Genomic DNA, 57,263 nt, shown 5'->3' on the forward strand with positions numbered 1-57,263 from the left:
AACACACCTATCAACATGCTACGCGTCCACTGTGCGGTTCCCGAGAAACGGGCAACCACCCCCACCCCGCCCTGACCAGGCGGGAACCCGGGGGATAACCCTGACAACTCGATAACGTTACGGCGGTCATGGCGTAGGGGAAACGCCCGGTCCCATTCCGAACCCGGAAGCTCAGCCCTACAGCGCCGATGGTACTGCCCTGGAGACGGGGTGGGAGAGTAGGACGCCGCCGGACACCCTTCACATCAAGACCCGCACCCTGGTGGTGCGGGTCTTGATGCATTTCCGGGCCAGGTCGCGTCACCGGATCGTCGTCGTCACACCACCGGATCGCCGTTGTCCCGGGATTCCGGGCGGTCCCGGGCCCTGCGCTGACTAGACTGGGCGCATGTCCACCATCTCCCGTGACGAGGTCGCGCGCGTGGCCGCTCTGGCACGGATCGACCTGCGCTCCGACGAGGTCGACCGCCTCGCCGGCGAGCTCGACGTGATCGTCGAGTCCATCGCCCGAGTGAGCCAGGTCGCCACTGCCGACGTGCCCGCGACGAGCCATCCCCTGCCGTTGACGAACGTGTTCCGCGCGGACGTCCCCCAGCCGGCCCTGCCGGTCGAGGACGTGCTCGCCGGTGCGCCCCAGCAGGAGGACGGCCGTTTCCTCGTACCGCAGATCCTCGGGGAGGAGTGACATGAGCACCGACATCACCCGCCTGTCCGCAGCGGAGCTCGCCGGGGCCCTCTCCCGGGGCGACGTGTCGAGCACGGAGGCCACCCAGGCCCACCTCGACCGCATCGCCGCCGTCGACGGGGAGCTCAACGCGTTCCTCCACGTCTCGTCCGACGACGCGCTGGCGACCGCGCGGGACGTCGACGCCCGGCGTGCCGCCGGCGAGGAGCTGCACCCGCTGGCGGGCGTGCCGATCGCCGTCAAGGACGTCGTCGTCACGCAGGGCATGCCGACCACCGCCGGGTCCAAGATCCTCGAGGGCTGGATCCCGCCGTACGACGCCACGCTCGTCGAGCGGCTGCGGGCCGCTCGCCTGCCGATCCTCGGCAAGACCAACATGGACGAGTTCGCGATGGGGTCGTCCACGGAGCACTCCGCCTACGGCAACACCCGCAACCCGTGGGACCTGGACCGCATCCCGGGCGGGTCCGGTGGCGGCTCGGCCGCGGCCGTGGCCGCCTTCGAGGCGCCCCTGGCGATCGGCACCGACACGGGCGGTTCCATCCGGCAGCCGGGTGCCGTGACCGGCACGGTGGGCGTGAAGCCCACCTACGGCGGCGTCTCCCGGTACGGGCTCATCGCGATGGCGTCCTCGCTCGACCAGGCGGGTCCCGTCACGCGGACCGTCCTCGACGCGGCCCTGCTGCACGAGCTGATCGGCGGGCACGACCCGCGCGACTCCACGTCGATCCCCGAGCCCCTCCCGGCGCTCGTCCAGGCGGCTCGGGAGGGCGCCACGGGTGACTTGTCGGGGCTGCGCGTCGGCGTCGTCACGGAGCTGTCGGGCGAGGGTTACCAGGAGGGCGTCTCGGCGCGCTTCGCCGAGTCGCTCGACGTGCTGCGCGGCCTCGGCGCGGAGATCGTCGAGGTCTCGTGCCCCAGCTTCACCTACGCGCTCGACGCCTACTACCTCATCATGCCGAGCGAGGCCTCCAGCAACCTGGCCAAGTTCGACGGCATGCGGTTCGGCCTCCGGGTGGAGCCGTCGGAGGGCCCGGTCACCGCCGAGCGCGTGATGGCCGCGACCCGTGGCGCCGGCTTCGGCGACGAGGTCAAGCGCCGTATCATCCTCGGCACGTACGCCCTGAGCGCCGGCTACTACGACGCCTACTACGGCAGCGCCCAGAAGGTCCGCACGCTGATCCAGCGCGACTTCGCCGCGGCGTTCGAGAAGGCCGACGTGCTCGTCTCGCCCACGGCGCCCACCACGGCGTTCCGGTTCGGCGAGAAGCTCGACGACCCGCTGGCGATGTACCTGAACGACGTGGCGACCATCCCCGCGAACCTCGCGGGCGTGCCGGGCATGTCCGTCCCGAACGGCCTGTCCGACGACGGCCTGCCGGTGGGCTTCCAGATCCTGGCGCCCGCCAAGGCCGACGACCGCCTGTACCGCGTGGGCGCCGCGCTCGAGACCGCCCTGGAGAAGACGTGGGGCGGGTCGCTGCTGGCCCAGGCCCCCGAGCTGAAGACGACGGAGCTGACCCGATGACCGCACCCACGCTCGACCTGGTCGCCTACGAGGACGCCGTCCGCCGCTACGACCCGGTGATCGGCATCGAGGTCCACGTGGAGCTCGGCACCAGGACCAAGATGTTCTGCGCGGCCGAGGTCGAGTACGGCGGCGAGCCCAACACGCAGGTGACGCCCGTGTCGCTGGGGCTGCCCGGCGCGCTGCCCGTGCTCAACGGCACCGCCGTGGAGCACGCCATCAAGATCGGCCTGGCGCTCAACTGCACCATCGCCGAGTCGTGCCGCTTCGCCCGGAAGAACTACTTCTACCCGGACGTGCCCAAGAACTTCCAGACCTCGCAGTACGACGAGCCCATCGCGTACGACGGCTGGCTGGACGTCGAGCTCGAGGACGGCACCGTCGTGCGCGTCGAGATCGAGCGCGCGCACATGGAGGAGGACGCGGGCAAGAACACCCACGTGGGCGGCTCGACGGGCCGCATCCACGGGGCGGAGTACTCGCTCGTGGACTACAACCGTGCGGGCATCCCGCTGGTGGAGATCGTCACCCGGCCCATCACGGGCGTGGGCGACCGCGCCCCCGAGGTGGCGCGGGCCTACGTGCAGACGCTCCGCGACATCTTCCGCGCCCTGGACGTGTCCGAGGCGCGCATGGAGCGTGGCAACGTCCGGGCCGACGTGAACCTCTCGCTGCGCCCCACGCCCGAGTCGCCGCTCGGCACGCGGACCGAGACCAAGAACGTGAACTCGTTCCGGTCGGTCGAGCGTGCGGTGCGCTTCGAGATCTCGCGTCAGGCGGGCGTCCTGGACGCCGGCCAGAAGGTGGTGCAGGAGACGCGCCACTGGCACGAGGACACGGGCGTGACGACGTCGGGCCGCGTGAAGTCGGACGCCGAGGACTACCGCTACTTCCCGGAGCCCGACCTCGTCCCCGTGGCGCCGAGCCGCGAGTGGGTCGAGGAGATCCGGGCCACCCTGCCCGAGATGCCGGTCGCACGCCGCAACCGCCTCCAGGCCGAGTGGGGCTACGCCGACGCCGAGATGCGCGACGTGGTGAACGCGGGTGCGCTCGACCTGATCGAGGCCACGGTCGCTGCGGGCACCAGCGCCGCCGGTGCCCGGAAGTGGTGGATGGGCGAGCTGGCGCGCCGCGCCAAGCAGGACGACCTGACCCTGGAGGACCTCGCGGTCACCCCGGCGCAGATCTCCGCGCTGCAGGCGCTCGTCGACTCCGGCCGCATCAACGACAAGCTCGCCCGCCAGGTGCTGGAGGGGGTGCTTGCCGGCGAGGGTGACCCCGAGGACATCGTGGTGGCGCGCGGGCTCGAGGTGGTGTCCGACGACGGCGCACTGCTCGCGGCGATCGACGACGCGCTGGCGGCGCAGCCCGACATCGCGGCGAAGGTGCGGGGCGGGAACCTCGGCCCGGTCGGCGCCATCATCGGTGCGGTCATGAAGGCGACGCGCGGTCAGGCTGATGCCGGCCGGGTGCGTGAGCTCGTGCTGGAGAGGATCGGCCAGTGACTCGCGGCCCGGAGCTCCGGGGCGAGATGGTACGGCTGCGCCCCATCGAGGCGCGCGACGCCGACCGGCTGTGGGAGTCGCTGCACGACCCGGAGGGCATGCGCCTGACGGGCACGACGGCGACGTTCACGCGCGAGCAGATCGACGAGTGGGCACGGACGGTCAGCGACCGTCCGGGCCGCTACGACTGGGCGGTCACGTCCGGCGCGGTGCGGGAGGGCAGGTTCGTCAGCGACGAGCTGCTCGGCGAGATCGTCCTCAACCAGATCGACGAGGACGCGCGCTCCGCGAACCTGCGCCTGCAGATGCTGCCCGACTACCGGGGGCGCGGGTACGGCCGTGAGGCCATCGAGCACGTGCTCCGCTTCGCGTTCGAGGGTACGGAGGAAGACCCGGGGCCCCGGCTGCACCGGGTCAGCCTCGACGTGCTGAGCATCAACCCGCGGGCCCGCGCGCTGTACGCGTCGCTGGGCTTCCGGGAGGAGGGCCGCCTGCGGGAGGTCTACCGCGACGGCAGCAGCTGGGCGGACGCCATCGTCATGAGCGTCCTCGAGGACGAGTACCGCTCGGCCTGACGGCTGCGCGGCCAGGGCTGCGGCGGCAAGCGGCGGGACGGAGGTCCCCGGCGACTACGCGCCGGGGACCTCCGGCATGAGCACGCCCACCAGGCCGGGCGCCCACAGGAGCACCGCGGCGGTGACTGCCCAGGCGGCGGCCACGAACCCGGCGTCGGACGGGCGCAGCGGTACCGTGTGGCGCTCCGTGCGCGTGGGGTGGGCCCCGAAGGCGCGGGCCTCCATGGCCAGCGCCACCCGTTCCGCGTGGCGCAGCGCGCCCGCGAGGAGCGGCACCACGTACCCGGCCCAGCGGCGCACGCCGGCGAGCGGTCCGCGCCCGCCCGCCATGCCGCGCACGCGGTGGGCGGCACGGATCGTCGCGAGCTCGTGCCCGAACCGGGGCACGAAGCGGAACGCGGCGAACGCCGTGTAGCCCACGCGGTACGGGACACGGAGGTGCTGGACGGCAGCCCGGACGACGTCGGGCCCGGTGGCGCTCACGCCCGGGACCAGGGCGACGGCGAAGAGCGCCCCGAGGCGCAGCGACGTCGCCAGGCCGACGAGCCACGTGCCGAGGTGGTACTCCCACGGCCCCGCCCGCACCAGGACCGGTGTGGCCGCGGCCTCGGCGGGAACCGACCACAGGCCGAGCGTCAGCGACGCCAGCAGGACGAACGCGGTCGGCAGCACGAACACGAGGACGCGGTGCGCTGGCGCCACGCGTGCCCCGGCTGCCACGAGGCCGGTCGCCAGGAGCAGGAAGACCAGCGGGGTGGCGAGGTCGCGCACGAGGACGAGCGCGACGAGCGCCGGCAGCACCGCCGCGAACACCGCGAGGGGGTTGACCCGGTGCAGGGGCCGGGTGCGGTCGTGCTGGGCCCACGGGTCGAGGAGCAGGCTCACGCGGCACCCCCTGCCCGGCCGCCGACGGCGGCGCCTCCGACGGCGGCGCCTGCGCTCCCGGCCGCGGCGTCTCTGCTCTCGGCCGCGGCGCTCAGCTCCTGGCGGGTTGCCCGGCGTGCCGGCAGGCTGCCAGGCAGGTCCTGCAGGCGGGCGACGGACCGCCACGCGGCGTGCCGCTCGAGCCCGCCCAGGGCGGCCGCCAGCGGGGGACGCCGGAGCCCGGCGTCGAGGAGCACGTCGTCGGCGAGGATGCGGGCCGCGGGGCCGTGGGCGACGAGCCGCCCGTCGGCGAGGACGGCGGCGTGCGACGCGTGGTCGGCGACGAGCTGGAGGTCGTGCGTGACGACCAGCACCGTGGTCCCGCCCGCGACGAGCTGGTCGAGGAGGTCCAGCAGCTCGGCGGCGCGCTCACGGTCCTGGCCGAAGGTGGGCTCGTCGAGGGCGAGCACCGCGGCGCCGGCGACGAGCGCCGTCCCTACGGACAGGCGGCGCTTCTGCCCGCCCGACAGCAGGAACGGGTGCACGTGCCGGTGGGCGGCCAGGCCGAAGCGGGCCAGGACGTCGTCGACCCGGTCGGCGACCTCGTCGTGCGGCACGCGCTGCACCTCGAGCGCGTGCGCCAGCTCCTCGGCGACCGTGTGCCGCACGAACTGGTGCTCCGGGTTCTGGAAGACGAAGCCCACGTGGCGGGCGAGGCGCCGCACGTCCGCCCGGGCGGGGTCCAGCCCGGCGACCTCGACGGTTCCCCGCGGTGGTGCGACGACGCCCGCCACGGCCTGCAGCAGCGTCGTCTTGCCCGCGCCGTTGACGCCCACGAGGGCGCAGAGCTCGCCCCGGCGCACGTCGAGCGAGACGTCGTGCAGCACGGTACGACGCCCCCGGCGCACGGACAGCCCGCGCACGCGCACCACCAGCTCTTCGGCAGCGGCGGGCTTGGCGGGGGTGGGGAGAGAGGGCAGGGTCTCCGCGGCGTCCAGCGCCTGCCGCAGCTCCGTCCCGGTCAGCGGCAGCGCGGGGAACGGGACTCCTGCGGTGCGCAGGCGCAGCGCCGCGAGCGTCGCGACGGGCAGCCACACGCCGAGCGCGAGCAGGTCCTCGGCATGGTCGGCGAGGACCTCCCGCACGGTGCCCTCCAGCACGAGCCGGCCTCGCCGGTCCAGGACGAGGACCCGGTCCACGAGGTCGACGCACGCGTCGAGGTTGTGCTCCACCAGCACCACCGAGCGGTCGCCCGCGGCCACCACGTCCCGCAGGGTCGCGTAGACCTCCTCGATGCCGGCGGGGTCCAGGTTCGCCGTCGGCTCGTCGAGGACGAGCACGGGGGCGCCCAGCGCCAGCGCGCAGGCGATCGCGAGGCGCTGCCGGCCGCCGCCGGAGAGGACCGCCGGGTCGTCGGCGCGGCGCTCCCACAGCCCTACGCGCCGCAGCGCGTCCTCGGCGCGGGCCAGCACCTCGTCCGCGGGGACCAGCAGGTTCTCGGGCCCGAAGCACACCTCGTCCAGGACCGTCCCGGTGACGACGGAGGCGTCGGGGTCCTGGAAGACCAGGGCGACGTGCTCGCTGAGGCGAGCGACCGGCGTCGTGCCGGCGTCCAGGCCGGCGACCGTGACGGTGCCGCGGACCTCCGCCGAGACCGCGTGGGGGACCAGCCCGTCCAGGGTGAGGGCGAAGGTGGACTTGCCCGACCCGCTGGGGCCGAGCAGGAGCACGACCTCGCCCGGGGCGAGGTCGAGACTGACGTCGGCGGGGGTGAAGGCCTCGTGGCCGTGGTGCCGCACGCCGACGTGGTCGGCGTGCAGCAGGTGCGGGGCGGTCACTCGTCCGCGGCCACGACCACGGTGGCGGCCCGCCGCCGTCCGAGGCCCTGGCGGGCCAGCTGGGCGGCCACGCGCTCCGCGAGCAGCGTGAGGGCGAACGCGAGGGCGACCGTCGCGACCAGCGTGGCGAGCGCGCCCCACGGGTAGAACGACGCGGGGAACAGACCGCTCAGGGCGCACACCACGTAGTACCCGGCACTCGCGAGCACCAGGGCGACCACCGACGCGTTGCGCACGTAGCGGTCGGACCAGCGGCGGTAGAGCACCACGAGGAACGGCAGCTCGAGCACCAGTCCCGCGACGACGAAGTTCACCGCCTGGGCAAAGCCGGTCGGCGCGACCAGGTTCACCACGCCCGCGAACACCGCGGTGAGGAGCCCCACGGCCGGGGCGCGGAACAGTGACACGGCCACCAGGGGGCCGAGCAGCCACACGCCCAGCGTGGCCGTGTACACGGCATACGCGAGCGGGCTCGGCGGGACGAGTGCCAGCAGGTAGTTGATCACCGCTGTGAGGAGGCCGCCGGCGGCGCCGATGGCGGCGCAGGAGAGCAGGAGGCGGGTGGAGAAGCGGGTGGGGCCGGCGGTCGGCGTCGTCATGGTGGTGCTCCGGTTCACTGGTGAGGGCAGGCTTACCTTAGGCGGTCTTCGGCCCTGGGGGGAGCCCCGTCCGGCGAGAGCGCGCGCTCTCCGGCCGCCGGTGCGACGATCGAGGGCATGACCCTTGCCGACCAGCCGGCCGCTGCGACCGACCGGCGCTTCTTCGGTCACCCCCTCGGGCTGATGACGCTGTTCACCACCGAGCTGTGGGAGCGGTTCAGCTACTACGGGATGCGCGCCATCCTGCTCTTCTACCTGACCGACACCGTCCAGGACGGCGGGCTCGGGCTCGACCAGACCACCGGGCTGGCCCTCGTGTCGATCTACGGCACCGCCGTGTACCTGCTGTCGGTGCTCGGCGGCTGGGCGGCCGACCGGCTGGTCGGCGCACGCCGCTCCACCCTCTACGGCGGCGTGATCATCGCGGCAGGGCACGTGTGCCTCTCGATCCCCGGCGCGGCCTTCTCGTACGTGGGCATCGTGCTCGTCGCCCTCGGTACCGGCCTGCTCAAGCCCAACGTGTCCGCGATCGTCGGCGAGCTCTACACGCGGGAGGACCCGCGCCGGCAGTCGGCCTTCTCGATCTTCTACATGGGCATCAACCTCGGCTCGCTCTTCGCGCCGCTCCTCGTGGGGCTCGCGCGCACCTGGGGCGGATACCACGCCGGGTTCGCCGTCGCGGCCGTCGGCATGGCGTTCGCGCTCGTGTTCTTCGTGGCCGGACGGCGCATGCTCGGCGGGGCGGGCGACGCCGTGCCCAACCCCATCGAACCCGGCGAACGGCCCGCCGTGCTGCGGATGCTCGCCGTCATCGCCGGCGGCATCGCCGTGGTCTACGGCATCGCGTGGCTCGTCAGCGGCGGGGGCATCACGTCCGTCATCGACACGCTCAGCTACCTCGCGTTCCTCGCGCCCATCATCTACTTCGTCGTCATGTACCGGTCGCCCAAGGTGACCGACGCCGAACGGCCGCGCGTCGTCGCCTACATCCCCCTGTTCGTGGCGGCGATGCTCTTCTTCATGATCTTCGAGCAGGCGGCCACCACCCTCGCCGCCTATGCCCGCGACCGCACCGACCTGTCGGTGCTGGGTATCACCGTGAACCCCGAATTCTTCCAGTCGGTCAACCCGGCGGCGATCATCCTGCTCACGCCCGTCTTCGCCTGGCTCTGGCTGCGCACCGGCAACCGCCCGCCCACCGCGTACAAGTTCGCGATCGGCCTGGCGCTCGCCGCCGCCTCGTTCCTCTTCCTCGCGGGAGCGGCGTCCCTCGCGGGCGACGCCAAGACCCCCGGCTGGGTGCTGGTCACCGTCTACCTGGTCCAGACTCTTGGCGAGCTGTGCCTGTCGCCCGTGGGCCTCGCCGCCACTACCCTGCTCGCGCCCCGCGCGTTCCGCAGCCAGGCCATGGCCCTCTGGTTCCTCGCGCCCGCGGCCGGGCAGGCCATCACGGCCCAGCTCGTCCAGGCCACCGAGGGCGCGTCGCCGACGGGCTACTTCGGCGTCATCGGGCTCGTCACGCTCGGCTTCGCGGTGGCGCTCGCGGCGCTCGGGCCGTGGGTCACCCGGCACGTGCGGCACGCCGACGAGCTGGAGGGCGTGCACACCGCGGGGGAGTGACGCCCCGCTGCCCGACGGCGGAGCTCACCTTCCGTACTGGAGGTGCGCTCCGCCGTCGGGCGCCGTCCGGAGTGTGACCCTCTGCGGTGGCTGCGGCCTGCGCGGACTACCCTCGGGGCAGCCTTTCGTGAAGGAGCTGAATCATGAGCCGTCCCCTGCGGTCCCGGACATCCACCCACGGCCGGAACATGGCCGGAGCCCGCGCGCTCTGGCGCGCCACCGGGATGGGGGCGGACGACTTCGGCAAGCCGATCATCGCCATCGCCAACTCCTACACGCAGTTCGTCCCGGGCCATGTGCACCTCAAGGACATGGGTGACCTCGTGGCGTCGGCGATCCGCGAGGCGGGCGGCGTGGCCAAGGAGTTCAACACCATCGCGGTGGACGACGGCATCGCGATGGGCCACGCGGGCATGCTCTACTCCCTGCCGAGCCGCGACCTGATCGCCGACTCGGTCGAGTACATGGTCAACGCCCACACGGCCGACGCGCTGGTGTGCATCTCCAACTGCGACAAGATCACGCCCGGCATGCTGAATGCCGCGCTGCGGCTCAACATCCCGGTGATCTTCGTGTCGGGCGGGCCGATGGAGGCGGGCAAGGCGGTGGTCGCGAACGGCGTGGCCTCCACCCCCCTGAACCTCATCAACGCGATCAACTACTCGGCGGACGAGGGGGTGGACGACGCGGCCCTCGCGCAGGTGGAGGAGAACGCGTGCCCCACGTGCGGCTCGTGCTCCGGCATGTTCACCGCCAACTCGATGAACTGCCTCACGGAGGCGCTCGGCCTGTCGCTGCCCGGCAACGGCTCCACGCTGGCCACGCACACCGCCCGCAGGGAGCTGTTCCTCGAGGCCGGCCGCACCATCGTGGACCTGGCGCGCCGGTACTACGAGGACGAGGACGACACGGCGGCTCCCCGGGGCATCGCCACGAAGGCGGCGTTCACCAACGCGATGACGCTCGACGTCGCGATGGGCGGCTCCACCAACACGGTGCTGCACATCCTCGCCGCCGCGCAGGAGGCGGAGGTGGACTTCGACCTCGCGGAGATCGACGCGATCAGCCGCCGCGTGCCGTGCCTGTCCAAGGTGGCCCCGAACCACCCGCGCTTCCACATGGAGGACGTGCACCGGGCGGGCGGCATCCCCGCGCTGCTCGGCGAGCTCGACCGCGGCGGCCTGCTCGACCACGACGTCACGTCGGTGCACACGCCCACGCTGCGCGCGTGGCTCGACGACTGGGACATCCGCGGCGGCAAGGCCACGGAGCGCGCGGTGGAGCTGTTCCACGCCGCACCCGGCGGCGTGCGCACCACGCAGGCGTTCTCCACCTCGAACCGCTGGGACTCGCTCGACACGGACGCGGCCGACGGCTGCATCCGCGATATCGAGCACGCCTACACGGTGGAGGGCGGCCTCGCCGTGCTGCGCGGCAACCTCGCGGAGGACGGCGCCATCATCAAGACGGCGGGCATCGACCCCGACGTGTTCCACTTCGTGGGCCGCGCGCTCGTGTGCGAGTCGCAGGACGAGGCGGTCGAGAAGATCCTCACCAAGCAGGTGGAGCCGGGCCACGTGGTGGTCGTGCGGTACGAGGGACCCGCGGGCGGCCCGGGCATGCAGGAGATGCTCTACCCCACGTCGTTCATCAAGGGTCGCGGCCTCGGCAAGGTGGTCGCGCTCATCACCGACGGCCGGTTCTCCGGCGGCTCGAGCGGCATCTCGGTGGGGCACGTGTCGCCGGAGGCGGCGGCGGGCGGCACCATCGGCCTCATCGAGGACGGCGACGAGATCGAGATCGACGTCGAGACGCGGCTGATCCGCGTCAACGTGCCGGACGCGGTGCTCGCCGAGCGCCGGGCCAAGATGGAGGCGTCCGAGCAGCCGTGGCAGCCCGTGGGCCGGGACCGGTACGTCTCGCCCGCGCTGCAGGCCTACGCGGCCCTGGCGACGTCGGCCGACAAGGGCGCCGTGCGTGACGTGGCGCGCCTGCGTCGCGGCTGAGCACGGGCGTTCCTACACTCGGGCCATGACGGAGCCCGACATCAAGCCACGGTCCAGGCAGGTCACCGACGGCATCGAGGCCACGGCCGCGCGCGGCATGCTGCGCGCGGTCGGCCTCGGGGACGCGGACTTCGCGAAACCGCAGGTCGGCGTAGCAAGCTCGTGGAACGAGATCACCCCCTGCAACCTCTCGTTGGACCGCCTCGCCACGGCCGTGAAGAACGGGGTCCACGCCGGCGGGGGGTACCCGCTCGAGTTCGGCACGATCTCCGTGTCCGACGGCATCTCCATGGGGCACGAGGGGATGCACTTCTCGCTGGTCTCGCGCGACATCATCGCGGACTCCGTCGAGACGGTGGTGCAGGCCGAGCGCCTCGACGGGACGGTGCTGCTGGCCGGCTGCGACAAGTCCCTGCCGGGCATGCTCATGGCCGCCGCGCGCCTCGACCTGGCGAGCGTGTTCCTCTACGCGGGGTCGATCATGCCGGGCTGGGTCCGGCTCGAGGACGGCACGGAGAAGGACGTCACGATCATCGACGCGTTCGAGGCCGTGGGGGCGTGCGCCCGCGGGCTCATGAGCGTCGAGGACGTGGGGCGCATCGAGCGGGCCATCTGCCCGGGCGAGGGCGCCTGCGGCGGCATGTACACGGCGAACACCATGGCGTCGGCCGCGGAGGCGCTGGGGATGTCGCTGCCCGGGTCGGCCGCGCCGCCGTCGGCCGACCGCCGCCGGGACGCCTTCGCGATGGCCTCCGGCGAGGCCGTGGTGAACCTGCTGCGGCTGGGGATCACGGCGCGCGACATCCTCACCAAGGAGGCGTTCGAGAACGCGATCGCCGTGGTGATGGCGTTCGGCGGGTCCACCAACGCCGTGCTGCACCTGCTGGCGATCGCGTACGAGGCCGAGGTGGACCTCACCCTCGACGACTTCGACCGGGTGGCGAGCCGCGTGCCGCACCTGGGCGACCTCAAGCCGTTCGGCCGGTACGTGATGAACGACGTCGACCGGATCGGCGGCGTGCCCGTGGTCATGAAGGCGCTGCTCGACGCCGGCCTGCTGCACGGCGACTGCCTCACCGTCACGGGCCGGACGGTCGCGGAGAACCTCGCGCTGATCGACCCGCCCGACCCGGACGGCAAGATCCTGCGCGCCCTCGACGACCCGATCCACCGGACGGGCGGCATCACGATCCTGCACGGGTCGCTGGCGCCCGACGGCGCCGTCGTGAAGTCCGCCGGCTTCGACTCCGACGTGTTCGAGGGCACCGCCAGGGTGTTCGAGCGCGAGCGTGCCGCCCTGGACGCGCTGGAGGACGGCACCATCCAGGCGGGCGACGTGGTGGTCATCCGGTACGAGGGTCCCAAGGGCGGGCCGGGCATGCGGGAGATGCTCGCCATCACCGGTGCGATCAAGGGCGCGGGGCTCGGCAAGGACGTGCTGCTCGTGACGGACGGCCGGTTCTCCGGCGGCACGACCGGGCTGTGCGTGGGCCACATCGCGCCCGAGGCCGTCGACGCCGGGCCCATCGCGTTCGTGCGCGACGGCGACCGCATCCGCCTCGACGTGGCCGCCAAGACGCTGGAGCTGCTCGTGCCGGGCGAGGAGCTCGCCGCCCGGGCCGACGGCTGGGTGCCGCTGCCGCACGCGTACACGCGCGGGGTGCTGGCGAAGTACACCAAGCTGGTGCAGTCGGCCTCGCGGGGCGCGATCCTCCAGTAGGCGGAGGGCCGGCGGCTCGCAGGCCGCCCGAGTGTCGGTGGCTCGTGGCAGGGTGGGGTGTGATCTGAAGCACGCACCGCCGGGAGGGCTCATGACGGAACCGAAGCAGGGACGGATCACGCCCGGGCAGTTCCACGCCGAGCGGGGCGTCGGCGACTGGCGCGTGCTGCTGCAGGTGGCCTGCGCCCGGTTCGCGACGGGGTCGTTCGTGACGGGGGTGCGGCTCGTCGACGCGATCGCCGAGCTCGCCGAGGCGGCCAACCACCACCCGGACATCGACCTGCGCTACCCGCACGTCACGGTGCGGCTGACGACGCATGACGTCGGAGGGCTGTCCCAGCGCGACGTCGAGCTCGCGCGCGACATCTCCGCCGCGGCTCGGGAGCTGGAGATCCCGGCCGACCCGACGGGCCTCCAGGAGCTCGAGATCGCGATCGACGCGCTGGACCGGCCCGCGGTGCAGCCGTTCTGGGAGGCCGTGCTCGGCTATAGGCCCGGCGACGGCGACGTCGCCGACCCCGCCGGCCGGGCCCCCGCGTTCTGGTTCCAGCAGATGGACGAACCCCGTCCGCAGCGCAACCGCATCCACGTGGACGTGACCGTCGCGCACGACGTCGCGGAGCAGCGGGTGGCGGCCGCGCTCGCCGCGGGCGGCACGCTCGTGTCCGACGCGGCGGCGCCGTCGTTCTGGGTGCTCGCCGACGCGGAGGGCAACGAGGCCTGCGTCTGCACGTGGCTCGGGCGGGAGTGAGGGCGGGCCGGTAATCCGGGCGACGGCGGGCCCGCCCGCCGGTAGGGTCTTGTGCTCGTGCGCGCGCCCCGGGACCTCAGGCTTGGCGGCATCCCGAGGCCGGACGGCGGCCTCCGGCCCCGCGCCTACTGGCTGCTCCTCGTCGCGGGGATGCGCACCCAGTCCGCGTACCCGCTCGCCACGTTCGCGGGCCTGGTCGCCAACGCGACGTTCGGTCTCCTGAAGACGGCCATCCTCTTCGCTGTCGTCGAGGCCGCGGGCGGCGGGATCGCCGGGTACACCGCCGGGACCATGAGCGCCTATGTCTGGCTGTCGCAGGGCCTGCTCGGGTCGGTGAACCTCTACGGCCGCAGCGACCTGACCGAGCGGGTGCGCACCGGGGACGTCGCCGTCGACTTCCTCCGGCCGGTGAACGTGCAGGCGGCCAACATCCTGCCCGCGATCGGCAAGGGGCTCTTCGCCTTCCTGCCGCGCGGGCTGCCGGCGATCGTCATCGGCATGCTCGTGGTGGGGATGACCATGCCCGCCACCCTCGGACCGTACGTGCTCGGAGTCCTCAGCGTGCTGCTCGGGATCGTGCTGTCCCACGCGGTGGTGTACCTCATCGCCGTGAGCGGGTTCTGGCTGGTGGAGACGCGCGGCTTCGTGGGCCTCTACATGTCGGTGGCCGGTCTGTTCGCCGGCCTCTTCACCCCCTTCCACCTGTTCCCCGACTGGCTGCAGGCGGTGGGCCGGGCCACCCCGTTCCCCTCCATGATGATGTTCCCGATCGACGTGATCACCGCGCGCGTCACCGGGTTCGCCGCGCTGCAGGTGATCGGCGTGCAGCTCGTGTGGCTGGCGGCGGTGCTCGCCGTCGGGCACCTGATGACCCGAGCCGGGCAGCGGAAGCTGGAGGTGCAGGGTGGTTAGCGCCTACCGAGCCGTCCTGGCCTCGCGGGTGCGCGCGCAGCGCAGCTACCGCACGAGCTTCGGGCTCGACCTGCTGGGGGCCTTCCTCGTGGGCCTGACCGAGCTGGCCGAGGTCTACGTCCTGTACATGGCGGTGGAGGGGATCGGCGGGTTCACGTTCGCCCAGATCCTGCTCGTCTTCGGCCTGGCGGACCTCTCGTTCTCGCTCGCTGACCTGGTGTTCGGCCACGTAGACGACCTGCCCTCGTACGTCCGCTCGGGGATGCTCGACGTGTTCTTCCTGCGCCCCCAGCCCGTCCTGCTCCAGCTCGTGACCAGCGACATCAGCGTCCGCAGGCTCGCCCGGGCCACCGTGGGGGCAGGGGCCCTCACCGTGGGCCTGGTCCTCAACGACATCGACTGGGGCCCGGCCGCGGTCGGGCTCCTGGTGCTGGCGCTCGTCAGCGGGATCGCGACCTTCGCGGCGCTGTTCGTGACCGCCGGCGGCCTCCAGTTCTTCCTGGTCAACGGCGCGGAGATGACCAACGCGTTCGTCTACGGCGGCCGGTACGCCGCCACGCAGCCGGCGTCGGTGTGGCCGCGGGTCGTCACCGTGGTGTTCGGGTTCGTCTTCCCCATGGCCTTCACGGCGTACCTGCCGGTCACCGCGCTGCTCGGGCTGCCGGGCGCGTCGTGGCTCCCGTCGTGGCTCGGCTGGTGCGCGCCGCTGGCCGCGCTGTGGTCGTGGGTGCTGGCGCTCGCGTGCTGGCGGTGGGGGATCCGGCACTATCGAGGAGCAGGTGGATGAGCATCATCGAGACGCAGGACCTGACGCGGGAGTTCACGGTGCGGGACGGGCTGCGTCGTCGGACCGTGACCGCGGTGGACGGGCTGAGCCTGCGGGTGGAGGCGGGGGAGTCCGTGGGCTACATCGGCGCCAACGGTGCCGGGAAGTCCACCACGATCAAGATGCTCGTGGGGATCCTCGTGCCGACCCGTGGGGAGGCGACCACCTGCGGCCTGCGGCCAGTGCGCGACCGGCGGATGCTGGCGCGGCGGGTGGGGGTGGTCTTCGGGCAGCGGTCGCAGCTGTGGTGGGACCTGCCGGTGCGGGAGTCGTTCGAGATCCTGGCCGCGATCCACGGGCTGCCTCGGGCCGAGGCCCGCGCCCGGGCCGCCGAGCTCGCCGAGACGCTCGAGCTCGGCGAGTTCCTCGCCATGCCGGTGCGCCAGCTCTCCCTCGGCCAGCGTATGCGCGCGGAGATCGCCGCCGCGCTGCTGCACCGGCCCGAGCTGCTGATCCTCGACGAGCCGACGATCGGGCTCGACGTGCTGTCCAAGCAGCGCCTGCGCGAGTTCCTGATCGCCGAGCGCCGCGAGCACGGCACCACCCTGCTCCTGACCACCCACGACATGGGCGACATCGAGCGGCTCTGCGACCGCGTCCTCGTCGTGGACCACGGGCGGCTCGCCTACGACGGTTCTCTCGACGGGCTGGCGGCGACGGTGGGCGCCCGGCGCGTTCTCGTGGTGGACCTCGTGGAGCCCGCCGCCGACCTCGTGGGCCTGCCCGGCACCGAGCACCTGCGCAGCGAGGGCGGCGGCCTGCGGCAGCACCTCGTCCTCGACGGTTCCGTGACGCTCGCGCGCGTGCTCGCCGCCGTCGCCGAGCACGCCGAGCTGCGCGACCTGTCCATCGAGGAGCCCGACATCGAGGACGTGGTGCGGAGGATCTACGCGGCGTCGCGGTGAGCTGAGGGGCGGCTCGTCAGGAGTAGAGCGAGCGCACGTCCAGGGTGATCGGGAACGGCCTGTCCACGGCGAGCTTGTCCCGGACGATCCCGGCCGGAGCGTAGGCCCGGGTGGCGTCGTCGAGCTCGTAGACGTGGATCGCCGTCGCGCCCTCGCCGTCCTCGTCCTCCACCCGCCAGAAGTGGGGGATGCCGGCCCCGGCGTACTTCTGGAGCTTGACCGTCCGGTCCCGGTGCGCCGACTCCGGCGAGACCACCTCGACGACGAGGAGTATCGCCGCCACGTCGTACCAGGTGTCGGCGGGACCGAGGGCCGTCGTCGCCGCGACCACGTCGGGTTCCGGGCGGTTTCGTTCGTCGAGGCGGACGGTCATCTCGCTGTTGACCTCGATACCCGCCGGTGCCTGGTCGGCGAGCTCGTTGTGCAGCGCCAGGACCACGCGGCGGTGCCAGTTTCTCTGCGGGGACATCATGAAGACGAGGGCTCCGTCGATCAGCTCGGTGTGGCGTGGCGCGTCCGGCAGATCGTCCAGGTCCTCGGCGAACCAGCCCTCGGGGCGCGGAGGGCGCATCCAGTCGGGAAGGTCGGTCATGGGATCACCGTAACAACGCGGGCTACCGCCGTCACCGGCCAGCTTCCGCAGTGCAGGGCGCATGCCTAGAGCCTAGAGGACTATGTGCGAGCGCGCGCGACCAGCAGCTCCCGGTACGACGGGATCAGCACCCGCCGCTGCGCGCGGCGGCGCACGACCCGCAGCGGCTCGCCGTCCGACCACAGGGTCCGCAGCAGCGCGGCGATCTCCGCCCGCGCGAGCGCGGCCCCGAGGCACAGGTGCCGGCCCGCCCCGAACCAGAGCTGGCGCGTCTCGCGCACGTACGGCCGGTCGGCCCGGAACGGGCCCACGGCCGCGTTCGCCGACCACACCAGCAGCATGATCCGCTCGCCCGCTCGCAGGCGGGCGCCCCCGAGCTCCACGTCCGCGGCAACACCTCGCCCGATCACCGACGCCGGGCTCGTCACGCGCAGCCCCTCGCGCACCACGTTCTCGATCGGGTCGGCCTCGCCGGGAAGCAGGCTCGCCAGCGGCGGGCTCCCGGGCGCCACGCTGCCCGACGACGCCGCGGGCGCACCCAGGCGCACCGCGTCGCGGTCCGGCGCGTGCTGCCGGAGCCGCGCGAGCAGCCGGTGCTGCTCGCCCGTGTCGACGAGGAGAGCGGTGGTGCGCATCATGGCGCTCGCGGACGTCTCGGTGCCGGCCACCATGAGGAGGCTCGCGAGGCCGGTCGTCTCCTGGAGCCCCAGGCCGAGCTCGCGGCAGCGGCCCAGCAGGCGGTCCGGCGGCGCGGACTTCCAGCCCTCGGGGACGCCCGCCGTGAGCTCCTCGACGATCGAGCGGGCGGTCGCGACCTGGGCGGGGGACAGCCGGGTTGACCCGGCGGTGCCGAGCGCGACGGTCGCGAGGCGCTCGCCGGTGGCGAAGGCGTGGAGGGCGCTGTCGTCGTCGGGCCAGGTGTCGCCCGCGCCCTCGGGCGCCGGCAGGCCGAGCAGGGAGACCATCATGCGGCCGACGAGCACGCGCGCCAGGCGGGCGACGTCGACGGCCTCCCCGGCGCGGAGCGCGTCCCCGGCGTCGGCGAGGGTGGGGCCCCACGCGTCGGCGACGAGGGCCGCGGAGCTCGCCTCGGTGAAGAGCTCGCGCGAGCGGGAGCGGAGGTCGTGGTGGCCGGGGCCGTCGAAGAGGTCGGGCACCCAGTCTCCGAGGATCTGTGTCCAAAGATCACCCACGCCGCCCTCGCCGAGGATCGTGAAGGAGCGGTGGTCCTGGAGGACGGCGCGCGCGACCACCGGGTCGGCGGTCACCCAGCCGATCCCCGGCACGCGGCGGACGGCAGGCCCGGCGACGGCGTGACCAGCGAGAAGGAGGCCCGCCATGGCGGGGCGGGCGCTCCACAGGAGGCCGAGCTCGTGGCGGGTGGTGGGCAGGATGGTCGGCACGGGCAGAGTGTGGCAGGGATAGGGCTGACGTGCTTGAAAGGCCGTACAGTCGCCACCGACTCAGGCGATCACACGTCCCAGCACCGAAGGGTGGTCCCCCGGATGTCACTCGGTCTCTCCCGTGAGGATCCCGAGCGTGCCTGCGGGCCGATGGACGATCACGTCCGGGAGTACTTGGAGGACGTGTCGTCGACAGACCCCGAGATTGCTGACGACGCGGTCGGCGGCCTGGTCGAGGTGCTGATTGGCGGGGGTGTGGTCCGTCCGCTCACATTGCCGGCGATCCCGTACCTGGTCGATCTGGTCGCGGACGGAGGCGTGCGTGTGGCCAGACTTCTGACACTTCTCGGGTGGATCGCCGAGAGTGAGGACGAGGCAGACATCCCTGAGGGGGCCGCGCGCGCCGTGGTCGCTGACGGGCTGCCACGCCTGCTTCCGATGCTGGACCATCCCGAGCTGGAGATCCGGCGGCAGGCGGTGTTCGCTGTCGCGCAATGTCGTCGGCCCGGGACGACGTTCGCCCGGCTGCTTGCCCGATGGGATGTCGAGCGTGAGGCGGTTGTACGGGCCGACCTGTTGTTCGCGTTCGCGTTGCTGGATCCCCAAGGTGCGACGCCCCTGGTCGTCGCCGGTCAGGACGCTGAGGCCGAGGAGGCGGTGCGGATGGCGGCGCTCTTCACGGGGATCGACGTGGGTCTGCCCTGGACGGCCGAGTCGAGCGAGGAGATGATCTCCCTGCTCAAGACGGGCGATCGGCTCCAGGACAGCAGCTGGATCGACAGGTGGGAGGGCTCGCTGGAAGCACTTGTCGAGCGTCTGTGGATGCGCGGTCACGCAGAACGGGCGGTCGAGCTCCTGACCAGAGCGGTGGACACCGACTTCGGCTCGTACGACGTCGCACTGCCCGATGCCCTCGGAACCGCGATGTTGCTCGATGAGTACGACCGTGACTCCGGTGGGTCCACAGCGTTCACGGCGGTCCTCAAGACTCTCCATGAGTCAACCGGATCGTAGGGTCGAACTCGCGCTGTCGAAATGCCTTGGATTGACTGGATCTAGCTCGACATTCGTCACGGTCGAATCCAGACCGCTTTTCCGATCGAGATCCCGGAGCCCCAGCCCCATGAGTTCTCACCTGTTCCAACAGCTTCTGCGCGACATGACGTCGTACGAGCACTCGGTCATTGTGGACGTGCTTCACAGCCGCGATGTGAGACGCGAGTACCTCACCTTCAACGTGTTCAACGTGCTCATCGATTTCGACCAGGCCATCGTCACGGTGGAGGACGAACTCGATGCCGACGCCAGCCTAACTGTGCCATTGCAAGAGGTTATCGGCGCGATCGATCGATGGGCCGCGACGGAGTGAGAACGCTGCCTGAACGCGGCGGTCGAAGTCCTGGAGCGGTGGTTCCTACCTGGGCTGATGCCTCGGTAGCGGTCCTCGTGCGCGTTCCGCTCGTTTTCCGAGTGTGAGCGTGGCCGGCAGGAACACGTGAGAATCGGCTCGGCCGGACCAGCGCACCCGCGCTCTGGTTGGCGTGTTTGTTGCGCCCACGGCGGCTTGGTCGCACTGCTTGCTCTGTGCCAGGCGCCAGGGCGGGACAGTTTCGCAGATCAACCAGAATGATTCGAATGAGAGGGATAAGTCGTTCTGATGTCAAAGATTCAAGCAGCATTTGAACTCGAGTCGCAGTATGGCTGCATTGTTGTTCGGGACACTGAGTCCGACGGTGACGTATCGGGGTGGGATCCCGCGGTTCAACAATGGCTTTTTGACCGCGGATCAGCGATCTTCTCTGTCCGTCCTGGCGTTGAAGGGCCCGTGCGATGCGAAATCTGGCGCGGAATGCCGCCAGAACCCCTGGGTGATGTCCTCCTTGCGGAGGTGTTTTGGATTCATGGGGCGCTTCAGATCGAAGATCCTGCGGGGGTTGTGGATATTCGACTCGCCTGGATTCGCGGTGAGCACCAAGTGCAAGTACTCGTCGATGACTCCGCGTGGCCCTCGCGGGCACAGATAGTGATCGACCCGGAGGTCGCGTGAATAACGCTCATACCCTCTTGGTCATAATGTGACGTCTCAGGGCCGTTGCAAAGTTGATCACCCGGTCGGCGGATGGTTGATCGGCTGACGAAGATCAAGTCCGCCTGTGACGCCGCTCGACCCGGCGGAGTCAGCACCGTGCCAGGCGTGTTCCGCTTCCAGCACCCGGAGGTGCTGAACGCGGCGGTGGAAGTCCTGGAGTGGTGCTACGCGTGCGAACATCGCGAATAGTTGCTCCGTCTGCGGAGCAGACCCTTCAGCTGACCCGCTCGCCGCCCCGCCCACCCCACTACGCTGTGCCGAGTGCTCCCCGATCCGGCCGCCGCGCCGCTCGCCCCGCCCGCTCCGGCCGCCCAGCAGGCCGGCGCGCCCAGCCCCGTAGCCCGCCTCGCGGCCGTCGCCGTGCACCTCCCGGACCGGACGGTCGACGTGCGCGACGCCGAGCGCGAGCTCCACGCCCGCAACCCCGGTGTCGCGCCCCGGGTGCCGATGGTGTCCCGGCTGACCGGCGTCCGCACAGTCCACGTCCTGGCGGACGACGAGCAGGCCTCCGACCTCGCCGTCGGCGCAGCCCGCCGCCTCCTCGCCGCGGAGGGCCTGACCGTCGACGACCTGGACCTCCTGATCTTCGCCTCCGCGAGCCAGGACATGGTCGAGCCCGCCACGAGCCACATCGTGGCCGCCAAGCTCGGCGTTCGCGCGCCCGTCATGGACGTCAAGAACGCGTGCAACTCCGTGCTCAACGGCATCGAGGTGGCCGAGGCCCTCATCGGCACGGGCCGCTACGCCCGCGTCCTCGTCGTGAGCGGCGAGGCGCCGTCGCGCGCCGTCCGCTGGGACGTCCCCGACCGGGCCACGTATGCGCTCTCCGCGCCCGGCTACACCATGTCCGACGCCGGCGCGGCCGTCCTCGTGGAGGCGGTCGGGCAGGCGGCCGGCGGTCCCGCCGTGGCGGGCCTGGCGGCGGCTGGCGCGACGGACCTCGACGCCGAGCTCGCGGCTCTGGTGGGCGACGCCCGGGCGGGGGACCGGGCCGACGACGGGGTCGGCGCCGCCCCGGGAGAGGCGGCACCCGCGCCGTCGGGCATCCTGGCCTCCGCCTTCGCGGCCGAGTCGCAGCACTGGGACGTGGGCATGCTGCCCGGGGGCGGCACCGCGCACCCGCGGGACCTGGAGCGCACGTACTTCGAGATCGACGGGTCGCGCCTGCGTGACGCGTTCCTCGCGCTCGGGCCGGGCACGGTGCACGAGGCGCTGGACCGCGCCGGGCTGACGTGGGACGACGTCGCGCTCGTCGCGGTGCACCAGGTCGCCGTCGCCTACCTGGCGGACGTGCACCGCGCCCTGGGCGTCCCGGACGACCGCACCGTCCTCACGGTCGCGGACCACGGCAACGTCGCGTCGGCGACCCTGCCCCTGCAGCTCGTCACGGCGCTCGAGACGGGCCGCCTCCGGCGCGGGGACGTGGTGATGCTCGTGGGGCTCGCCGGGGGTATCAGCATCGGCGCGATGGTGGTGCGCTGGTGAGGCTCGCCGTCGTCGTGCCTGCCCGGGACGAGGCGCACGGGATCCGCGCCACCCTGGAGGCGCTGCACGCGCAGGAGGACGACGACTTCGACCTGGTCGTGGTGGACAACGGGTCGTCGGACGGCACGGGCGACGTGGTCCGGGCGGCGATCGCGGAGTGGGGGCGCGCCCGCTGGCGCGTGATCGCTGAGCCGGAGAAGGGCACGGGCGCCGCTGCCGACACCGGCATGCGGGCGGCGATCGCGGGCGGTGCCGAGCTCCTCGCGCGCACCGACGCCGACTGCCTGCCCCCGCCGGAGTGGACGCGGCGTATGCGCGAGGCGCTGGCGTCGGGCGACGAGCTGGTCGCCGGACGTCTCGTGCCGCGCACCGACGACCGGTCGGTGTCGCGGTTCCAGCAGGGTGTGCTGTCGGCGGCGCTCGCGGTGGCGAGCGCGTTCGGCAAGATCCGGCCGGGCAACCGTGACGACGGGTACCTCGGCCCGTACGTGATGGCCCCTGGTTGCAACCTCGGCATCACGGCCGCGCTGTACGAGGCCGCGGGCGGTTTCCCGCGCACCCGCATCGAGGACGTGCACGAGGACCGCGCACTGGTCAACGCCGTACGCCGCCTCACCACGCGGTATGCGGAGCACCCCGAGGTCTGGGTGCGCGCGTCGACGCGGCGGGTGCACGCGTGGGGACTCGTACGGACGCTCGGCTGGTACGCCGACCACCGGTACCGGCCCGAGGTGGTCGACATCCGGTGAGCTCCGCCGTCGCAGAGAATAGTGTGCCAAGCGGGGCGCGCCGCCATTGGGCCGGCGGGCAGGGCCCGGAGGCCGCCTGGGAGGAGCGGGTCCAGCGTGCCGCGCACCCGCTCGCATACCCGGCGCTGCGGGCGCTCCGGCGTCGGCCCGTGGTGCGGCTGCCGCGGATCGGCGTGGTGGTGAACGACGCCGCGATCGCGCGCCAGGTGCTGCTCGACACGGCGCGGTTCTCGAAGGTGGGGCCCGGGGCGCCGTCGGACCTCTGGACGCCGGCGCTGGGGCCGTCCGTGCTGCTCAACATGGAGGGCGCGGAGCACGCCGCGCTGCGGCGCACCCTCGGGCCGCTGTTCTCGCCGCGCGCCGTGCGTGAGCTGGTCGGGGCGGGCGGCGGCCCGGCCGAGTCGGCGGGTCCCGCCGCGCAGCCGGGGCCACTGGCCGACGCCGTCTCCCGGCTCGGCGAGGGCCGCACCGTCGACCTGGCGCAGACGGTGAGCGCCCTCGCCGGGACGGTGATCTGCGGGATGGTGGGCCTGCCGCCGACCGACGCCGCGGTGCGCGAGTCGATGGCGCGCGCGCAGGCGGTGACGGGGATGGTCCGCCTGCACCGGCGGGGTCTGACGCGCGCGCAGGTGGCGTCGGCCCGCCGGGTGCTCGGTGAGCTGACCGAGCCGGCGCGCGCGGCCTGGCGCGACGGCGACCCGGCGACGGTGCCCGGCCGCATGCGGGCCCTCGGGCTCGGCGAGCGGGAGGCGATGGGGGCCGTCGGCGCGTTCGTACTGACCGGGACGGAGACGGTCCAGTCGCTCGTGCCGCGCCTCCTGGCCATCGCGCACGACACCGGCTGGACCGCACGGCTCCTGGCCGCCGGACCCGACGAGCGTCGGCACGTGGTCGAGGAGGCGCTGCGCGTCACCGTGCCGACCCCGGCGATGCTGCGGGCGGTGCGCGAGCCGGCGGCCGTGGGCGGCGTCGACGTGCGGCCAGGAGACCGGGTGGTCATCGCGACGGTGAACTGCTGCCGGGCCGCCGGCGGGTTCGACCCCGACCGTCCCGCGGACCCCGCCGTGCGGCACCTGTGGTTCGGCGCCGGGCCGCACTTCTGCCTCGGCATGCCCCTCGCGATGGCGCAGGTGGACGCGGTGCTCGACGCGCTCGCACCCCTCGCTGCGGACGGCCTCCTGCCGCGGGTGGTGGGCCGCCGGGCCGCTCGGGGAGTGCTCGTCCCCGCCTACGACCGGCTCGACGTGAGCTGCGACCCTGATGTCCGAGCGCCCGCCCTGGAGGACGCGTGACCACGACCGACCACTTCGTCGACACCCTGCTGGGGGCGGTCGGCGACCGGATCGCGCCGTCCACGGTGGCGCTGCGCCGGCTCGGGAGGCCGGGCCCGCTCGGCGGGCCTGGCTGGCTCGGACGGTTTGGTCGGCGCGGCTCGGGCGGTGCGCACGGCGACCGCGGCCGGCGTGCCGAGGAGGTCACGTACGGCGCCCTGGCCGCCGCGGTCGAGGCGACGGCCGACGCGTTGCGCGCTGACGGGATGGTGCCCGGCGATCGGGTGCTGTTCAGCATCCGGCCGCGGCCCGAGGGCGTGGTGCTCTGCCTCGCGGTGCTGCGTGCCGGCGGTTCGATCGTGTTCGTCGACCCGGGATCCACGCCCGAGCTGTTCGCCGCGCGGATCGCCGCGGCCCGGCCGCGCTGGGCGGCCACGGAGGCGCTGCTGTACGCGGCGTCGTCGGGTCCGCTGCGGGGCGTGGCGCGCTCGCGCGGGCTGCTGCTGCCCGACTACGGCCGCCTGCCCGTTCGGCACCTGTACTCCGGCGCCTGGCTGCCGGGCGTCCCGCGCGGCGCCCAGCGGGTGGCGAGCCTGGCGGTGCGGCCCTCGTCGCGGACATGGCCCTCGTTGCGGGTATGGCCGTGGCGTGAATCCGGGCAAAAATTCACGCCACGGCCATACCCGCAACGGGACGGACGGGGGGAGGGGCGGGGGGACGGGGACGCGGAGGCGCTGGTCGTGTTCACGTCGGGCACGACGTCGGACCCGCGGGCCGTGGTGCACACCGCCCGCACGCTCGGCGGGGCGCTCGACCTGTTCCGGCAGGTGGTGGACCTGCGCGCGGGGCAGGTGGTCCACACCGACCAGATGTTCCTCGGCCTGCCCGCGCTCCTGGCGGGCGGCACGTGGGAGATCCCGGCCCGCACGCCCGCGCAGGACCCGGCCGCCTTCGCGCGCGGGGTGGCGGGGGCGGACGCGTCGTTCCTGGTCCCGGCGGACGCGACGGCGTACCTCGACGCGATCGAGGCGGGCGCGCTGGGAGCGGATGACGGTGACGGCGACGGCGTGAGCGGCGGCGTGAGTGCGGGCAGCGCCTCGCCCGCGAGCGCCGGTCCCCGGACGCTGCTCCTGGGTGCGGCGCCGGTGCGCCGGGCGTTGCTGGAGCGGGCGCAGCGGGTGCTGCCGGGCACGCGGTGGCTCGCCGTGTACGGGGCCACGGAGATCCTGCCCGCGGCGGTGGTGGAGGCGTCCGCGAAGGTGGCGGCGGACGTGGACGGCGACCTGGTGGGCGGGCCCCTCGCGGGCGTCTCCGCGACGCTCGACCTCTCGGCCGGCGAGCCCGAGGAGTTGTCAGAAGCTCCCCGGCATATAGACCGGAGAGCTTCTGACAACTCGGGTGGTAGCTCGGGCGGCGACCACCCCGTGGGCGAGCTGGTGCTGTCGGGCCCGTCGCTCATGGCCGGTTATCTGGCTGACCTGGACGCGGGCGCGCCGCCGGTCACGGAGCATCGCACGGGCGACCTGGCCTGGCTCGACGACGAGGGTCGCATCGTCCTGGTGGGTCGCACCCGCGACATGATCATCCGCGGCACGCTCAACATCTACCCGGGTCTGTTCGAGCCGCGGGTGCGCGAGCTGCCCGGCGTCGGTGAGGCGTTGCTCGTGGGCGTGCCGGTTCCGGATGGTGACGAGCGGGTGGTGCTGGTGGTCACGTCCGGAGAGGCGGGGCGGGCGGACGGCCCGCCGACGCTCACCGTGGGGACGAGCCTCGCCCGCTCGGTGGCTGCCGCGCTGCCTGGTGTCCTGGACCACGGTGCCCTGCCCGACGTGGTGGTCGAGGCGTCGCACGTGCCGCTCCACGGCCGGTCCCGGAAGCCGGACCGGCGGACCCTGTCGGCGCTGGCGGCGCCCCTTCTCGAGGGGGCCCGGTCGTGAGGGTCGCGGTGACCGGTGCGTCGGGGTTCGTCGGCGGTGCGGTGGCGCGCGGCCTCGCCGCGCACGGCCACGAGGTGGTCACGTCCTCGCGCAGCGTCCCCTGGTGGTTGCCCGACGGCGTCCCGGTCGCCCGGGCGGGTACCTCGCCGGGGTGGGCGGACGGGAGTGGTGAGGGCGGCGCCGTCGTCGGGCACCTGGTGTGGGACCTGCGGGACGGGCCGCTGATCAAGGAGGCGCACCCGGGCGACGTCGACGCTGTGGTGCACTGCGGCGCGGCGGTGGGCGACGGCGGGTCGGAGGCCCGCTCGTGGCTCGTCAACGTCGAGGGCACGCGGGCGGTGCGGGAGACGTTCCCGGAGGCGCGGTTCGTGCACGTGTCGTCGGGGAGCGTGTACGACCCGGCGCGGCCGAGCGTCCGGGCGCGCGAGGACGAGGCGCCGGTCGCGGCCTACCTGAACGCGTACGCGCGGACCAAGGCGGAGGCGGAGCGGTACCTGGCGGCGGATGCGGCGCGCGGGGACCGCGGGCCGGTGGTGGTGCTGCGTCCGCACGCCGTCTACGGGCCGGGGGACACCACGCTCCTGCCGCGGCTGGAGCGGGCGGTGGTGGGCCGGTGGCTGCCGCTGCCCGGCGGTGGCGGCGTGCTGCAGCACCTCACCCACGTGGACACGCTGGTCGCGGCGGTGCGGGCGGCGCTCGACGCGGACGTGGAGCCCGAGCGGGCAGCGGGGCGGCCGCTGGTCGCGAACGTGGCCGACGCGGATCCCGTGGTGCTGCGCGACGCGGTGGAGCTGCTGCTGTTCGCCCGCCTGCGCCGGGTGCGGGTCGTGGCGGTGCCCTTGGACGTGGCCCGGCGCGCGGCGACCGTGAGCGAGCACGTCGCGCGGTGGCTGCGCCGGGAGCCCCGCCTGTCGCGGTACGCGATCAGCCACCTGGCCCTGGAGCGCACGTACGACCTGACGGTCCTGCGCGAGCGCCTGGGCGTGGACCCGCCGCCGACGTCGGTCCGGGGTGCGCTGGGCTGGTGACCGGCGGTGCAGCCCGTGAGAGCTGACCTGACCTCGGGCGATGCGTCCGCTCGGTCGTAAGTGCCCGTGTTTGACAGGAATGCCCTACCCTGTGGCGGGTGAATCCCGGCTTGGCGATCGAGACCCTCGGCCTGCGCAAGACCTTCCGCACCGCGCGCGGGCGGCTCGTCGCCGTCGAGGGCCTCGACCTGCGCGTCCCGGCCGGCGGGGTGCACTGCCTCCTGGGCCCGGTCGGCGCGGGCCGGACCACCACCGTGCGGATGCTCCTGGGGCTGGCGCGGCCCGATGCCGGTGCGATCCGGATCTTCGGCGCCCCGGTCCCTGACCGGCTCGCCGAGGTGGCGGGCCGGACCGGTGCGGTGCTGGAGGGCCGACGGTTCTTCCCGGGCTTCTCGGGGCGCCGCAGCCTCGCACTCCTCGCGGCAGCGGCCGGGGTGCGGCGCGAGCGGGTGGACGAGGTGCTCGAGCTCGTCGGGTTGGCGGACCGCGGCGCAGACCCGTTCCGTACGTACTCCGCCGAGGCCGCGCAGCGCCTGGCCATGGCGGCGGCGCTCCTGCGGGACCCGGAGCTCCTGGTGCTCGACGAGCCGACGTCGGCTCTCGACCCCGCCGGCGTGCGCGACGTGCGGAGCCTGGTGCGGACCTTGGCGGACCAGGGCCGCACCGTGCTGCTGACCAGCGGCGTCCTGGCGGAGGTGCAGCAGCTCGGGGACACGGTGTCCGTCCTCTCCGCGGGCCGGCTCGTAGCGCAGGGCGCCGTCGCCGACCTGCTCGGCGACGGCCGGGTCACCGTGCGCGTCCGGGTGGCTGAGCCCGCGCTCGCCGGGCGCGCCGCGGAGGTGCTGCGCGGTGCGGGCCTGGAGCGCGTCCGGACAGAGGCGGAGGTGGTCGTCGTCGACGGCATCGCCGATCCCGCCGAGGTCACCCGAGCGCTCGCGCGGCAGAAGCTGTGGGTCAGCGAGCTCGTGCCCCAGCGGGAGGACCTCGAGGCGGTCGTCCTGCGCCTCGCGGAGGCGGGGACGTCGTCGGGCGGCGCGGGTACGGCTGTCGCGACGAAGGCCGCCGCGGTGCCGGCGGCTGCGCCGGGCGAGCCCGTCGCAGAGCCCGTCAAGCCGACGACGTCGGCCGAGCCCACGACGCCGGCCGAGCCGGCCGGGCCCGCTCAGAAGCCTGCCCGGAAGCCCGTGGCCAAGCCTGCTGCCGCCGACAAGCCCTCCCCGGGTGACACGCCCGCAGACCCGCCGGGGCGGGTGAGGCCGGGCGGCACGCTGCCGCCCGGGGTCAAGCCCACCCCCTCGCAGAACGGCCAGAGCAAGCACAAGCCGGCCGGCGGACCCGAGAAGAAGGGCGGTGCGGCGTGATGCGGCTGCTGAAGGTGGAGCTGCTCCGGTTCGCCGCACGGCGGGCGGTGCGCTGGGGTGCGCTCGCGACGGTGGTGTACGCGGCGGTCGTGGGGCTGGTGCTCGCGAGCCGCCCCGAGACGTTCTCCGAGGCGGCGGAGGTCGTCCGCGCGCAGATGCCGGTGCTGCTCGTCCTCGCGTTCGTGGCGGGCGTGACCCTCGTGACCGCCGAGACCGGGACGGGCGCCCTGGGGCTGTTGCTCACGGTCGAGCCGCGGCGGGGCCGGGTGCTGGCAAGCAGGCTCGCCGCCGCGGCCCTCGGCGTCGTGCCTGTGCTCGCGGTCGCCTACGCGGTGCCGGCCGCGGGCGCGTACCTGCTGCGCAGGTTCGGCGGCGGACTCGGGGTCGTCGGGCTCGAGGTGTGGGCCGGGCTCGCCCAGACCGGCGTGGCGCTGCTGGTCGGCGGGATCCTGGCCGCCCTCGCGGGCGTGGCGCTCGGGGTGCTCCTGGGGCGCGCGACGGCGGTGGCGGGGGCGGTCGCCGCCTGGTTCGTCGTGGTGGAGATCGGCATGGTCGAGCTCGTCTCGCCGGACCTGTGGATCTGGTCCCTCTCGGTGAACGTCCCGGCCCTGGTCGTGGACGCGGACGTGAACGCCGCGGCGTACCTCCTCGCCCTCACGGTGGCCCTCGTGGCGGGCGCCGGGCTGGCGCTCCGCCGGCGGGACGTCGCGTAGCGAGTCTCGGATGCTGGGACGCTCGGCCCGGCACGTGACACGCTCGGCACATCGGCGTAGTGTGCGGGGCGTGCAGACGATCATTCTCGTAGTACTTCCTGGGCGCGCCGGCTGAGGCCACCGCACAGGCTTCGTCAGCGCGCTCACCCCTCGACCGTCCTCGCTCCCCGAGGACCGAGGGGCTTTTTGTTGTCACGATGGTTCGCAGAGCCCCTGTCCGCAGGGGTGCGACGGCAGGAGACACCGATGGCAGGCACACCGACACCCTCGCAGGTCGCCGCACGTGCGGAGGCCCGCGCCGAGGTCCGCGCGGAGCTGCGCTCCCGCAACGTCGGGCGGCCGACTGGGGCGCTCGCCCCCGTGGCCGACGGCGACCGCGTCACCGAGGAGGTGACCGGCGCGCAGTCGATCGTCCGCTCCCTCGAGGAGGTCGGGGCGGAGATCGTCTTCGGCATCCCGGGTGGCGCCATCCTGCCCACCTACGACCCGCTGATGGACTCCACGCGACTTCGCCACATCCTCGTGCGGCACGAGCAGGGCGGCGGCCACGCCGCGTCCGGCTACGCGCACGCGACCGGCAAGGTCGGCGTGACCATGGCGACGTCGGGCCCGGGCGCCACCAACCTCGTCACGCCCATCGCGGACGCGCACATGGACTCGATCCCGATGGTCGCCATCACGGGGCAGGTGGCAGCGGCGGCGATCGGCACCGACGCCTTCCAGGAGGCGGACATCGTCGGCATCACCATGCCGATCACCAAGCACTCCTACCTGGTCACCGACCCGGCCGAGATCCCGCGCACCATCGCCGAGGCGTTCCACATCGCGTCGACCGGCCGGCCGGGCCCGGTGCTCGTGGACATCGCCAAGTCGGCGATGCAGTCCATGACCACGTTCTCCTGGCCGCAGGACCTGCAGCTGCCCGGTTACCACCCGGTGACCAAGCCGCACGCCAAGCAGATCAAGGAGGCGGCACGACTGCTCGCCACCTCGCGGCGGCCCGTGCTGTACGTGGGCGGCGGCGTGGTCCGCGCCGACGCGGCGGACCTGCTGCGCCGGCTCGTGGACCTCTCGGGCGCGCCCGTGATCACCACCCTCATGGCCCGCGGCGCGGTGCCCGACAGCCACCCGCAGCACCTGGGCATGCCCGGCATGCACGGCACCGTCCCCGCCGTCGCGGCACTGCAGAAGGCCGACCTGATCTTCGCCCTCGGCGCCCGCTTCGACGACCGCGTGACCGGCAAGCTGTCGAGCTTCGCCCCCCACGCCACCATCGTGCACGCCGACATCGACCCGGCCGAGATCGGCAAGAACCGTGCCGTCGACGTGCCGATCGTGGGCGACCTGCGCGAGGTCATCGCCGAGCTGCTGCCCGAGCTCGAGCGCGAGCACACCGCCCACGGCAAGCCCGACCTCGAGGGGTGGTGGCGCCAGTGCGACGAGTGGCGCAGCACCTACCCGCTCGGCTTCACCGAGCCCGAGGACGGCCTCCTGTCGCCGCAGCACGTGATCTCGCGGATCGGCGCGATCTCCGGCCCCGAGGCCATCTACGTGGCCGGCGTGGGCCAGCACCAGATGTGGGCCTCGCAGTTCATCCGGTACGAGCACCCCCGCACGTGGATCAACTCGGGCGGTCTCGGCACCATGGGCTACTCGGTCCCCGCGGCCATGGGCGCCAAGGTGGGCCGGCCGGATGCCACCGTGTGGGCGATCGACGGCGACGGCTGCTTCCAGATGACCAACCAGGAGCTCGCCACCTGCACCATCAACGACATCCCCATCAAGGTGGCGGTGATCAACAACTCGTCGCTCGGCATGGTGCGCCAGTGGCAGACCCTGTTCTACAACGAGCGCTACTCCAACACGGACCTCCACACGGGTCACGGCACCGCCCGCGTGCCCGACTTCGTGAAGCTCGCCGACGCCTACGGGTGCGAGGGCATCCGCGTGGAGAGCCTCGCCGACGTGGACGCCGCGATCAAGCGCGCCAACGAGATCGACGACCGCCCCGTGGTGGTCGACTTCACCGTCTCCCGCAACGCCATGGTCTGGCCCATGGTCGCCGCGGGCGTGAGCAACGACGACATCCAGTACGCCCGCGGGATCTCCCCGGCGTGGGACCGCGAGGACTGAGGACCGAACCGATGAGCCGTCACACCCTGTCCGTGCTGGTGGAGAACAAGCCGGGCGTCCTCACGCGGGTCGCCGGGCTGTTCGCCCGTCGCGCGTTCAACATCCACTCCCTGGCCGTCGGCCCCACGGAGCACGAGGAGATCTCGCGCATCACCGTGGTCGTCGACGTGGACGAGCACCCCCTCGAGCAGGTCACCAAGCAGCTCAACAAGCTGATCCACGTGATCAAGATCGTCGAGCTGGACGCCGAGTCCTCGGTCCAGCGCGAGCTGCTGCTCGTCAAGGTCCGGGCCGACGGCGCCTCGCGCGCCGGGGTCCTCGAGGTCGTCGAGCTGTTCCGGGCCCGCGTCGTCGACGTGGTGCCCGACTCCGTGGTCGTCGAGGCCACGGGCACCGGCGCCAAGCTCGACGCCCTGCTGGCGGCCCTCGAGCCCTACGGCGTCCGCGAGATCGTCAAGTCCGGGACGCTGGCCATCGGCCGCGGCTCCCGGTCCATCACCGACCGGGCGCTCGAACGCGTCGCCCGGACGGCGTAGCACCCCATCCATCACCACCGACCCACACCGGTCCGCCGGACCACCGAACCAAGGAGCACCCACCGTGGCTGAGCTGTTCTACGACGACGACGCCGACCTGTCGATCATCCAGCAGAAGAAGGTGGCGGTGATCGGCTACGGCAGCCAGGGTCACGCGCACTCCCTCAACCTGCGCGACTCGGGCGTCGACGTCACCGTCGGCCTCCGCGAGGGCTCCCCGTCCCGCGAGAAGGCCGAGAACCAGGGCCTCAAGACGGCCGGCGTGGCAGAGGCCGTCGCCGGTGCCGACGTGGTCGTCATCCTCGCGCCCGACCAGGTCCAGCGTCACGTGTACGCCGAGGACATCGCGCCGAACCTGAAGGACGGCGCCACGCTCGTCTTCGGGCACGGCTTCAACATCCGCTTCGGCTACATCAAGCCCGAGGCCGGCCACGACGTCGTCATGGTCGCCCCCAAGGGCCCGGGTCACCTCGTGCGCCGCGAGTACGCGGACGGCCGCGGCGTGCCCGTGATCGTCGCCGTCGAGCAGGACGCGTCGGGCTCCGCCTGGGACGTCGCCCTGTCGTACGCCAAGGCGATCGGTGGCCTGCGTGCCGCCGGCATCAAGACCACATTCACCGAGGAGACCGAGACCGACCTGTTCGGTGAGCAGGCCGTCCTCTGCGGTGGCGCGTCGCAGCTGGTGCAGTACGGCTTCGAGGTCCTCACCGAGGCCGGCTACCAGCCCGAGGTCGCGTACTTCGAGGTGCTGCACGAGCTGAAGCTGATCGTCGACCTCATGGTCGAGGGCGGCATCGCCAAGCAGCGCTGGTCCGTGTCCGACACGGCCGAGTACGGCGACTACGTCTCCGGCCCGCGCGTGATCTCGCCCGTGGTGAAGGAGAACATGAAGGAGGTCCTCGCGGACATCCAGTCGGGCGCCTTCGCCGCCCGCTTCATCGGGGACCAGGACGCCGGCGCGCCGGAGTTCAAGGAGCTCCGCGCCAAGGGCGAGGCGCACCCGATCGAGGCCACGGGGCGCGAGCTGCGCAAGATGTTCGCGTGGATCAAGCCGAACGACTCGGACTACGTGGAGGGCTCGGCCGCGCGCTGACCCTCCCCTGTACGACGACGCCGGTGGCCGCCTTGCTGGAGGCGGCCACCGGCGTCGTCGTGCTCCGGGCCGGCGTCGTTGTGCTCCGGGCCGGCGGGGTTCCGGGCCGGTCCCGGCCCGGGCCGGTTCGGGACCGGTTCGGGACCGGTTCGGGACCGGTTCGGGACCGGTTCGGGCGCCGCTCAGCGTCGGCGCGGAGACCGGAAGCCGAACGGGATCGGGATGGGCCCGCAGCAGCAGACGCCGCGCACGTCCGTCGTCGCCAGCAGGCGGGCCGCCTGATAGCAGGCCAGGAACTGGAGCACGGTCGGCACCGCACCCCGCGCCAGGCCTCTCCGCGCGAGGATCTCGCGTACGGCACCCGAGCACGACGCGCCGTCGGTCAGCGCCGCGTGGGCGCAGCGCCATCCCTTGCGGGGCGAGATGCGGCGCTGATAGACGCCGATCGCTCGGTCGACAGCTTTGCCGGCGGGTGTCATCCAGTCACGTTATGAGTGCCTGAAGCCGCTCGCAGCGGCGACCAGCAGGCAAGGCATGGGGTTTCCGGCGTCAGAACGGCGGAGGTGCGGGGGCGCCGGGCTCGTCCGCGCAGGGCGCCTGGTGCTCACCGACGAGCTGATGCCGGGAGTCGACGTCGTACCCAGGATCGACGACCGCCGGAGCGCGGCAGACCGAGCGCCCGGCCGGGGTGTGCCAGGTGGTGATGCCCGTGGCCTCGTCCCGGACGGGGGTCCAGCCGGCGTGCGTCTTGGCGCGATGGTGCCGACGGCAGAGCGCGTGCAGGTTCGCGGCGCGGGTCTGTGGTTCCCCGGCCATGCCCGGTTCTCGGGTGTAGGGGTCGATATGGTCGAGGTCGCACCGTCGGGCCGGTCGCTCGCAGCCGGGGAAGGTGCATGTCGCGTCACGTGCTTCGACGGCGCTGCGGAGGACGGACCCGGGTGCGTAGGTGCTGGTGGCATAGTCGGTGAGCACGCCGGTCGCCGCATCGGTGAGCAGTCGTCTCCAGGTGGCGTCCGTGGCCAGGACGCGGGCGACCTCCGCCGGGACGGGGCCGTAGCCCGCGAGGTGCCCCGGAGCGTCGTCCAGGCAGAGGAGCGTGGTGGCGGCGACGGTGATGTGGGCCGTCGCCCGGGCCGGGACGGGGACGACCCGGTAGGCGGTGGTCGGCCCGGGTGCGTCGGATGCGGGCACGGCTGAACCGGGCAGGCCGGGCTGGTCGTCGGGGTCCGGAGTCACGACAAGGCGCCCCGTGGAGAGCGCGACGAGCGCGTCGGAGCGCGCCTGGGCAAGGGTCCGGGTCTCGCCGGGAGCGCGGCTGATGGTGTGCCCGGCGTCGTCGACCGCGGCCCAGACCCGAGCGGCGTCCTCCGCCGGCAGATAGGCGGTCAGGTAGGCCATGCCGTCCTCGACGGGCTCGAGCCGCACGTATCGGGCGGCCCGGGCTGCCTTCCGGCACCGAGCGGCGCCATCCGTGTCGAGTGCGGCCGCGAGCGCCCGCACCCGGTTCTGGACGGCGCGCACCCCGGCTCGGGGTACGTCGCCGAGGATCCTCGTGGTCGCAGCGCGACGGTCCTCGGGCGTCGGGAACGACGCCGTGAACGCCAGCGCGTCGGCCTTCTTGACGCACACCTGCCCGGCGAGCAACGCGTCCCGGACCTCGGGGAGGTCGCCGAGCGCGAGGGCGCGCCCCACGAGGTGGCGGCCGACGGTGACCGACTGACCGACCACCGATGCCAGCTCGTCGCCCAGGAGCTCCAGGGCGGGGCCGCCGGCGCGGGCGGCGAGCTCGGCCACGGCTTCGGCCTGCCGGGCCGCAGCCCAGGCGAGCATCCGTTCCCAGCCCGCTACTGCTTCGACGAGGACGCTCTCCGGGGCGTCGGCGAGCGTGAGGCGGTCGAGCTCGTCTGCCAGCGGGACACCAGGAACCAGGTGCGCGAGCCGGGCGTCGAGCCGCGTCCCGTGTTCCGCCTGGTAGGTCAGGACGGGCTGGCTCGCGGACCTGGCGAGATCGACCAGCGTGAGGTCAGCCCGTGCCGGGGCCGGGCTGAACGCCGTCCGGGAGCCCGCTGCCGATCGCGCTCCGGGCACACCCGAGGGCCCGGCAGCAGCCGGGCTCATCAGGGCGCGGATCAGCGCATCGACACCATCGAACATGTGTTCCAGTCTACCGGCAGGGGTCCGGGCTGTCCCGGTGAGTGGCGGTGCGAAGCTGCCGATCGGCTGACGGTCCGGTCACGGCCGGGCCCGGCCACCGCCGTCGTCGGCCCCTGTGCCGGGACGGTGCCTTCGGACGAACGCACTGTCCCGGCGATGCCCGCCGACGCCCGGATGCGGCAGGATGTCCACCGTGACCGACAAGACGCCGCAGGACTTCGACCCGTCGAGCTTCGAGCCCGAGGAGGTGCCGCAGGCCGACGCAGTGCTCGCCGACGAGGTGCAGGCCTTCTGGGAGACCGCGCGGGGCCGCGCGGGGCTCGGGAAGACGAGCGTGGTGATCGGCCAGACGGTGAACGAGGCCGTCGCCCCGCCGGCCTGGTCGTTCGGCGACAACGAGGAGCTGGCCGACTCCCTGGTCGAGGCGGTGCTCGCGGGCGAGAAGACCGCCACGTCGACGGCGCTGTGGGAGTTCGAGGACAGCGGCGAGAAGCTGCCGTCCGTGGGTGAGCTCAGCATCGTCCTGGACGGCACCGGCCACCCGCGCGCGCTCATCCGCACCACCGAGGTGCAGGTGGTCCCGTTCGACGAGGTCACCGAGGACTTCGCGGCCGCCGAGGGGGAGGACGACCGCTCGCTCGCGATGTGGCGCGAGGGGCACGAGGCGTACTTCCGCCGGACGCTCGGCCCGGACCGGGAGTTCGTCGCCGACATGCCGGTGCTGTGCGAGCGGTTCGAGCTGCTCTATCCGAAGATGTAGGTATGACGCTGCGCTGGTACTCCACCGTCGTCGAGTCCACGGACCACACGAGGCTCGCCCGCTGGTGGGCGGAAGCCCTCGGCTGGGACGTCATCTTCGAGACCGAGGAGGAGGCCGTCGTCGTGCCGCCGTGGGCTCGGGAGCTCTCGGAGCAGCTCGAGTTCCACCGGGTGCCGCCGGGGTTCGTCTTCGTCCCGGTGACGCACGGGAAGACCACGAAGAACCGGCTCCACTGGGACTTCGCGCCGCACACGAGCGACGACCGGGACGCCGAGATCGCCCGGCTCGTCGGGCTGGGCGCGACGATCATCGACGTGGGCCAGCCCGACGACGCGACGTGGACCGTGCTGGCCGACCCGGACGGCAACGAGTTCTGCGTGCTGTCGGCCCGGGAGCAGTGACCCTCACGGCCAAGCTGTCCGAGGCGTGAGACCCGCGTCTCAGCGTGCCTCGGGCACCCGTAGGCTCACCGCATGACGCGGAGCATCGATCTGGCGGTCGTCGCAGGCGACGGCATCGGCACGGAGGTCGTCGAGCAGGGCCTCGCGGTCCTGGAGGCGGCCCTGGCCGGCACGGACGTCAAGGTCGCCACCACGGAGTTCGATCTGGGCGCGCGCCGCTGGCACGCCACGGGCGACACGCTGACGGACGACGACCTGGCGCGCATCAAGACCCACGACGCGATCCTGCTGGGCGCCATCGGCGACCCGTCGGTGCCGAGCGGCGTGCTCGAGCGCGGTCTGCTCCTCAAGCTCCGCTTCGCGCTGGACCACTACGTGAACCTGCGCCCGTCCAAGCTGTTCGCCGGCGTGCGCAGCCCGCTGGCCGACCCGGGCGAGATCGACTTCGTCGTGGTCCGCGAGGGCACCGAGGGCCCGTACGTCGGCAACGGCGGCGCCCTGCGCGTCGGCACCCCGCACGAGATCGCCACCGAGGTGTCGGTCAACACGGCCTTCGGCGTGGAGCGCGTGGTCCGCGACGCCTTCGCCCGCGCCGCCCGTCGCGAGCGCAAGCACCTGACGCTCGTGCACAAGCACAACGTGCTGGTCCACGCCGGCCACCTGTGGCGCCGCACCGTCGAGGCCGTCAACGCCGAGTTCCCGGACGTGACGACGGACTACCTGCACGTCGACGCCGCGACGATCTTCCTCACGACGAAGCCGAGCCGCTTCGACGTCATCGTGACCGACAACCTCTTCGGCGACATCCTCACCGACCAGGCGGCCGCGATCACCGGCGGCATCGGCCTGGCGGCGTCGGCCAACATCAACCCGGACCGCACGTCGCCGTCGATGTTCGAGCCGGTCCACGGCTCGGCCCCCGACATCGCCGGGCAGGGCAAGGCCGACCCCACGGCCACGGTCCTCTCTGTCGCGATGCTCCTGGACCACCTCGAGCTCGCCGACCAGGCGCGCCGGGTGGAGGCCGCCGTCGCGGCCGACCTCGCGGAGCGAGGCGACCGAGTACGGTCGACGTCCGAGGTGGGCCGCGACCTCGCGGCCCGCGTGGCCGGGTAGTCCCGTACGACGCGTACGACGACGTCCCCCGGCCCTGAGCGCTTGGCCGGCCGACGTCGTCGTCGGCCGGGCAAACTGCCCGGCCGGGGAGCCTTCGGCAACCGGCCGGGCGTGGAAGACTTGACCACGTCCACCCGGTGAAAGGCCCCCACGATGACCAGCACGTCCAGCACCATCCTTCCCGCCGAGCTCGAGGACCTCGTCGCCCTGTTCGACGTGCGGCGCAGCGACGCGCCGACGTCGGACGAGGCGCGGGCCGAGCTGGTGGCGGCGCCCAAGTTCGGCACCGTCTTCACCGACCACATGGCTCGCATCACGTGGCGGGCCGACGTCGGCTGGGCGGACCGCCGGATCGAGAAGTACGGTCCGCTCCAGATGGACCCGGCCACGGCGGTGCTCCACTACGCGCAGGAGATCTTCGAGGGCCTCAAGGCGTACAAGCACGCCGACGGTTCGGTCTGGACGTTCCGTCCCGACCTCAACGCGGCCCGCTTCGCACGGTCGGCGCACCGCCTGGCCCTGCCGGCGCTGAGCGTCGACGACTTCATCGGCTCGCTCGCCGCGCTGGTGCGGACGGACCTGGCGTGGGTGCCCGGCAGCGCTGACTCCAGCCTGTACCTGCGGCCCTTCATGTACGCCTCGGAGGCGTTCCTCGGCGTGCGTCCGAGCGCCGAGGTCGAGTACCTGGTCATCGCGTCGCCGGTGGGTCCCTACTTCGCGGGCGGCGTGAAGCCTGTCTCGATCTGGGTTGCCGACGACTACCACCGCGCGGGCCCCGGTGGCACCGGCGCGGCGAAGTGCGGCGGGAACTACGCCGCGAGCCTGCTGCCGCAGCTGGAGGCGCAGAAGCTCGGTTTCGACCAGGTGTGCTTCCTCGACGCCGTCGAGAACCTGTACCTCGAGGAGCTCGGCGGCATGAACGTGTTCCTCGTGATGGCCGACGGGTCGGTGCACACGCCCGAGCTCACCGGTTCCATCCTCGAGGGCGTCACGCGGTCGTCGATCCTGCAGCTTGCGGCCGACCGCGGCCACGAGGTCGCCGAGCGCCGCATCCCCCTCGCGGAGGTCGTGGCCGGTCTGGCCGACGGCACGGTCAAGGAGATCTTCGCGTGCGGCACGGCCGCGGTGATCACCCCCGTGGGCCGGCTGGCGGGCGGTACGTTCGACCACACCCTCAACGGCGGGGAGCCGGGCGAGCTGACCATGGCGATCCGTGACGAGCTGACGGACATCCAGTACGGCCGTGTGGCGGACCGCCACGGCTGGCTGCGTCGCCTCGCCTGAGCCTCCTCGCATGTCGCGGCGCCTGGACCTGCGAGAGCTGAACCGCACCACGCTCGCGCGGCAGCTTCTGCTGGCCCGCTCCGACGGCCCGGTCGCCGACGTGATCGGCGCCGTCGGCGGGCTGCAGGCCCAGCACGCGCGCATGCCGTTCGTCGCGCTCCAGGCCCGGCGTACCGGCGGCACGGTGGCCGACCTGGACGCCGCGGTGCTGTCCGGCGAGGTGGTCAAGGCGACGGTGATGCGCTCGACGCTGCACCTGGTGCCCGCCGCTGACCTGCCCGTGCTCGACGCGGTCGCAGCGGAGCAGCGGGTGGCCACGTGGGCGCCGAGCGCGCGGCGCGCGGGGCTCGACCTGGTGGCTCTGAACGCGGCGGTCCGCGAGCACTGCGCCGAGCCGCGCCCGCTCGACGAGATCGAGGCGTTCGCCGCTTCCCTGCACCCCGACGTCGACGCCGCGGCAGCCATCCCCGGCGGCGTCAGCCGCGCGTGGTGGCGCCTGGCGTCCGCCGGGGGAGGGCTCGTCCAGGTCCCGCCCGCGGGGACCTGGGACGCCCGGGGCACGCCCCGCTACGGCGACGCGCGTACCTGGGTGAGGGAAGGCGCCGTCGGGCAGGAGGTGGAGCCGGACGGGGCCCGGTCGCGAGCGGTGGCCGGGTACCTGCGGGCCTTCGGCCCGGCTACGGTGGCCGACGTCGGTCGCGGCCTCGGCCTGCGGCGGGTGGGGCAGGTGCGGCGCGCCCTGGGCGGGCTGGACCTCACCACCTACGAGGGGCCGGACGGGGCCGAGCTCGTGGACCTGGCAGGCCTGGCGACCGTGCCGGGCGACGCCGAGGCGCCCGTGCGGTTCCTGCCCCGGTGGGAGCACCTGCTGGTGGCGCTGGACGGACGGGACCGGATCATCGCAGCCGAGAACGTCCCCGCCGTGTACCGGCGGAACGCTGACGTGCTGCCCACGTTCCTCGTGGACGGGTTCGTGGGCGGCACGTGGGCGGTGGAGGAGTCCGGCGACCGCGCCGAGCTGGTGCTGGCGCCGTTCGGCCCGGTCGCGGCGCGCGAGCGCGCCGCCGCGGAGGAGGAGGGGGAGACGCTGCTGCGCCTCCTCGCTCCCGCCGCGACGGCGCGCTCGGTGCGGTGGAGCTGAGGGTCAGTAGGGCGCGCGGCGCACCACCGTGCGGCTCAGCGTGCCGGTGAGGAGCGACCAGACGGCGCTGCCGAGGATGATCCAGACCACGGCGGCGAGGATCGCCGGCACGACCTCCGGGTTGCCCGCGAACGGGAGGGCGGCGAGGATCACCGTCGCCAGACCGATGACCCACCCGAAGAACGACCGGGGGCGAGGCGTGCTCAGCACCAGGAGGTAGAGGACGATCGCGGACAGGAGCGCGAAGACGGCGCCGACGACCGCCCAGGCGGCGTAGTCGGTGCCGGTCCCGAAGAGGGCCGGCGGCGACTGGATGTCCAGGTTGAAGACCTCTTCGAGGAGGAACACGGCCGCGAGGCCGATCAGGGCCGCCACCAGCATGGTGGCGAGCGCCCCGGCCCAGAAGCGGCCCACCTCGAGGCCCAGGCGCGGGTCCTGGGTGCCGGACGTGACGGGCTGGACCGACTCGTCGTCCGCTCGCGGGTGACCCACCGGCGCGGTCGGGGTGCCAGGCGCCTGGGCCGGCGGGTACGCGGGCGGCGGCTGCTCCCCGTAGGCGGGGTCGTACGGTCGGTTGGGATCGCTCATTGCGTTACCTCCCGGTTTGTGAGCCGTAGCTCCACTCCACCACACATCGAGAGAACGTGCACGGCCTGAGGGAATGAAACTGACCGTGTCGGTGACCCCGTCTACCGTGAAGGACTATGACGGGGGACACACCAGAGGGCGACCTGCTGCTGCGAGCGCGCGGGCTGACGAAGACGTTCGGCGACTTCACGGCCGTGGACGGCGTGGACTTCGCCGTGCGCCGCGGCGAGGCGTTCGGCTTCCTCGGGCCCAACGGTGCCGGCAAGTCGTCGACGATGCGGATGATCGGCGCGGTCTCGCCGCCGAGCGGGGGAGAGCTGCGGATCTTCGGGCTGGACCCGGCCACCGACGGACCGCGCATCCGGGCCCGCCTGGGGGTGGTGCCGCAGCAGGACCAGCTGGACCAGGAGCTCACCGTCGAGGAGAACCTGTGGGTGTACGGGCGCTACTTCGGCCTGTCGCGCGCGCAGGTGCGTGAGCGGGCGGTCGAGCTCTTGGAGTTCGCCCAGCTGACGGAGCGTGCCAAGGACAAGGTGGAGCCGCTGTCGGGCGGCATGAAGCGGCGCCTGACCATCGCCCGCTCGCTCATCAGCTCCCCCGAGCTGCTCCTGCTGGACGAGCCCACCACAGGCCTGGACCCGCAGGCGCGGCACCTGCTGTGGGACCGGCTGTTCCGGCTGAAGCGACAGGGGGTGACGCTCATCCTCACCACCCACTACATGGACGAGGCGGAGCAGCTGTGCGACCGGCTGGTGGTCATGGACCACGGAAGCATCGTCGCCGAGGGCTCGCCCCGGCAGCTCATCGAGGAGCACTCGACCCGTGAGGTGCTGGAGCTGCGGTTCGACACGGACGATCACGGCGAGTACGCGGGCAAGGTGGCCGGCGCGGGGGAACGGGTGGAGGTCCTGCCCGACCGACTGCTGGTCTACGCGCACGACGGCGACGCGGCGGCGGCCGAGGTGCACTCCCGCGGCGTGGAGCCGCTCTCGTCGCTGGTGCGGCGTTCCACGCTCGAGGACGTCTTTCTGCACCTGACCGGCCGCACCCTGGTGGACTGAGATGAGCACCGTGTTCGACGCCCGTGGGGCCCACGGCGAGCGCCCGCCCCTGAGCGGGGCCGAGCGGATCGGCTCCGTGCTGGGATACCAGCTCACCGTCTACCGCCGCACCTGGCGGGGCAGCGTCATCAGCCGGTTCATGTCTCCGCTGTTCTTCCTGCTCGCCATGGGGATCGGCCTGGGCAGCCTGGTCGACGACCGGGCGGGCGGGGTGGACGGCGTGCCCTACCTGCACTTCGTGGTGCCGGCCATCGTGGCGGTCCAGGCGATGTGGGTGGCGATCGGGGAGTCCACGTTCCCGGTGCTGGGCAACATTATGTGGGACCGGATGTACGACACGATGCTCGGGGCGCCGCTCCGGCTGCGCGACGTGCTCGCGGGGCACGTCCTGGCGGTCGTGGGGCACCTCACCATGGCCACCGTCATCTTTGTGGGCGTGGGCGCCGCGTTCGGGGGGTTCGCGACGTGGGGCGCCGTGTGGTGCGTCCCGGTTGCCGTGCTCACCGGGCTGGCCTTCACCCTGCCTGTCTTCGCGTTCACCGCGCGGCAGGAGCAGGATGGCGGCTTCAACATCCTGTTCCGGCTGGTCGTCACGCCGCTGATGCTGTTCTCGGGCACGTTCTTCCCCGTGGCGCAGCTTCCCGTGCTCCTCCAGCCGATCGCCTGGGTCACGCCGTTGTGGCACGGGGTCGAGGCGAGCCGGGCCCTGTCGCTCGGCCGGGTGGACCCGCCGTGGCTCGTGCTCCACCTCGGGGTGCTGATGACGTTCGTGGTGGTCGGCTGGGTGCTCGCGGAGCGCTCGTTCACGAGGAGGCTGGTCAAGTGAGCAGCACGACGGCGCCGCTCGCGCTGCGGGTCTCGCGCCTGCTGCCGGTCCCGGCCGGCGCCGGGATGGCCCGCATGCTCGTGGAGCGCAACGTCCGGGCGTACAAGCACGGCTGGATCGCTCTGGTCACCGGTTTCCTGGAGCCGGTGCTGTACCTGTTCTCGCTCGGGGTGGGGATCGGCGCGCTCGTGCAGACGGTCACCACGGACTCGGGCGAGGTGCCCTACGCGGCGTTCGTGGCGCCCGCCCTGCTGGCCACCTCGGCGATGAACGGCGCGGTGTACGACTCCACGTTCAACGTGTTCTGGAAGCTCCGCTACGCCAAGCTCTACGACGCGGTGCTCGCCACCCCGCTCGGGCCGCGCGACGTGGCGGTCGGCGAGATCACCTGGTCGCTCATCCGGGGCGCGCTGTACTCCGCGCTGTTCCTCCTGGTCGCCACCCTCGCCGGCACCGTCACGTCGTGGTGGGCGCTGCTCGCGCTGCCCGGCGCGGTGTTCATCGGGTTCGCGTTCGCGGCGGTGGGGATGTTCGCCACGACGTACATGAAGTCGTGGGCCCACTTCGAGTGGGTCAACCTGGCCACGCAGCCCATGTTCCTGTTCAGCGCCACGTTCTTCCCGCTGGAGACCTACCCTCCCGCCCTGCAGTGGGTGGTCCAGGCGACGCCGCTGTACCACGGGGTCGCGCTCGAGCGGGCACTCATGCTGGGCCAGGTCGACGCAGGGATCTGGTGGCACCTTGCCTACCTGGTGGCGCTCGGCGCCGTCGGGCTGGTGGGCACGGCACGGCGTCTGGAGAAGCTCCTGCTCACCTGAACCCGTCCCGATGGTGGAAGGGGGGTGCCCCGGCGCCGGTGCTGTGGCACCATGTGGCGCATGACACCGCGCGCACCCCAGCGACAGGCGATCTACATCGTGTAGCGCGTCCGGTACCAACATCACCGGACGCGCCGACCTTCCATACCCGGGAGGTCTTTTTCTTTGCCCGGATCCGCACTGGTGGGAGAGACATGAGCAGGACAGCAGCACCTGTCACGTTCGACGTGTACGACACGACGCTGCGCGACGGCGCACAGCAGGAAGGCATCAACCTGTCGGTTGCCGACAAGCTCGCGATCGCGGTGCTGCTCGACGAGCTGGGCGTCGGCTACATCGAGGGGGGCTGGCCCGGCGCTGTCCCGAAGGACACGGACTTCTTCGCGCGCGCGGCCAAGGAGCTCACCCTGAAGAACGCGGTGCTCGCCGCCTTCGGCTCGACGCGCCGGGCGGGCCTGCGCGCCGGCGACGACCCGCAGGTGCGGGCGCTGCTGGACGCGGGCGCGCCGGTGGTGACCCTCGTCGCGAAGTCGGACGTGCGGCACGTCGAGCGGGCGCTGAAGACCACGCGCGAGGAGAACCTTGCGATGATCTCCGACACCGTCAGCTTCCTGGTGACGGAGGGGCGCCGGGTCGTGCTGGACGCGGAGCACTTCTTCGACGGCTACCGCCACGACCGGGCCTACGCACTGAGCGCCGTGGACGCCGCTTTCTCGGCCGGCGCGGAGGTGGTCACGCTCTGCGACACGAACGGCGGCATGCTGCCCGGCTGGGTGGGCGAGATCGTCGCGGAGGTGCGCACCGCCGTCGGGCAGGAGGCGCTCGACCGGTCCGGGGCGCGGCTCGGGATGCACGCCCACAACGACTCCGGCTGTGCCGTCGCCAACTCGCTGGCCGCCGTCGAGGCGGGTGCCACCCATGTGCAGGGCTGCGTCAACGGCTACGGCGAGCGCACCGGCAACGCCGACCTGATCGCGGTGGTGGCCAACCTCGAGCTCAAGCTCGGGATGGAGCTGCTGACGGGGGCGGGGCTGTCGGAGGCCACGCGCATCGCGCACGCGGTCAGCGAGATCACGAACATCTCGCCGTTCGCGCGGCAGCCCTACGTGGGGTCGAGCGCGTTCGCCCACAAGGGCGGCCTGCACGCCAGCGCCATCCGGGTGGACCCGGACATGTACCAGCACACCGACCCGCAGGCCGTGGGCAACGACATGCGCATGCTGGTCAGCGACATGGCGGGTCGCGCGTCGATCGAGCTCAAGGGGCGCGAGCTGGGCTTCGACCTCGCCGGGCAGGCCGAGCTGCTGTCGCGGGTCACCGGGCGGGTGAAGGACGCCGAGGCCGCGGGGTACACGTACGAGGCGGCGGACGCCTCGTTCGACCTGATGCTCCGTGAGGAGATGGACCAGCGCCCGGCCTACTTCACCGTCGAGTCGTGGCGCACCATCGTCGAGACCGGGCCCGGCCAGGCCGACCGGCACGACGCCGCGGCGAGCGCCGAGGCCACCGTGAAGCTGCACGCCGGGGGCGAGCGCATCGTGTCGACCGGCGAGGGCAACGGCCCGGTGAATGCGCTGGATCAGGCGCTGCGCGGTGCGCTGCGGCGGGTGTACCCGGAGATCGACCGTATCGAGCTGATCGACTTCAAGGTGCGGATCCTCGACAGCGAGCAGGGCACGGACGCCACGACGCGGGTGCTGATCGAGCACACGGACGGGCAGCGCTCGTGGTCCACGGTGGGGGTCGGGCCCAACGTCATCGAGGCGGCCTGGGAGGCGCTCGTGGACGGGCACGTCTACGGCCTGCTCAAGGCCGGCACCTCGCCGCGGTAGGAGTCCTTCGCTGTGGGTGCACGGATGGTCGCTCACCGGGCTCGGTGAGCGACCATCCGTGCACCCACAGCCGCGGCCCGGTCCGCGGCGGCGGCGCTCCGTCTCGCCGTGCACGGCGTCGTACGTGACCTCGAGCGCCTCCTGCGTGCGCGAGTGCTTCTGCGCTACCCGGACGAACAGGTAGTCGATCACCGTGAGCTGCGCGATGCGGCTCGAAAGAGCACCGGCCCGGAACTTGGTCTCGCGGGCCGTGGTGGCGAGGACCAGGTCGGACACGGCGCTGATGGGGCCGTCCGGGTAGTTCGTGATGGACGCCGTGGTGGCGCCTGCCCGCTGCGCGAGCTCCAGGGTGCGCAGCGTCTCCTTCGTCTTGCCCGAGTGGGTGATGGCGATGGCCACCATGCCCGGACGGAGGAGTGCGGCCGCCGCGACCTGCTGGTGCGGGTCGGGGGAGCAGAAGACGTACAGGCCGATGCGCTGGAGCTTCATCGCGAGGTCCTGGGCGGCGAGCCCGGACGAGCCCACGCCGTAGACGTCGATGCGTGGTGCGTTCACGACGGCCTTCGCCAGCTTCTCGAGAGTCACGACGTCGAGCATGCGCGCCGTCTCCTCGATGGTGCGGGCCTCGTGGAACGCGATCTTGTTCACCACGTCGGTGACGCCATCGGTCTGGTTGATCTCGCCCTCGGCGATGCCGGACCGTTCCATCTCCATCATGCGACGGCTGGTGGCCTGCGCCAGGTCGATGCGGAACTCCGGGTAGCCCGCGTAGCCGACGGCCCGGCAGAAGCGGACGACGGTGGCCTGCGAGGTGTCCGCGTGGCCGGCAAGCTCGGTGATGGTGGACGCGACGACCGTGTCCGGGTCGTCGAGCACGGTCTGCGCGACCCGGGCCTCGGCGGGCCGGAGGGTCGGTAGGGCGCGCTCGAGTCGGACGAGGACGTCACCGCTCATCAGAAGTCTCCAGGGGTGGGGCGAAGGGGGCGGAGCTGCCGGAGCTCCGGAGGGAGCCCGACGCCCTCGGCAGGCGGCTCGCCCGTGAGGTCCTGGGTCAGCTCCATCGCGCCCGTGTCCTCCGTGCTCCCCGCCGCGCTGCGGCCGTCGATCCGGACCGTCAGCCAGGGCCGGTACGCGATCACCCTAGCCGGGTTGTCCCGAAGGTGTCGTGCCAGGTGAAGGGCACCGTCGAGGGGTGTGCCCGCGCTCGGGACCAGCTGGACGTCGGGCCGCTCCTCGGCGAGCTGCTCCGCGAGCGTCCGGGTGAGCGGCGAGTCCTCGTGGACGAGGCTCCCGGTGGTGGACGCGAGGGGCGGGATGCCCGGGGCGAGGGCGGTGACGAGCGTGGTGGCGAGGTGCCTGCCCGCCTCGACGAGGATCTGCTCCGACATCTCGTCGCCGGCGCGCGCGCCCGCCATCACCGTGGGAGCGAGGGCGGCGAGCCGGCCTGCGCGGTCATTGGTCTTGTAGACCTGGGCGGGCCAGGTGGCCACGGGCCCCAGCCGGGCGGCGACGGACTCGAGCAGGTACGTCGACGCGCCGCGCGGACGGCCGTCGTGGGCGGCCGTGGCGGCCCGCAGCGCGGCGCTCCCGATCCACGCGCCGGCCCCGAGGTCGCCGAAGACGTGTCCCCAGCCGTCGGCGCGGTGCCAGCGGCCGGTCTTGTCCCAGGCCAGCGCCACGGACCCGGTGCCGACCGCGAGCACAGCCCCCGGGCGGCCGCGGAGCGCACCGAGGTGTGCCGTCAGGGCGTCACCGGCCACGGCGGAGCGGTTGGTGCGGAGCTCGGTGGCGAGCGCGTCGTGGATGTCGTTCGGGTTCTCCACCAGGGACTTCAGCCCGGTGACGCCGACCGCGGCAGCGGCGACCACCGGCCGGTCCTGCCCGGCTGTGGAGGTCTTGTGGCCGGTCCGGTCGGCCCAGGCAACGAACGATCGGCACAGCGAGGCGACGACCTCGGCCGCGTCGCTGCCGTTCGGGAGGATCTCGACCCGCCGCCCCTCGAGCTGGATCCGCTCGCCGCCGCCCTGGACGGCTACGAGCCGGGACCCGCTCCCGCCCACGTCGATCGCCACGATCCAGGAGTCAGGGCTGTGGTCAGCCACGCTCTCGTCGGTGGCGATGTCGTCAGCCGAGCTGTCCCCCTGTGTGAATTCCGTCACCGCGACATTCTCACACGAAACTTCGCCAAGAATGTTTAAAGGACAATAGAAATTCTCCCCATATTGCGGGTGAATCGTCGTCCGGGCGTACCGTTGACGTCGTGCGAGGAGAGTACAAGGTCCCTGGTGGCAAGCTCGTCGCGGTCGACGTGGACGTACGCGACGGCCGGCTGGCCGACGTCCGCGTGAGCGGCGACTTCTTCCTGGAGCCCGACGAGGCGCTCGAGGGCCTGGGGCGGGCCATGGAGGGCATGTCGGAGACGGCATCGGTCGCCGAGCTGGCGGCCGCGGTGGCGCGGGCCGTCCAGGGCGCCACGATGATCGGGTTCGACGCGGACGCCGTCGCGGTGGCTGCCCGGCGTGCGCTCGGGCGCGCGACCGGCTGGACCGACCACGTCTTCGAGGTGGTCCACGACGCGCCCGTCTCGCCGCTGCTCAACGTCGCCCTCGACCAGGTCCTCGCCGAAGAGCTGGGTGCGGGGCGGCGTGGGCCCACGCTCCGGATCTGGGAGTGGGACGAGTCGGCGGTGATCATCGGGTCGTTCCAGTCCTTGCGGAACGAGGTGGACCTGGAGGGCGCGGCGCGGCACGGGGCCCGGGTGATCCGCCGGATCTCGGGCGGCGGCGCCATGTTCATGGAGCCGGGCAACACGATCAGCTACTCGCTGTACGTCCCGTCGTCGCTCGTGGAAGGGCTGAGCTTCGAGCGGTCCTACGCCTTCCTGGACGACTGGGTCCTCGGCGCCCTCCACGACCTCGGCATCGACGCCACCTACGTGCCGCTGAACGACATCGCGTCGCCCGCGGGCAAGATCGCGGGTGCTGCCCAGAAGAGGCTGAGCGGGGGTGCGGTCCTGCACCACGCGACCATGGCCTACGACATGGACGCCCAGAAGATGACCGAGGTGCTCCGGATCGGGCGGGAGAAGCTGAGCGACAAGGGCACCCGGAGCGCGGCCAAGCGCGTGGACCCGCTGCGGTCGCAGACCGGGATGTCGCGGGAGGCGGTGGTCGACGCCCTCGTGGCGTCGTTCAAGGCTCGGTACCGGACGGTCGACGGCACGGTGACGGGCGCCGAGCGGGCGCGGGCCGAGGAGCTCGTGCTGACAAAGTTCGCCACGCCGGAGTGGACCGCGCGCGTTCCCTGAAACGCCAAGATCACGATCTGATAACGGCCGGTCACATGAGGGTTCCGCACGCCATCAGGAGTCAGTAATCTCCACAAAGCACTTCGATCAGGGAATTCCGTTTCACGCGGGTCCGGGCCGGGCTCCCTGATCGGCGTTCGCCGTGCTGACCGCGGGATTCACCCAGTACGGTGTATTGACGGTCACCGGCCGTGAGACCGGATCTCGTGGTGCAGGTCGAAGAATCATGCCGGGCGGTGTGCGCCCGGCGACGCACCAAGGACGAAGGAGACTCGCCGATGATCGCCGAGGCGGGATACGAGCGGCAGGCGCCGCCGGGCGGACGGCCCGTCTCTCCCACGGAGGAGCGCAACCCGCGTACCTACGACATCGACCTCGTGCCCACGGCCGAGGTCGTCCGCATGCTGGCCGACGAGGACGCGGGGATCGTGGCTGCCGTCCGCTCCCAGCACCCGCGGATCGTCGAGGCCGTCGAGCTCGCCGTCGCGGGCATCCGGGCCGGCGGACGGGTCCACTACGTCGGTTCGGGCACGTCGGGACGCATGGGCATGATGGACGCCGCCGAGCTGCTGCCCACGTTCGGCGTCGGCCGCGAGATGTTCGTGCCGCACCTCGCCGGTGGCCTCGACGCCTTCCGTGTCGCGGTCGAGGGCGCGGAGGACGACGTCGACGCGGGCGCGGCGGCGGTGGCCGACTCCGGGCCGCACGACGTGGTGGTCGGGATCGCCGCCAGCGGCGGCACCCCGTACGTGCGGGGCGCGCTCGAACGGGCCCGCGCCAACCGGGCGACCACCGTCCTCGTGGCGTGCAACCCGTGGGCCCCGCTCGCCGAGCACGTCGACGTCCCGATCCTGGTCAACACCGGCCCGGAGGCCATCACAGGCTCCACCCGGCTCAAGGCCGGCACCGCCCAGAAGCTCGTGCTGAACACCTTCTCGACGGCCGTGATGATCCGGCTGGGGAAGACCTACTCGAACCTCATGGTCGAGTTCCTCGCGACCAACGCCAAGCTCCGGGACCGCCAGTCCCGGCTGCTCGTCCAGGCGACCGGCCTCGACCGCGACGAGTGCGAGAAGGTCCTCATGGATGCCGGCGGCGACCTGCCGGTCGCTCTCGTCATGCTGCTCGGCGGCGTCGACGAGGCCAAGGCCCGGGCAGCGCTCCTGGTCGACGGCGTCCGCGCGGCCCTGACCCGCCTGGGCGGACCCGGCCGGTAGCCGCCCGGCGCTACGCCGCCGGCCGGGGGCCGAACACCGCCGTGCCGACCCGGACGATCGTGGCGCCCTCGGCGACCGCGAGCTCCAGGTCGCCGGACATGCCCATGGAGAGCTCGACGGCGTCGCCGGTCCCCGGGCGTCCCGACGACGCCACCTCGTCCCGGAGCCGCCGGAGGCGGGCGAACCCGGCGCGCACCACCTGCTGGTCGTCGCTGCGGGCCCCGATCGTCATGAACCCGGTGAGGCGCAGGCCGGGGAGCGCGGCGACCTCGTAGGCGAGGGGGGCGCCGTCGTCGGGCAGGGTGCCCGACTTGGAGGGCTCGCCCGACACGTTGACCTGGACCATGACCTCCAGGCGTCGCCCGTCGCGCACGCAGCGCTCGGAGAGCGCGCGGGCGAGGACGAGGCTGTCGACGGACTCGACGCAGCCCGCCGCGCCGAGGACCTGGTTGACCTTGTTGCGCTGCAGGTGCCCGATCATGTGGACCGCGACCCGGCCCGCGGCGACGTGCGGCGCGAGCGCCGGCGCCTTGGCGACGAGCTCCTGGACGCGGTTCTCGCCGAGGAGGTCCGCCCCGGCCTCGACCACGGCGAGGACCGCGGCGGCGTCCTGCGTCTTGGTGGCCACGAGCAGGCGGACCGACGCCGGGTCACGGCCGGCGGCGTCGGCGGCCGCGGCGACGCGCGCGCGGACGGCCGCGAGGCGCTCGGCGAGGGGACCGGCCGGGACGGGCGAGAGGTGCACGGGGTCAGTCTAGGAAAGCTCAGGGTCCGGTCAGGGGCGGTCCGGGTTCCGTCCGGCCCCTCGGATGCGGGACAATCAGGGCATGAAGACGCTGCTCAACATCATCTGGCTGATCTTCGCGGGACTCGGCCTGTGGTTCGGCTACGTGATCGCGGGCATCCTGCTCTGCATTCCGATCATCACGATCCCGTTCGCCATCGCCTCGTTCCGCATCGCGGGGTACGCGCTGTGGCCGTTCGGCCGCACGGTCGTGGACAAGCGTGAGGCGGGCGCGGGCTCGTGGATCGGCAACGTCCTGTGGATCGTCCTCGCGGGCTGGTGGCTGGCGATCGGCCACATCATCACCGCGGTGCCGCTGTTCATCTCGATCATCGGCATCCCGCTCGGCGTCGCGAACATCAAGCTGATCCCCGTGTCGCTGCTGCCGCTCGGCAAGGAGATCGTGCCGAGCGACGTCGCGTTCCCCACGTACGAGCGCGCGCCCCGGGCGTAGCGACGCCCGGGCGACGCGCGCCGGCGACGCGCGCCGCGTCAGTCGCGTGCGATCGGCGCGGCGGTCCCGCCCGTGAGCCGGAGCAGGTCGGCGGGGGAGAGGCCGACGTCGAGCCCTCGCCGGCCACCGGACACGTAGACGACGTCGTACCGCTCGGCCGACTCGTCGACCACGGTGGTGTGCCGCTGCTTCTGGCCGAGCGGCGAGATGCCGCCCACCACGTACCCGGTGGCGCGCTCGGCCGCCGCCGGATCGGCCATCACCGCTTTCTTGCCGCCCGCGGCCCGCGCGAGCGCCTTCAGGTCGAGCTTGCGGTCCACCGGCACGACGCCGACGACGAGCCGCCCGTCGACGTCGGCCAGCAGCGTCTTGAAGACCTGCGGCGGCTCCACGCCGATCGCGGCGGCGGCCTCCAGGCCGTAGCCCAGGTCGCTCGACGGGTCGTGCTCGTAGGGGTGCAGGGTGTGCGGGACGCCGTCCTTCTCCAGCGCGACGACGGCGGGCGTGCCTGCGGGGGCGTGCTTGCTCTTCTTGGCCACGGAGGAATTCTCCCCCGGACCGGTCGAGATTGGCTCACGTAGCCTGGGGAGGTGCTCGCGCTCCTCGTCCTCGCCATCGTCGTCGGCGGGGCGCTCCAGCGAGTGACCGGGATGGGCTTCGGCCTGGTGGCCGGCCCGTTCATCGTGCTGATCCTGGGCCCGCTGGAAGGCGTGCTCATGGTCAACCTGCTCGGCGCGGGCAGCGCGCTGCTGATCCTGGGGCGCGTGTCGCGGGGGGTGGACTGGCGGCGGTTCGCCTGGCTCGCCGCGGCCTCCCTCGCTGTGTCGGTGCCCGCTGCGCTCCTGCTGCGCGACGCCGGAGCGGCGGCGCTCGAGGTGACCATCGGTGCGGTGGTGATCCTTGCGATGACGCTCGCCCTCGTCACGTCGCGCCTCGCGGGGGTCCGGCGCCCGTTCGCGCCGGGGGCGCGGTGGCCGCTGCTGGTCACGGGAGCAGCGAGCGGGTTCGGCAGCGTCGCCGCGGGGATCGGCGGTCCGCCGCTGGCGGTCTACTCCGTGCTGGACCGCTGGGACCCGCGCTCGTTCGCCGCGACGGCGCAGCCGTTCTTCCTGACGAACGCGACGGCCGCCCTCACGGCGAAGCTGGTCTTCACCGATGCTGCGTTCCCCGCCATGTCGCCGTGGGGCTGGGTGGCCGTGGCGGTCGCCGCCGTGGCGGGCATCGGCCTCGGCGAGGTGCTGGCGCCGCGGGTGTCCCGCGAGGCCACGCGCCGTGTCCTGGTCGTCCTCGCCTATGCGGGCGGGGTCGCGGCGCTGGTGCGTGGCCTCGTGGGATGACCGTCAGCCGGCCGGAAGCACCGACGGGTCGAGTGGGCCGAGGATCACCGCCGGCTCACCGGTCGCGTTGAGGCTCGCGACGCCGAGGCTGCCGATGGAGCACGATCCGCTGCGCGGCGCCCCGTTGTTCCAGACCTGGCGGAGGCAGTTGCGCATCGCCAGCTGACCCCAGTAGTTGGGGTGCAGCGACTCCTGGACGGAGTACGGCCCGGTCACCGTCGACACGGTCCGGATCTGGTTGATCCATTCCGTCCGGTCCTGGGCGCCCGGCGTCTGCCAGCTCGCCAGGCCGACCTCCTCGTACAGGCCGACGCCGGTCTCGCACAGCCGGCGCCCGTCGAAGGCGTGCGTCATGTCGAGGGTGCGCACGTTGGTGAGGCCGGAGTCGGCGGCGGCGCCCAGCAGGGCACCGTTGATCGTGGGCAGGGCCGTCGAGTTGGCCCAGTCGGCGTCGCGGTTCCAGAACCCGCACCCGCCGGTGGACTGGCGCGTGTACCCCGACTCGGAGTACCGGAACCCGGACCCGTTCGGGATGGGGGACGGGTAGTTCTGGACGACGAGCGTCCACTGGGAGCTGGTGTATCCGGCGTTCCGCATGGCGGTGTCGACGTTCCGGATCGCGGCCGTGACCCGGGCGCGGATCGCGGCGACGTTCGCGGTGGTGAAGTTCGCCCGCACCGACGAGTCGTCGTTGCAGTAGTTCTTCCACCAGGTGGGCGAGGTCAGGAAGTTGACCACGCAGGACTGGACGATGCTCGCGAACTTGAAGTCGTTGCCGCCGATCGACAGCGCGACCATCTTCACGTTGTGGGTGGCCGCGAACTCCTGGAGCATCAGCGCCTGGCCCTTGTTGGCGCCGCTGGCGTAGAAGTCGATGCCGGGCTTGAACAGGTCTCCGGACGTGGTCGCGGTGGTGGCGCCGGAGCAGGCCAGGTTGTGCCCGTTGACGCCGCCGCCGATGTAGGCCTCGGCCGACAGGGCGCGGTGGCAGCCGGGGATGGTCTCGGCGGTGCGGGTGGCGTTGTCGAAGTAGGCGGTGGGGCCGAGCGCGTCGGCCCGGCTGGACGACGCGTTGGAGCTGCCGGCCCACCGGCCGGCCTCTCCGGAGATGTAGGAGTCCCCGAGGGTGACCACCCACGGGGAGCCGGAGCCGGGGCCGTCGGCGGCTGCCGGGACGGCTGTGGCGAAGGGTGCCAGCAGGGCCAGCAGGCCTGCCGCGAGCGCGGAGGAACGGGCGATTCTCATGACGTCTCCTGTCGTCGAGCGGCCTGCCCCAGGCACCGTTGACCGGGGTTACTTCAGGACGCTACTGACGGGAGATTAGTAGAAATCCTCCACGGGGTAAATGTCAGGCAAAGACGTTAGATCTGCCCCACGTCCACGATGGTCAGGACCACGGCGCCCGCCTCGTCGCTGGCAGCCAGGTCGACGAGGGCGGTGATGGCCCAGTCGTGGTCGCCGTCCGCGTCGTCGAGCACCTGCCGCACCCACCAGGTGCCCGGCTCGACCCGCCCGCCCTGCGGCAGCTCGGCGCCCGGCTCGAGGATCGTGAGCAGGGCCGACGAGCGCGCCGGCGCGCCGAACCCGATCGCGTCGTCCCCCTGCGCGTCGAACAGGGGGTCCAGGGCGTCGCCCCAGGCGTCCGCGTCCCAGCCGTCCGTCCCGTCCAGGGCCGCCAGCGCCGTGTACGACTCCTGCGCGGCGAGCTCGACGCGGCGGAACATCGCGTTGCGGACCAGGCGGCGGAACGCGCGCGGGTTGCCCGTGACCGGCCGGGCCGGCGCCTCGGCCCCGGCCTCGGCGAGCGGGCCGGTGGTGAGGGTGTCGGCGTCGTCGTCCACCGGGTTGGCGAGCCGCTCCCACTCGTCCAGGAGCGACGAGTCGGTGCCGCGGACGAGCTCGCCGAGCCACTCGACGATCTCGTGGACCTCCTCGGTGCGGTGGTCGTCGGGCACCACCTGGCGCAGGGCGCGGTACGCGTCGGCGAGGTAGCGCAGCACCACGCCCTCGGTGCGCTCGAGCCCGTAGACCGAGACCACCTCGGTGAACGTCATGGCGTGCTCCACCATGTCGCGCACCACGGACTTGGGCGAGAGCTCGGCGTCGGCCACCCAGGGGTTGGCCCGCCGGTACGTGATGAAGGCGGGCTCGAGCAGGTCGGCGAGGGGCTTGGGCCAGGTGACCTCCTCGAGGAGCGCCATGCGCTCCTCGTACTCGAGGCCCTCGGCCTTCATCGCCGCGACGGCCTCGCCGCGGGCCTTGTTCTGCTGGCCCATGAGGACCTGCCGGGGGTCGTCGAGCGTGGCCTCGATGATGCTGACGACGTCGAGGGCGTGCGTGGGGCTCTCGACGTCGAGCAGGTCCATGGCCGCGAGCGCGAACGGGGAGAGGGGCTGGTTGAGCGCGAAGTCGCGCGGAAGGTCGACGGTGAGGCGGGCGGACGGCCGCCACCCGCCCGGCCGGCCGGCGTCGGGTACCCGGACCTTCTCGACCACGCCGGAGACGCGGAGCGACCGGTAGATGCGGAAGGCCTGGCGCACGTGCTCCGCCTGCCGGGCGTCGGAGTCGTGGTTCGCGGTGAGGAGGTGGCGCATCGCGTCCACGGGGTCGCCGGTGTGGCGCGCCAGGACGTTGAGCACCATGGCGTGGGTCACGCGGAAGTTGCTGGTGAGCGGCTCGGGGTCGGCGTCGCGCAGGCGCTCGAAGGTGGAGTCGGTCCAGTTGACGGCGCCGGCGGGCGCCTTCTTGCGGACGATCTTCTTGAGCTTCTTGGGGTCGTCGCCGGCCTTCTGGAGGGCCTTGCGGTTCTCGATGACGTGGTCGGGCGCCATGACGAGCACCTCGCCCACCGTGTCGAAGCCGGCGCGCCCGGCCCGGCCCGCGATCTGGTGGAACTCGCGGGCCGTCAGGTGCCGCATGCGCTCGCCGTCGAACTTCACGAGGCTGGTGAGCAGCACGGTGCGGATCGGCACGTTGATGCCGACGCCGAGGGTGTCGGTGCCGCAGACCACCTTGAGCAGGCCCTGCTGGGTGAGCCGCTCGACGAGGCGGCGGTACTTGGGCAGCATGCCCGCGTGGTGCACGCCGACGCCGTGGCGCAGGAACTTCGACAGCGTCTTGCCGAAGCCGGTACCGAACCGGAAGTCGCCGATCTCGGCGGCGATGGCGTCCTTCTCGGTCCGGGAGGCGATGTTCGTCGAGAGCATGGCCTGGGCGCGCTCGACGGCGTCCTTCTGCGTGAAGTGGACCACGTAGACGGGGGCGCGGTGGGTGGTGACGAGCTCGTCGATGACGTCGGTGAGCGGCTCCACCACGTACGAGAAGATGAGCGGGACGGGCCGCTCGGCGCCCGTGACCTCGGCGACGGGGCGGCCCGACCGGGCCTCCAGGTCCTCGACGAGGCGCGTGGTGTCGCCGAGCGTGGCCGACATCAGCAGGAACTGGGTGCGGGGGAGCTCGAGCAGCGGCACCTGCCACGCCCACCCGCGCTGCGGGTCGCCGTAGAAGTGGAACTCGTCCATCACCACCTGGGTGATCGCGTCCTCGTCGGCGGCGGCGCGGTCGTCGCCCCGGCGGAGGGCGAGGTTCGCGAGGATCTCGGCGGTGCAGCAGATGATCGGGGCGTCCGGGTTGACCGCGGAGTCACCGGTCATCATGCCCACGTTCTTGGACCCGAAGGCCGCGACGAGGTCGAAGAACTTCTCGCTGACGAGGGCCTTGAGCGGGGCCGTGTAGTACGTGCGGCCGCCGCGCCCGGAGCGGTACGCCGCGAGGGCCGCGAACTGCGCGCCCATCGCCACCATGGACTTCCCGGACCCGGTGGGGGTCGCGAGGATGACGTGCGAGCCCGACACGAGCTCGATGAGGGCCTCGCTCTGGTGCGGGTACAGCTCGCGCCCGCCTGCGGACGCCCACTGCGAGAAGCTCTCGAACAGCACGTCCGGGTCGGGGTCCTTGCCCGTGGGCGCCGGGAGGTACGGGATCAGGGTGCCTGCGGGCCGGGGCGTGGTGGGCGCGTCGCTCGTGGTCGTCATCGTGGAGCCATTGTGGCAGGCCCCGGCACAGGGGTGCCCGACGCCGGCGGCCGGGCCGGGCGCTCAGCCCACCTCGGCCACCGGCTCGGGCCGGGCGATCCGCTCCTCACCGAGCCGGACGACCACCACGCCGGCCAGGATGAGCAGGCCGCCGACCAGCTGGACGGGCCGGGGGAGCTCGCCCAGCAGGAGCCAGGCGAACCCGATCGCGGCGACCACCTCGAGCAGCGACACGAAGGACGACAGGCGTGAGCCGAGCCGCCGGCCGGCGGCGATCCCCGTGACGTAGGCCAGGCCCGCGGTGACCACCCCGAGCCCGGCCAGGGGGAGCCACCACGGCACCGACGAGCCCGCGTAGACCGGGGGCGCGGTCGAGGCGGTGAGCGGCAGCAGGCCGGTGAGCCCGAGCAGGCCCAGCACCACGGTGCCCACGACCAGGCCCCCAGCGGCGAGGGCGAGCGGCGGCAGCCCGGTGGTCTCGTCCCCGTTGATGACGAAGTAGGTGGCCGCGCCCACCATCGCGCCGAGCGACCAGGCGACGCCGACCGGGCTGAGCTGGGCGCCGGAGATCAGGTCGAGCACGAGCACGAGGCCGAGCGCGGCGAGCCCCGCCCCGGCGAGAGTCACCGGGCCGGGCCGCTGGCCGTGGCGCAGCCAGAACCAGACGACGACGGCCGCGGGCGCCGTGTACTCGATGAGCAGCGCGGGCCCCACCTGCATGTGCTGCACGGCGGAGAAGTAGCAGAACTGGGCGCCCGCCACCGCGAACGTGCCGTACGCGGCGATGAGCCAGCCGTTGCGCCGCACCGCCGCCCAGCGTCCGCGGAGCGCGACGATCGCCGCGGGCAGCACCACGAGCGCGCCGACGGCGACGCGGACCAGCACCACCGCGCCCGGGCTCCAGCCGGTGGCGAACAGCCCGCTGGCGAGCGTGCCCGACAGGCTAAACGCGACGGCCGACACCACGGCGAACGCGAGCCCGGTGACGAGACGGCGGCTCGCGGCGCCGTCGGGCACCGGGACGGGGGTGGTGTCAGGAGTCACTGCGCTCATGACTCATGACGGTACGGAGGGAGGGGTAATGTGTCAACGTGGTCTTCGCTCATGACACCGAGATGTCGCTGCTCGCCGCGGTGGCTCTGGTCAACTCCGCCGAGCCGCCGGAGACGCTCACGACCGTGGCCGAGCTCGACGCCTTCTTCGTGACGTACGAGTACACGGGCCGCCACGACCGGACCATCGCCGAGCTCGAGCAGGTCCGGGCGCTCCGGCCCCGGCTCCGTGCGCTGCTCACGGCGGACAGGGACACGGCGGCCGGACTGGTCAACGAGATGCTGGCCGAGGCGGGCGCGGTCCCGCGGCTCGTGCGGCACGACCGTGCCGACTGGCACGTGCACGCGGTCTCCGAGGACGCCCCCTGGGCCA

Annotated in this window: 51 protein-coding genes, 1 rRNA gene and 1 pseudogene (1 of these 53 running past the window's edge); 38 read left to right on the forward strand and 15 right to left on the reverse strand. The window is 72.9% G+C overall.

Annotated features, from left to right (window positions below; genetic code table 11):
- Positions 1-118 precede the first annotated feature (118 nt).
- From rrf to AC060K_RS04815, 5 genes are all read left to right on the forward strand, one after another.
- Positions 119-235 (forward strand): 5S ribosomal RNA (rrf, locus tag AC060K_RS04795).
- Between the two features lie 153 nt (positions 236-388).
- Positions 389-685, forward strand: coding sequence for an Asp-tRNA(Asn)/Glu-tRNA(Gln) amidotransferase subunit GatC (gene gatC / locus AC060K_RS04800; protein WP_483764324.1), 297 nt, complete (start codon positions 389-391; stop codon positions 683-685).
- Between the two features lies 1 nt (position 686).
- Positions 687-2,213: an Asp-tRNA(Asn)/Glu-tRNA(Gln) amidotransferase subunit GatA gene (gene gatA / locus AC060K_RS04805; protein ID WP_483764325.1), complete on the forward strand. Its 1,527-nt coding sequence runs from the start codon at positions 687-689 to the stop codon at positions 2,211-2,213.
- On the forward strand, positions 2,210-3,718 hold the full coding sequence (gene gatB / locus AC060K_RS04810; RefSeq protein WP_483764326.1) for an Asp-tRNA(Asn)/Glu-tRNA(Gln) amidotransferase subunit GatB: 1,509 nt from the start codon (positions 2,210-2,212) through the stop codon (positions 3,716-3,718). The genes gatA and gatB overlap by 4 nt, the downstream gene beginning before the upstream one ends.
- A complete protein-coding gene (locus AC060K_RS04815) occupies positions 3,715-4,293 on the forward strand; it encodes a GNAT family N-acetyltransferase (RefSeq protein ID WP_483764327.1) in 579 nt (192 codons plus the stop codon). The genes gatB and AC060K_RS04815 overlap by 4 nt, the downstream gene beginning before the upstream one ends.
- A 54-nt stretch (positions 4,294-4,347) precedes the next feature.
- Here AC060K_RS04815 and AC060K_RS04820 read toward each other — a convergent pair whose 3' ends face one another.
- From AC060K_RS04820 to AC060K_RS04830, 3 genes are read right to left on the reverse strand one after another with little or no spacing between them, the layout of a single operon-like run.
- Positions 4,348-5,178: an energy-coupling factor transporter transmembrane component T family protein gene (locus AC060K_RS04820; protein WP_483764328.1), complete on the reverse strand. Its 831-nt coding sequence runs from the start codon at positions 5,176-5,178 to the stop codon at positions 4,348-4,350.
- On the reverse strand, positions 5,175-6,995 hold the full coding sequence (locus AC060K_RS04825) for an ABC transporter ATP-binding protein (protein WP_483764329.1): 1,821 nt from the start codon (positions 6,993-6,995) through the stop codon (positions 5,175-5,177). Before AC060K_RS04825 ends, AC060K_RS04820 begins: the two co-directional genes overlap by 4 nt.
- On the reverse strand, positions 6,992-7,594 hold the full coding sequence (locus AC060K_RS04830) for an ECF transporter S component (protein ID WP_483764330.1): 603 nt from the start codon (positions 7,592-7,594) through the stop codon (positions 6,992-6,994). Before AC060K_RS04830 ends, AC060K_RS04825 begins: the two co-directional genes overlap by 4 nt.
- Positions 7,595-7,711: 117 nt before the next feature.
- Between AC060K_RS04830 and AC060K_RS04835 the strand changes: the two genes are divergently transcribed.
- The 7 genes from AC060K_RS04835 to AC060K_RS04865 all read left to right on the forward strand — a co-directional run bounded on the left by AC060K_RS04835 (position 7,712) and on the right by AC060K_RS04865 (position 16,334).
- A complete protein-coding gene (locus AC060K_RS04835) occupies positions 7,712-9,214 on the forward strand; it encodes a peptide MFS transporter (RefSeq protein ID WP_483764331.1) in 1,503 nt (500 codons plus the stop codon).
- A gap of 143 nt (positions 9,215-9,357) precedes the next feature.
- On the forward strand, positions 9,358-11,220 hold the full coding sequence (ilvD, locus tag AC060K_RS04840; protein WP_483764332.1) for a dihydroxy-acid dehydratase: 1,863 nt from the start codon (positions 9,358-9,360) through the stop codon (positions 11,218-11,220).
- A 25-nt stretch (positions 11,221-11,245) separates the two neighbouring features.
- Positions 11,246-12,940, forward strand: a complete 1,695-nt coding sequence (gene ilvD, locus AC060K_RS04845; RefSeq protein ID WP_483764333.1) for a dihydroxy-acid dehydratase — start codon at positions 11,246-11,248, stop codon at positions 12,938-12,940.
- Between the two features lie 91 nt (positions 12,941-13,031).
- The gene (locus AC060K_RS04850) at positions 13,032-13,691 is read left to right on the forward strand and encodes a VOC family protein (protein WP_483764334.1); all 660 of its coding nucleotides are present in this window, start codon (positions 13,032-13,034) and stop codon (positions 13,689-13,691) included.
- A 57-nt stretch (positions 13,692-13,748) separates the two neighbouring features.
- Complete coding sequence (locus tag AC060K_RS04855) at positions 13,749-14,603, forward strand: ABC transporter permease (protein ID WP_483764335.1); 855 nt, start codon at positions 13,749-13,751, stop codon at positions 14,601-14,603.
- Positions 14,596-15,390: an ABC transporter permease gene (locus AC060K_RS04860; RefSeq protein ID WP_483764336.1), complete on the forward strand. Its 795-nt coding sequence runs from the start codon at positions 14,596-14,598 to the stop codon at positions 15,388-15,390. Before AC060K_RS04855 ends, AC060K_RS04860 begins: the two co-directional genes overlap by 8 nt.
- Complete coding sequence (locus AC060K_RS04865; RefSeq protein ID WP_483764337.1) at positions 15,387-16,334, forward strand: ABC transporter ATP-binding protein; 948 nt, start codon at positions 15,387-15,389, stop codon at positions 16,332-16,334. Before AC060K_RS04860 ends, AC060K_RS04865 begins: the two co-directional genes overlap by 4 nt.
- Positions 16,335-16,350: 16 nt before the next feature.
- Here the strand turns inward: AC060K_RS04865 and AC060K_RS04870 are convergent, their stop codons facing one another.
- Positions 16,351-16,926 carry a Uma2 family endonuclease gene (locus AC060K_RS04870; RefSeq protein WP_483764338.1) on the reverse strand — a complete coding sequence of 192 codons (576 nt, stop codon included), beginning with the start codon at positions 16,924-16,926 and terminating at the stop codon, positions 16,351-16,353.
- An 80-nt stretch (positions 16,927-17,006) separates the two neighbouring features.
- Positions 17,007-18,329: a cytochrome P450 gene (locus tag AC060K_RS04875; protein ID WP_483764339.1), complete on the reverse strand. Its 1,323-nt coding sequence runs from the start codon at positions 18,327-18,329 to the stop codon at positions 17,007-17,009.
- Positions 18,330-18,479: 150 nt separating this feature from the next.
- Here AC060K_RS04875 and AC060K_RS04880 point away from each other — a divergent pair, with 150 nt between their 5' ends.
- The 12 genes from AC060K_RS04880 (at position 18,480) to ilvC (ending at position 32,724) form a co-directional block, all read left to right on the forward strand.
- Complete coding sequence (locus AC060K_RS04880) at positions 18,480-19,343, forward strand: hypothetical protein (RefSeq protein WP_483764340.1); 864 nt, start codon at positions 18,480-18,482, stop codon at positions 19,341-19,343.
- 109 nt (positions 19,344-19,452) lie between these two features.
- The gene (locus AC060K_RS04885; RefSeq protein ID WP_483764341.1) at positions 19,453-19,698 is read left to right on the forward strand and encodes a hypothetical protein; all 246 of its coding nucleotides are present in this window, start codon (positions 19,453-19,455) and stop codon (positions 19,696-19,698) included.
- Between the two features lie 981 nt (positions 19,699-20,679).
- Positions 20,680-21,903, forward strand: a complete 1,224-nt coding sequence (locus tag AC060K_RS04890; RefSeq protein ID WP_483764342.1) for a 3-oxoacyl-ACP synthase III family protein — start codon at positions 20,680-20,682, stop codon at positions 21,901-21,903.
- Positions 21,900-22,652 carry a glycosyltransferase family 2 protein gene (locus tag AC060K_RS04895; protein ID WP_483764343.1) on the forward strand — a complete coding sequence of 251 codons (753 nt, stop codon included), beginning with the start codon at positions 21,900-21,902 and terminating at the stop codon, positions 22,650-22,652. The genes AC060K_RS04890 and AC060K_RS04895 overlap by 4 nt, the downstream gene beginning before the upstream one ends.
- Before the next feature lie 23 nt (positions 22,653-22,675).
- A complete protein-coding gene (locus tag AC060K_RS04900; RefSeq protein WP_483764344.1) occupies positions 22,676-23,944 on the forward strand; it encodes a cytochrome P450 in 1,269 nt (422 codons plus the stop codon).
- On the forward strand, positions 23,941-25,860 hold the full coding sequence (locus AC060K_RS04905) for an AMP-binding protein (protein WP_483764345.1): 1,920 nt from the start codon (positions 23,941-23,943) through the stop codon (positions 25,858-25,860). The genes AC060K_RS04900 and AC060K_RS04905 overlap by 4 nt, the downstream gene beginning before the upstream one ends.
- Positions 25,857-26,888, forward strand: coding sequence for an NAD-dependent epimerase/dehydratase family protein (locus AC060K_RS04910; RefSeq protein WP_483764346.1), 1,032 nt, complete (start codon positions 25,857-25,859; stop codon positions 26,886-26,888). Before AC060K_RS04905 ends, AC060K_RS04910 begins: the two co-directional genes overlap by 4 nt.
- 98 nt (positions 26,889-26,986) lie before the next feature.
- Complete coding sequence (locus tag AC060K_RS04915; protein WP_483764347.1) at positions 26,987-28,249, forward strand: ABC transporter ATP-binding protein; 1,263 nt, start codon at positions 26,987-26,989, stop codon at positions 28,247-28,249.
- Positions 28,246-28,962, forward strand: coding sequence for a hypothetical protein (locus AC060K_RS04920; RefSeq protein ID WP_483764348.1), 717 nt, complete (start codon positions 28,246-28,248; stop codon positions 28,960-28,962). The genes AC060K_RS04915 and AC060K_RS04920 overlap by 4 nt, the downstream gene beginning before the upstream one ends.
- Before the next feature lie 246 nt (positions 28,963-29,208).
- Complete coding sequence (locus AC060K_RS04925; RefSeq protein WP_483764349.1) at positions 29,209-31,095, forward strand: acetolactate synthase large subunit; 1,887 nt, start codon at positions 29,209-29,211, stop codon at positions 31,093-31,095.
- 11 nt (positions 31,096-31,106) lie between these two features.
- On the forward strand, positions 31,107-31,631 hold the full coding sequence (gene ilvN / locus AC060K_RS04930) for an acetolactate synthase small subunit (protein ID WP_483764350.1): 525 nt from the start codon (positions 31,107-31,109) through the stop codon (positions 31,629-31,631).
- A gap of 64 nt (positions 31,632-31,695) precedes the next feature.
- The gene (gene ilvC / locus AC060K_RS04935) at positions 31,696-32,724 is read left to right on the forward strand and encodes a ketol-acid reductoisomerase (protein ID WP_483764351.1); all 1,029 of its coding nucleotides are present in this window, start codon (positions 31,696-31,698) and stop codon (positions 32,722-32,724) included.
- Between the two features lie 182 nt (positions 32,725-32,906).
- On the opposite strand, the gene yidD is transcribed toward ilvC, so the two are convergent.
- Both yidD and AC060K_RS04945 read right to left on the reverse strand, forming a co-directional pair.
- A complete protein-coding gene (gene yidD, locus AC060K_RS04940; RefSeq protein ID WP_483764352.1) occupies positions 32,907-33,203 on the reverse strand; it encodes a membrane protein insertion efficiency factor YidD in 297 nt (98 codons plus the stop codon).
- A gap of 70 nt (positions 33,204-33,273) precedes the next feature.
- On the reverse strand, positions 33,274-34,878 hold the full coding sequence (locus tag AC060K_RS04945; protein ID WP_483764353.1) for an HNH endonuclease signature motif containing protein: 1,605 nt from the start codon (positions 34,876-34,878) through the stop codon (positions 33,274-33,276).
- Between the two features lie 193 nt (positions 34,879-35,071).
- Here AC060K_RS04945 and AC060K_RS04950 point away from each other — a divergent pair, with 193 nt between their 5' ends.
- From AC060K_RS04950 to AC060K_RS04970, 5 genes are all read left to right on the forward strand, one after another.
- Positions 35,072-35,638 (forward strand): ASCH domain-containing protein, encoded by a 567-nt coding sequence (locus AC060K_RS04950; protein ID WP_483764354.1) that lies wholly within the window; start codon positions 35,072-35,074, stop codon positions 35,636-35,638.
- A gap of 2 nt (positions 35,639-35,640) precedes the next feature.
- Positions 35,641-36,039, forward strand: a complete 399-nt coding sequence (locus AC060K_RS04955; RefSeq protein ID WP_483764355.1) for a VOC family protein — start codon at positions 35,641-35,643, stop codon at positions 36,037-36,039.
- Between the two features lie 72 nt (positions 36,040-36,111).
- The gene (locus tag AC060K_RS04960; RefSeq protein WP_483764356.1) at positions 36,112-37,155 is read left to right on the forward strand and encodes a 3-isopropylmalate dehydrogenase; all 1,044 of its coding nucleotides are present in this window, start codon (positions 36,112-36,114) and stop codon (positions 37,153-37,155) included.
- A gap of 153 nt (positions 37,156-37,308) precedes the next feature.
- Positions 37,309-38,439 (forward strand): branched-chain amino acid aminotransferase, encoded by a 1,131-nt coding sequence (locus AC060K_RS04965; protein ID WP_483764357.1) that lies wholly within the window; start codon positions 37,309-37,311, stop codon positions 38,437-38,439.
- Between the two features lie 10 nt (positions 38,440-38,449).
- Positions 38,450-39,580, forward strand: coding sequence for a winged helix DNA-binding domain-containing protein (locus AC060K_RS04970; protein WP_483764358.1), 1,131 nt, complete (start codon positions 38,450-38,452; stop codon positions 39,578-39,580).
- Between the two features lie 3 nt (positions 39,581-39,583).
- Here AC060K_RS04970 and AC060K_RS04975 read toward each other — a convergent pair whose 3' ends face one another.
- On the reverse strand, positions 39,584-40,168 hold the full coding sequence (locus AC060K_RS04975) for a hypothetical protein (protein ID WP_483764359.1): 585 nt from the start codon (positions 40,166-40,168) through the stop codon (positions 39,584-39,586).
- Positions 40,169-40,284: 116 nt separating this feature from the next.
- Between AC060K_RS04975 and AC060K_RS04980 the strand changes: the two genes are divergently transcribed.
- From AC060K_RS04980 to cimA, 4 genes are all read left to right on the forward strand, one after another.
- Positions 40,285-41,229 carry an ABC transporter ATP-binding protein gene (locus AC060K_RS04980; protein ID WP_483764360.1) on the forward strand — a complete coding sequence of 315 codons (945 nt, stop codon included), beginning with the start codon at positions 40,285-40,287 and terminating at the stop codon, positions 41,227-41,229.
- Between the two features lies 1 nt (position 41,230).
- Positions 41,231-42,055, forward strand: a complete 825-nt coding sequence (locus tag AC060K_RS04985) for an ABC transporter permease (protein WP_483764361.1) — start codon at positions 41,231-41,233, stop codon at positions 42,053-42,055.
- Complete coding sequence (locus tag AC060K_RS04990) at positions 42,052-42,873, forward strand: ABC transporter permease (protein WP_483764362.1); 822 nt, start codon at positions 42,052-42,054, stop codon at positions 42,871-42,873. Before AC060K_RS04985 ends, AC060K_RS04990 begins: the two co-directional genes overlap by 4 nt.
- 194 nt (positions 42,874-43,067) lie before the next feature.
- On the forward strand, positions 43,068-44,705 hold the full coding sequence (gene cimA / locus AC060K_RS04995; protein WP_483764363.1) for a citramalate synthase: 1,638 nt from the start codon (positions 43,068-43,070) through the stop codon (positions 44,703-44,705).
- Positions 44,706-44,933: 228 nt separating this feature from the next.
- On the opposite strand, the pseudogene AC060K_RS05000 reads toward cimA, so the two are convergent.
- A pseudogene (locus AC060K_RS05000) lies at positions 44,934-45,659 on the reverse strand (MurR/RpiR family transcriptional regulator); the annotation flags it as partial.
- Positions 45,659-46,864: an N-acetylglucosamine kinase gene (locus tag AC060K_RS05005; RefSeq protein ID WP_483764364.1), complete on the reverse strand. Its 1,206-nt coding sequence runs from the start codon at positions 46,862-46,864 to the stop codon at positions 45,659-45,661. The pseudogene AC060K_RS05000 and the gene AC060K_RS05005, both read right to left, overlap by 1 nt.
- A 101-nt stretch (positions 46,865-46,965) precedes the next feature.
- On the opposite strand from AC060K_RS05005, the gene lplAB reads away from it, so the two are divergent.
- Together lplAB and AC060K_RS05015 are read left to right on the forward strand one after the other, a co-directional pair.
- The gene (lplAB, locus tag AC060K_RS05010) at positions 46,966-48,012 is read left to right on the forward strand and encodes a lipoate-protein ligase LplAB (protein WP_483764365.1); all 1,047 of its coding nucleotides are present in this window, start codon (positions 46,966-46,968) and stop codon (positions 48,010-48,012) included.
- A gap of 278 nt (positions 48,013-48,290) precedes the next feature.
- Positions 48,291-49,229, forward strand: coding sequence for an N-acetylmuramic acid 6-phosphate etherase (locus AC060K_RS05015; RefSeq protein WP_483764366.1), 939 nt, complete (start codon positions 48,291-48,293; stop codon positions 49,227-49,229).
- A 10-nt stretch (positions 49,230-49,239) separates the two neighbouring features.
- Here the strand turns inward: AC060K_RS05015 and AC060K_RS05020 are convergent, their stop codons facing one another.
- Complete coding sequence (locus tag AC060K_RS05020; protein WP_483764367.1) at positions 49,240-49,974, reverse strand: YggS family pyridoxal phosphate-dependent enzyme; 735 nt, start codon at positions 49,972-49,974, stop codon at positions 49,240-49,242.
- Positions 49,975-50,056: 82 nt separating this feature from the next.
- Between AC060K_RS05020 and AC060K_RS05025 the strand changes: the two genes are divergently transcribed.
- Positions 50,057-50,467, forward strand: coding sequence for a YccF domain-containing protein (locus AC060K_RS05025; protein ID WP_483764368.1), 411 nt, complete (start codon positions 50,057-50,059; stop codon positions 50,465-50,467).
- Between the two features lie 38 nt (positions 50,468-50,505).
- On the opposite strand, the gene ybaK is transcribed toward AC060K_RS05025, so the two are convergent.
- Complete coding sequence (gene ybaK / locus AC060K_RS05030) at positions 50,506-51,006, reverse strand: Cys-tRNA(Pro) deacylase (RefSeq protein WP_483764369.1); 501 nt, start codon at positions 51,004-51,006, stop codon at positions 50,506-50,508.
- A 51-nt stretch (positions 51,007-51,057) separates the two neighbouring features.
- Between ybaK and AC060K_RS05035 the strand changes: the two genes are divergently transcribed.
- Positions 51,058-51,804, forward strand: coding sequence for a TSUP family transporter (locus AC060K_RS05035; RefSeq protein WP_483764370.1), 747 nt, complete (start codon positions 51,058-51,060; stop codon positions 51,802-51,804).
- Positions 51,805-51,807: 3 nt separating this feature from the next.
- Here AC060K_RS05035 and AC060K_RS05040 read toward each other — a convergent pair whose 3' ends face one another.
- The 3 genes from AC060K_RS05040 to AC060K_RS05050 form a co-directional block, all read right to left on the reverse strand.
- Entirely contained in the window at positions 51,808-53,049 is a 1,242-nt protein-coding gene (locus AC060K_RS05040) for an SGNH/GDSL hydrolase family protein (protein ID WP_483764371.1), read from the reverse strand.
- 116 nt (positions 53,050-53,165) lie between these two features.
- Positions 53,166-55,838, reverse strand: a complete 2,673-nt coding sequence (locus AC060K_RS05045) for a DEAD/DEAH box helicase (RefSeq protein ID WP_483764372.1) — start codon at positions 55,836-55,838, stop codon at positions 53,166-53,168.
- A 63-nt stretch (positions 55,839-55,901) separates the two neighbouring features.
- Positions 55,902-56,891 carry an EamA family transporter gene (locus AC060K_RS05050; protein WP_483764373.1) on the reverse strand — a complete coding sequence of 330 codons (990 nt, stop codon included), beginning with the start codon at positions 56,889-56,891 and terminating at the stop codon, positions 55,902-55,904.
- Positions 56,892-56,929: 38 nt separating this feature from the next.
- On the opposite strand from AC060K_RS05050, the gene AC060K_RS05055 reads away from it, so the two are divergent.
- Positions 56,930-57,263, forward strand: partial view of a CGNR zinc finger domain-containing protein gene (locus AC060K_RS05055; RefSeq protein WP_483764374.1) — the 5' portion only. The gene runs 200 nt beyond the window's last position; the window shows 334 of its 534 coding nt (coding positions 1-334); it begins with the start codon at positions 56,930-56,932; its stop codon lies beyond the right edge, outside the window.

It is taken from the genome of Antribacter sp. NEAU-D49, assembly GCF_057158775.1.

Excerpts from the sequence above, each read along its gene's own strand:
- ilvN (WP_483764350.1), top strand. The coding sequence starts at position 31,107 with ATGAGCCGTCACACCCTGTCCGTGCTGGTGGAGAACAAGCCGGGCGTC.
- AC060K_RS05015 (WP_483764366.1), top strand. The coding sequence starts at position 48,291 with ATGATCGCCGAGGCGGGATACGAGCGGCAGGCGCCGCCGGGCGGACGG.
- AC060K_RS04925 (WP_483764349.1), top strand. The coding sequence starts at position 29,209 with ATGGCAGGCACACCGACACCCTCGCAGGTCGCCGCACGTGCGGAGGCC.
- AC060K_RS04960 (WP_483764356.1), top strand. The coding sequence starts at position 36,112 with ATGACGCGGAGCATCGATCTGGCGGTCGTCGCAGGCGACGGCATCGGC.
- gatB (WP_483764326.1), top strand. The coding sequence starts at position 2,210 with ATGACCGCACCCACGCTCGACCTGGTCGCCTACGAGGACGCCGTCCGC.
- AC060K_RS04955 (WP_483764355.1), top strand. The coding sequence starts at position 35,641 with ATGACGCTGCGCTGGTACTCCACCGTCGTCGAGTCCACGGACCACACG.
- AC060K_RS04835 (WP_483764331.1), top strand. The coding sequence starts at position 7,712 with ATGACCCTTGCCGACCAGCCGGCCGCTGCGACCGACCGGCGCTTCTTC.
- cimA (WP_483764363.1), top strand. The coding sequence starts at position 43,068 with ATGAGCAGGACAGCAGCACCTGTCACGTTCGACGTGTACGACACGACG.
- AC060K_RS04850 (WP_483764334.1), top strand. The coding sequence starts at position 13,032 with ATGACGGAACCGAAGCAGGGACGGATCACGCCCGGGCAGTTCCACGCC.
- gatC (WP_483764324.1), top strand. The coding sequence starts at position 389 with ATGTCCACCATCTCCCGTGACGAGGTCGCGCGCGTGGCCGCTCTGGCA.
- AC060K_RS04880 (WP_483764340.1), top strand. The coding sequence starts at position 18,480 with ATGGACGATCACGTCCGGGAGTACTTGGAGGACGTGTCGTCGACAGAC.
- ilvD (WP_483764333.1), top strand. The coding sequence starts at position 11,246 with ATGACGGAGCCCGACATCAAGCCACGGTCCAGGCAGGTCACCGACGGC.
- AC060K_RS04970 (WP_483764358.1), top strand. The coding sequence starts at position 38,450 with ATGTCGCGGCGCCTGGACCTGCGAGAGCTGAACCGCACCACGCTCGCG.
- ilvD (WP_483764332.1), top strand. The coding sequence starts at position 9,358 with ATGAGCCGTCCCCTGCGGTCCCGGACATCCACCCACGGCCGGAACATG.
- AC060K_RS04980 (WP_483764360.1), top strand. The coding sequence starts at position 40,285 with ATGACGGGGGACACACCAGAGGGCGACCTGCTGCTGCGAGCGCGCGGG.
- yidD (WP_483764352.1), bottom strand. The coding sequence starts at position 33,203 with ATGACACCCGCCGGCAAAGCTGTCGACCGAGCGATCGGCGTCTATCAG.
- AC060K_RS05040 (WP_483764371.1), bottom strand. The coding sequence starts at position 53,049 with ATGAGAATCGCCCGTTCCTCCGCGCTCGCGGCAGGCCTGCTGGCCCTG.
- AC060K_RS05025 (WP_483764368.1), top strand. The coding sequence starts at position 50,057 with ATGAAGACGCTGCTCAACATCATCTGGCTGATCTTCGCGGGACTCGGC.
- AC060K_RS04975 (WP_483764359.1), bottom strand. The coding sequence starts at position 40,168 with ATGAGCGATCCCAACCGACCGTACGACCCCGCCTACGGGGAGCAGCCG.
- AC060K_RS04965 (WP_483764357.1), top strand. The coding sequence starts at position 37,309 with ATGACCAGCACGTCCAGCACCATCCTTCCCGCCGAGCTCGAGGACCTC.
- AC060K_RS05045 (WP_483764372.1), bottom strand. The coding sequence starts at position 55,838 with ATGACGACCACGAGCGACGCGCCCACCACGCCCCGGCCCGCAGGCACC.
- AC060K_RS04865 (WP_483764337.1), top strand. The coding sequence starts at position 15,387 with ATGAGCATCATCGAGACGCAGGACCTGACGCGGGAGTTCACGGTGCGG.
- AC060K_RS04885 (WP_483764341.1), top strand. The coding sequence starts at position 19,453 with ATGAGTTCTCACCTGTTCCAACAGCTTCTGCGCGACATGACGTCGTAC.
- AC060K_RS04945 (WP_483764353.1), bottom strand. The coding sequence starts at position 34,878 with ATGTTCGATGGTGTCGATGCGCTGATCCGCGCCCTGATGAGCCCGGCT.
- AC060K_RS04985 (WP_483764361.1), top strand. The coding sequence starts at position 41,231 with ATGAGCACCGTGTTCGACGCCCGTGGGGCCCACGGCGAGCGCCCGCCC.
- AC060K_RS04870 (WP_483764338.1), bottom strand. The coding sequence starts at position 16,926 with ATGACCGACCTTCCCGACTGGATGCGCCCTCCGCGCCCCGAGGGCTGG.
- AC060K_RS04830 (WP_483764330.1), bottom strand. The coding sequence starts at position 7,594 with ATGACGACGCCGACCGCCGGCCCCACCCGCTTCTCCACCCGCCTCCTG.
- AC060K_RS05050 (WP_483764373.1), bottom strand. The coding sequence starts at position 56,891 with ATGAGCGCAGTGACTCCTGACACCACCCCCGTCCCGGTGCCCGACGGC.
- gatA (WP_483764325.1), top strand. The coding sequence starts at position 687 with ATGAGCACCGACATCACCCGCCTGTCCGCAGCGGAGCTCGCCGGGGCC.